We start from the raw sequence: 57,671 nt of genomic DNA, 5'->3' as shown, positions 1-57,671 counted from the left end.
ACAGCCTGTGGCAGACCGAGACCCTCGGTGATGTCGCCGATCCGGCCAGTTCCGCTGCGGCGCAGCTGAATTACTGGCGCACCGAGCTGGCGGACCTGCCGGACGAACTCTCGCTGCCCTACGATCGGCCGCGCCCGGCGGTGCAGTCCTTCCGGGGCGCGAAGGTGAACGTCGCGGTGGAATCCGCCGTGCACGCCGATCTGCTGCGGCTTGCCCGCGAGACCGACGCCACCCTGTTCATGGCGGTGCATTCGGCGTTCGCGGTGCTGCTGGCGCGCCTGTCCGGAGGTCTCGATATCGCCGTGGGCACACCGGTCGCCGGTCGCGGTGAACAGGAGCTCGACGCGCTCATCGGTATGTTCGTCAATACCGTCGTCTTCCGCGCCCGGCCCGAACTCGGTGAATCCTTCCACGCGCTGCTCACCCGGCAGCGCGCGATCGATCTGGCTGCCTTCGCGCATGCGCAGCTGCCCTTCGAGCGCCTGGTGGAAGAGCTCAACCCGGTGCGCTCGACCGCCCGGCATCCGCTGGTGCAGGTCGGCCTCTCGTTCCAGAACCTGGGCCGGATCGCGGTAGAACTGCCCGGCCTGATGGTGTCCGGCACCGAGATCGAAACCGGTGTGGCACAGTTCGATCTGCAGCTGGTGCTCACCGATCACTACGACGACACCGGTGCGCCGACCGGGATCACCGGCCACTTCGTCTATGCCACCGACCTTTTCGATGAGCACACGATCGAGGGCTTCGCGGCCAGATTCGCCCGGCTGCTCGGTGACGCCGCGGCTCACCCGCATCGGGTGATCGGCGATCTCGATCTGCTCGACGGCACCGAGCGCACCCGAATCCTGCACGGCTGGAACGCGACCGCGCATGCGGTCGATGCCCGCCAGACGCTGGCCTCGCTCTTCGCCGCACAGGCCGCCCGCACTCCGTCGGCGGTCGCGCTGGTGGCCGAGGCGGGGCCGGAGGTCGATCCACAGACGCTGACCTACCGGGAATTCTCCGAGCGGGTCAATCGCCTTGCCCGCCACCTGATCGCGCTGGGCGTCGGCCCCGAGGTGCGGGTGGCGCTCGCCGTGCGCCGTTCGACGGAGCTGCTGGTCGGCATGTACGCGGTCGCCGTCGCCGGTGGCGCGTACGTCCCGATCGATCCCGATCAGCCCGCCGAGCGATTGCACTACATTCTCGACACCGCCGCACCGCAGTGTGTGCTGAGCACTCGCGCGGATGCGGCCGGACTGCCCGCGGTGGGTGTGCCGATCGTCGAGATCGACGCGCTGGATCTGGCCGCCGTGCCGCCGTACCCCGTCCTGGACGGCGAGCGGCGGACCCCGCTGCGCCCGCAGCACACCGCCTACGTCATCTTCACCTCCGGTTCCACCGGCCGCCCGAAGGGCGTCGCGGTGCCGCATCGCGCGGTGGTGAACCAATTGCTGTGGAAGCAGCGAACTTTCGGACTCGACGGCGATGACACCGTGCTGTTGAAGACCGCCGCCACCTTCGATCTGTCGGTGTGGGAGTTCTATTCCGCGGTCCTGGTCGGTGGCCGCACCGTCATCGCGACCCCCGACGGTCATCGCGATCCGTCCTATCTGACCGCGCTGATCGAGGATCGCCGCGTCTCGGTGCTGCACCTGGTGCCGTCCATGCTCACCGCCCTCATGGCGGGACGCCAGGCGGAACTGCCCGCCACGGTCCGGCTGGTGCTCGCCATCGGCGAGGCGCTGCCGGCCGCGACGGCGCAGCGTTTCCGCCGTGCGAATCCGCGCATTCAGCTGTGGAATCTGTACGGCCCCACCGAGGCCGCGGTCTCGGTGACCGCGCACCGGGTGGACGCCGCGGATTCCGTGACGGTGCCGATCGGCCGCCCGGAATGGAACAGCCGGGTCTATGTGCTCGACACCCGGCTGCGGCCGGTCGCGCCGGGCGTGGTCGGCGACCTGTACCTCGCGGGAATTCAGCTGGCGCACGGCTATGTCAGCCGTGGCGTGCTGACGGCGGAGCGGTTCGTGCCCGACCCGTTCGCGGTGGACGCGGGCGAACGCATGTACCGCACCGGAGATCTCGCGTCCTGGAAGACCTCGGGCGAGCTGGAGTACCACGGCCGCACCGACTTCCAGGTGAAGATTCGCGGCTTCCGCGTCGAGTTGGGCGATATCGAGGCCGCGCTGCTGGCCGAGGACGATATCGAGACGGCGGTCGTCGTCGCGCGGGCCGATGCGCAGCGCGGCGATCAGCTTGTCGCCTATGTGGTTCCGGCCCGGGGTCGTACCGCCGAACCGGACGTTCTGCGGACTCGCCTGGCCGCCGCCCTGCCCGCCTATATGGTTCCGGCCGCCCTGATGGTGCTGCCCGAACTGCCGATAACGGCGACCGGCAAGGTCGATCGCCGGGCGCTGCCCGAGCCGGTGTTCGCGGTAGCCCGCTTCCGCCAACCGGTTTCGCGCGCCGAGCGCGCGGTGGCCGCGGTCTTCGAGGAGGTGCTCGGGGCCGAGCGGGTGGGCCTGGACGACGACTTCTTCGCCCGGGGCGGCAATTCGCTGCTGGCGACCAAGGTGGCGACGCGGCTCGCGCTGGCCTTGGACACCGCGGTCGAGGTGCGGGCGCTGTTCGACGCGCCGACCGTGGGGGCGCTGGCCGCGCTGCTGGAGCAGTCCGGTGGCGCCGGCGCGCGCCTGCGGTTGACGGCGGGGGAGCGCCCGGCGCGCATCCCACTGTCCTTGGCGCAGCAGCGCCTGTGGTTCCTGAACCGTTTCGACACCGACTCCGGCGCCTACAACATTGCCGTCGGCCTGCGCCTGTCGGGCCGACTGGAGACGGCGGCGCTGCAGCAGGCGCTCTCGGATGTGGTGGCCCGGCACGAGGTGCTGCGGACGGTCTTCCCGGAGGACGCCGAGGGCCCGCATCAGGTGGTGCTGCCGGAACACGGTGTGGTGGTGCCGTTCGCGCACATCATGTCCGGACCCGGCACCGCCGATACCGATGCCCTCGAATTCGCCGCCACCGGTTTCGATCTCACCGTGCAGCCGCCGATTCGCGCGGGCCTGCTGCGGCTCACCGCCGAGGAGCATGTGCTCGTTGTGGTGATCCATCACATTGCCGCGGACGGCTGGTCCTTGACGCCGCTCGCCACCGATCTGGTGACGGCGTACGAGGCGCGTCGCTCCGGCGGGTCGCCGCAATGGGCGGCACTGCCGGTGCAGTACGCGGATTTCAGTGTGTGGCAGCGGAATCTGCTGGGCAGCGAGGACGATCCCGAGAGCCCGGCGGCCCGTCAGCTCGGGTACTGGCGCGAACGCCTCGCGGAGCTGCCGGAATGCCTCGAGCTGCCGACCGACCGGCCCCGACCGGTGGTGGCCTCCCATCGCGGCGATACGGTGCGCACACACCTGGATACGACGCTGCACGCGGCGCTGACCACCGTGGCGCAGCGCTCCGGCGTGAGTGTGTTCATGGTGCTGCACGCCGCGCTGGCGACCGTACTGGCCCGGCTCGCGGCCACCGATGATGTGGCCGTGGGCACGCCGATCGCCGGCCGGGTGGATCCCCAGCTGGACAGTCTCGTCGGCATGTTCGTCGGCACCCTGGTGCTGCGCACCAGGGTTGACACCGGCGCATCCTTCGCGGATCTGCTGCGTTCGGTGCGCGATACCGATCTGGATGCCTTCGCACATGCGGAACTGCCGTTCGAGCGCCTGGTCGAGGTGCTCGAACCGGTGCGCTCCTCGGCGTACCACCCGCTGTTCCAGGTCATGCTGTCACTGCACAGCTCTGTCCCCGCGGCGGTCGAGCTGTCCGGACTGCGCTCCACCGCCTCGGCCTTGGAGACCGGTGCGGCGCGCTGGGACCTGGAATTCACACTGATCGAACGGCATTCGGCACAGGGCGCTCCGGCGGGCATCGACCTGGCGCTGACCTACGCGACCGATCTGTTCGCGGCCGAGACCGCCCGCCGCGTCACCGACCAGTTCACCCGGGTGCTGGCCGCGGCTGCCGCCGATCCCGGCGTGATCGTAGGCGAGCTCCCGATGCTGACAGCGGACGAGATCCGCGCCCTGGCACCGGTATCCGGGCCCGGTTCCGCGCCCGTGGCGACACTGGCGGCGATCTTCACCGCCGCGGCCGCCATCGATCCTGGCGCACCCGCGGTGCGCTGCGGTGATTCCGAGTTGACCTACGCCGAACTGGATCGGCGCTCCAATCGCCTGGCACGCCTGCTCATCGGGCACGGCGTGGGCCCGGAATCCATCGTGGCACTGGGCATTCCGCGCTCCATCGATTCGGTGTGCGCCACCGTGGCGGTGGCCAAGACCGGTGCGGCCTTCCTGCCCGTCGATCCGGCCTATCCGCTGCAGCGCAAGCAGCACATGCTGGCCGACTCCGGCGCGCGGTTCGGTCTCACCGTCGCCGCACAGCGCGGGGAACTGCCGGCCGACGGCGTCACCTGGCTGGTACTCGACGATCCCGAGGTCACCGCACCGCTGGCGAGTCTGCCGGCGACCGTGGTCACCGATGCCGATCGCACTGCGCCGCTGCACTTCTCGCACACCGCCTATCTCATCTACACCTCCGGATCGACCGGCACCCCGAAGGGCGTGACGGTCACCCACACCGGTCTCGCCGATTTCACACGCACCATGGCCGAGCGGTTCGGCGTCGTATCCGGCGCTCGGACACTGCATTTCGCGTCGCCGAGCTTCGACGCCTCGGTGCTGGAGATGCTGCTGGCCTGGTCCGCGGGCGCGACCATGGTGGTGGCGCCGCCGCACCTGTACGGCGGCGAGGAATTGGCGGAACTGCTCGAACGCGAGCGCGTCAGCCACGCGTTCCTCACCCCGGTGGCCCTGGCCACCCTGGGCGCGGGCGGCCGATCGCTGCCCGCACTGCGCGGACTGATCGTCGGCGGCGAGGCCGTCGGCGCGGAGCTGCTCGAGCGCTGGGCGGTCGGCCGTGCGATGTTCAACGCGTACGGTCCCTCCGAGGCCACCGTCGCCGTCGCCATGTCGAATGCGCTTGCGCCGCAGCAGCAGATCGTGCTGGGCGGACCCATCCGGGGCGCCCGGCTGGCGGTGCTGGATCGCCGTCTGCGCCCCGTTCCGGTCGGCGTTGCGGGTGAGCTCTACATCGGTGGTCCGGGCCTGGCGCGTGGTTACTTCGCGCAGCCCGGTCTGAGTGCGGCCCGGTTCATTGCCGATCCGTACGGTTCGGCGGGCGAGCGGCTGTATCGCACCGGCGACCTGGTGCGCTGGACGGCCGGCGGTGAGCTGGTCTTCCTCGGCCGCGGTGACGACCAGGTGAAGGTGCGCGGTTTCCGTATCGAACTCGGGGAGATCACCGCGGTGATCGCGGACCTCGACGGAGTTCGCTTCGCGCACACCGAGGTCCGGCACGATGAGGCCGGACGCGCGCACATCGTGAGCTATGTCCGCGCCGCGGACGCTCACCAGCTGGACGCACAGTCGGTGCGAGCCCACGTCGGTGCGAAGCTGCCCGCGCATATGGTGCCCTCGGCGGTGGTCGCGCTCGATTCGATTCCCCTGTCGCCCAGCGGCAAACTGGATCGGCGCGCCCTGCCCGCACCCGTGTGGGATCTCGGCATCGCGGGCCGCGAACCGGCGACCCCGGCCGAGGCGCTGGTGGCCGGGGAGATGGCGCGCCTGCTCGGGCGCGAACAGGTCTGCGCGGATCACAGCTTCTTCGATCTGGGCGGCAACTCGCTCTCGGCCACCGGGCTGGTATCCCGGATCGCCGCCGCGTGCGGACATCGGCTCGCGGTGCGCGAGGTCTTCGAGCACCCGACCCCCGAGGGTCTGGCGCGGCTGCTGGACAGTGTTGCGGGACAGGAGATCACGGACCGTCCGCGCCTGGGTGCACCGGCCCGCCCGGCACGGGTTCCGCTCACCTCGGTACAGCGGCGACTGTGGTTCCTGAACCAGCTCGACACCGACTCCGGCGCCTACAATATTCCGGTGGCGCTGCGCCTGCGCGGCGCGCTGGACGAGGCGGCGCTGCGTGCCGCCCTCACCGATCTCATTGCGCGCCACGAGATTCTGCGCACCCTGTACCCGCAGGATGATCAGGGTCCGTACCAGGCGCTCATCCCCGCCGCGGAGGTGCCGCTCACCCTGGCACTACTCGAGACCTCCGCGCTGGAGCTCGAACAGCATGTCGAGGTCGCCGCCGAGCAGGGTTTCGACCTCACCCGCGAACTCCCGCTGCGGGTCGAACTGCTGCGCACCGGAAAGACCGAATACGCGCTGGCGATGGTCGTGCACCACATCGCCATGGACGGCTGGTCGCTCGCACCGCTGGCCTCGGACCTCATGACGGCCTATGCCGCGCGCCGGTCCGGGCACGCGCCGGAGTGGACGCCGCTGCCGGTGCAGTACGCGGATTACGCGGTGTGGCACCAGGATCTGCTCGGCGACGAGGACGATGCCGAGAGCGTGGCCGCCCAGCAGATGCGCTACTGGCGCACCCGTCTGGCCGCGCTGCCGGACTGCCTCGATCTGCCCGCCGATCGCCCGCGCCCGGCGGTGGCCACCCATCGCGGCGATTCGGTCCGCACGCGGGTGGACGCCGGTCTGCACACCCGGCTGACGGAACTGGCGCGCAGCCGCGACGTCAGTGAATTCATGGTGCTGCACGCCGTGCTGGCCCTGCTGCTGGCCCGGCTCGCCGGCACCCCCGACATCTCGGTCGGCACCGCCATCGCGGGCCGCGGCGAACCCGAACTCGATGCGCTGATCGGCGCGTTCGTCGGCACCCTGGTATTGCGCACGCCGGTCGACGGCGGTACCTCCTTCACCGATCTGCTGCACACGGTGCGGGAAGCCGACCTGGAGGCGTTCGCGCACGCGGATCTGCCGTTCGAGCGACTGGTCGAGGCGCTGAATCCCGTGCGCTCCACCGCACATCACCCGCTGTTCCAGGTGAGCCTGTCGCTGGACAATTTCCAGGCGCCCGTCCTGCGGCTGCCGGGTCTGGATATTGCTGTCCAGCAGGTCGATTCGATGGTGGCGAAGTTCGATCTGCAATTCGTCTTCACCGCCGTCCCGGAGGCGGGCGGCGGCTCGGGCGGCTTGGACCTGTGCCTGACCTATGCCACCGACCTGTTCGATCGCGCCACGGCGGTGGACCTGAGCCGCCGCTTCGTGCGGGCGCTGTCCGCGGCCCTCGCCGATCCCGCCGCGGCGGTGGGCGATCTGGAGCTGCTGGCTCCGGAGGAGGTGCGTGCGCTGGCACCCGTGCGCGGTCCGGCGGCCGATATCGTGCTGACCCTGCCGGAGCTCTTCGCCTCGGCGGCAGCCGATCCGAATCAGATCGCCCTCGTCGCCGAGCACCGCTCCCTCACCTACGGCGAGCTCGACGAGTGGTCGAATCACCTGGCGCGCACCCTGATCGCGCAGGGCGCGGGACCGGGCGAGGTCATCGCACTGGGCCTGGCGCGATCGGTGGAGTCCGTCGTCGCGACGGTGGCCGTCGCCAAGACCGGCGCGGCCTATCTGCCGGTGGACGTGCGGCATCCGGCCGACCGGATCCGGCATATGCTCACCGACTCCGGGGCCCGGCTGGGCCTGACCACCGGCACGGACAGCGAGCTGCTGCCCGCGGATCTGACGGTGCAGTGGCTCCTGGTGGACGGGGTGTCCACTGCGGGATCGGCTGCGGCCGTGCTGGATTCCGATCGCCTCCGTCCGCTGTCCGTCGACGATATCGCCTACGTCATCTACACCTCCGGCTCCACGGGCGTGCCCAAGGGCGTCGCGGTTCCGCATCGCGGACTCGCCGCCTTCGCGCTGGAGCAGCGTGCCCGCTACGGTCTGGAATCCACCAGCCGCACACTGCATTTCGCCTCGCCCAGTTTCGACGCCTCGGTGCTCGAACTGCTGCTGGCCTGGTGCACGGGTGCGACCGTCGTGGTCGCCTCCGCGGAGATCTACGGCGGCGACGAGCTGGCGGCACTGCTGGAGGGTGCGGGCGTCACGCACGCCTTCATCACCCCGGCCGCGCTGGCGAGCATCGACATCGCCGCCCATCCGCTGCCGGCGCTGCGCTGCCTGGTGGTCGGCGGCGAGGCGGTCGGCGCCGATCTGGTCGCCCGCTGGGCGGCCGGCCGGGCCATGTTCAATGCCTACGGTCCGTCGGAAGCGACTGTGGCGCCGGTCATGTCGGACGCACTCACCGCGGGAAGCCCCATTGTGCTGGGCCGGGCCATTCGCGGCGCCGCGCTGACCGTGCTGGACACCCGGCTGCGGCCGGTGCCGGTCGGTGTCGCGGGCGAGCTCTATGTGGCGGGCGCGGGTCTGGCCCGCGGGTACGTGGGCCGGACGGCCCTCACCGCGGAGCGATTCGTGGCGAATCCGTTCGCCGCGGTTCCGGGCGAGCGCATGTACCGGACCGGTGATGTGGTGCGCTGGACGGCCGGCGGTGAGCTCGTATTCGTCGGCCGCAGTGATGATCAGGTCAAGATCCGCGGTTTCCGCATCGAACTCGGCGAGATCAGCGCGGCGCTGTCGGAGGCCGAGGGAATTCGCTTCGCACACACCGAGATCCGCCGCGACGATGCCGGAACTCCGCGCATTGTCGGCTATGTGGTCGCCGCCGGGGATCAGGAGCCGGACCGGCAGGCGCTGCGCTCGTATGCCGCCGACCGGCTGCCCGGGTACATGGTGCCCACCGCCATCGTGGTGCTGGCGGATATTCCGCTCTCACCCAGTGGCAAGCTCGATCGCCGGGCGCTGCCGGAACCGCAGTGGGAGGTGGCGGCCGGGCGTGCGCCCAGCACCCCGAGCGAGATTCTGGTGGCGAACGCCATGGCCGAGGTGGTCGGCCGCACCGAGGTCTGCGCCGATCACGACTTCTTCGAGCTGGGCGGCACCTCGCTCTCGGCGACCCGCCTGGTGGCACAGCTCGCGGCCACCACCGGTCGCCAGCTCGGTGTGCGCGCCGTCTTCGAACACCCGACCCCCGAACAGCTGGCGCGTGTCGTGGACGAGCTGCTGGCACAGGATGATCCGGGTCTGCCGCAACTCACCCGCGGCCGCCGTCCGACCCGGGTTCCGCTGTCCCCGGCGCAGCAGCGACTGTGGTTCCTGAACCGTTTCGACACCGATTCGGGCGCATACAACATCCCGGTGGCCCTGCGCCTGCGCGGCCGCCTCGATGCGGCGGCGCTGGCCGCGGCCCTGCGTGATGTGGTGGAGCGGCACGAGGCGCTGCGCACCCTGTTCCCGCAGGACGCGGACGGCCCGCACCAGGTGATCGTGCCGGTGGCGGCCGACGTCACGCTGCCTGTGGTCGAGGTTGCGGCGGAGGATATCGCGGCACGGTTGCGTGCCTTGGCCACCAGGGGATTCGATCTGGCGACGGCGCTGCCGTTGCGGGCGGAGTTGCTGCGCGCCGGTGAGCACGATCATGTGCTCGCGGTCGTCGTGCACCACATTGCCGCCGACGGCGGCTCCGTCGCCCCGCTGGCCTCCGATCTCGCGGCCGCGTATGCCGCACGGCGGCAGGGTGCGGCTCCCGAGTGGGCCGAATTGCCGGTGCAGTACGCCGATTACAGCGTCTGGCAGCGTGAGCTGCTGGGCGATGAGGCGGATTCCACGAGTGTGGCCGCGCAGCAGCTGCGGTACTGGACCGAACGCCTGCAGGGGCAGTCGGACAGTCTGGAACTGCCGTCCGACCGACCGCGCCCGGCGGTCCGATCACAGCACGGCGCTTCGGTATTCGCCCGTCTGGAGGGTTCGTCGCATGCCGCGCTCTCGCGGCTCGCCCGCGATCACGACGCCAGCCTGTTCATGGTGCTGCACGCCGTGCTGGCGGTACTGCTGGCCCGGATCACGGGCACCGCGGACGTGACGGTGGGCACCCCGATCTCCGGTCGGGCCGATGCGCGGCTGCACCCGCTGATCGGCATGTTCGCCGGCACGCTGGTGCTGCGCACCGAGGTCGATCGTGCCGCGTCCTTCTCCGGCCTGCTGGCCCAGGTGCGCGATCACGATCTGAATGCGTTCGCGCATGCCGACATTCCGTTCGAGCGACTGGTGGAGGCCCTCGATCCGGTGCGCACGACCGCGCACCACCCGCTGTTCCAGGTCATGCTGTCGGTGCACGACGCGCTGCCAGCGCTGCCGCGACTCGATGACGTCGAGGTCGCGATCGAGGACATCGCGCTGGAGATCGCGAAATTCGATCTCCAGTTCACCTTCACCGAATCGCATACCGCACAGGGTGATCCGGACGGCATCGAGATCTGCCTGACCTACGCGACCGATATGTTCGAGGCCGAGACCGCCGAGCGTCTCGGCGCCCGCTTCGTCCGGCTGTTGTCCGGGGTCAGCGGCCGTCCGCACACCGCGGTCGGCGATATCGACCTGCTGTCGGTGCCGGAGCGCTCCGAGCTGGCGCCCGCGCGCGGTGTCAACGGACCGGTACCGGCGACCCTGGCGGAGGTGTTCACCGCCGCCGCGGCGACGCGGGATGCCATTGCGGTGGTGTCGGATTCGGGCACGCTGACCTACGGCGAACTCGATGAACGCTCGAACCGGGTGGCGCGGGCGCTGCTGGCGCACGGCGTGGGCCCCGGCGATATCGTCGCGCTCGGCCTGCCCCGCTCGCCGGAATCGGTGCTCGCCACCGTGGCCGTCACCAAGACCGGTGCGACCTTCGTGCCCGTCGATGTGCGCTATCCGGCCGAGCGGATCGCGCATATGCTCACCGATTCCGGTGCGCGACTGGGCATTACCACGGCTGCTCATTCCACCGCGCTGCCGGAGGTGCTGAACTGGCTCACCCTGGCGGAACTGGAGCGGACCGAATCCGCCGCACCGATCACCGATTCCGATCGGCTGCGCTGGCTGGGCATCGACGATCTCGCCTACATCATCTACACCTCCGGTTCCACCGGGGTGCCCAAGGGTGTGGCGGTCACCCATCGCGGTATGGCCGGGTTCGCGGTCGAACAGCGCACCCGCTACGCCATGGACTCCGATTCGCGGCCACTGCATTTCGCCTCGCCGAGCTTCGACGCCTCGATTCTGGAACTGCTGCTGGCCTGGTGCTCGGGCGGCGCCCTGGTGCTCGCCTCACCCGAGGTGTACGGCGGTGACGACCTGGCCGCGCTGCTGGACCGGGAGCGGGTGACCCACGCCTTCATCACCCCGGCGGCGCTGGCGAGCATCGATATCGCCCGCTGGCCGCTGCCCGCACTGCAGCACCTGTCGGTGGGCGGTGAAGCGGTGGGTGCGGATCTGGTGGCCCGCTGGGCTCCGGAACGGCACCTGTACATCGGCTACGGACCGACCGAAACCACCATCATGAGCGCTATTTCGACGCCGCTGGCGGCGGATGACGCGGTGGTGCTGGGCCGTCCGATTCGCGGCACCGGAATGGTCGTGCTCGATGAGCGTCTGCGCCCGGTGCCGCCGGGTGTGGCAGGTGATCTGTACATCGGCGGCGACGGTCTGGCACGCGGGTATCACCGGCGGCCCGGTCTGACCGCCGGCCGCTTCGTCTCCAATCCGTTCGCGACCCTGCCGGGCGCGCGGATGTACCGCACCGGTGATGTGGTGCGCTGGACGCAGTCCGGTGAACTGGACTTCGTCGGCCGCAGTGATGATCAGGTGAAGATCCGCGGTTTCCGGATCGAACTCGGCGAGATCAGCGCCGTGGTGGTCGATGCCGAGGCCATTCGCTTCGCCCACACCGAGATCCGTGACGACGCCGCGGGCCGGCCTGCCATCGTCTGCTACGTCGTCCCGGAGGACGGTCAGACCGTGGATACCGCGCAGCTGCGCGATATCGCGGCCGAGCGTCTCCCGGCACACATGGTCCCCGCCATGTTCGTGCCACTGGTCTCGATCCCGTTGTCGCCCACCGGAAAACTCGATCGCCGTGCCCTGCCGGAACCGGCCTGGGCGACGGTCGAAGGCGGACGTGCCCCGCGCACGCCCAATGAGAAGCTGGTGGCGCAGGTCATGGCCGAGGTGCTCGGTCACGACCAGGTCTGCGCCGATCACGGATTCTTCGAACTGGGCGGCAATTCGCTCTCCGCGACGCAGTTGGTCGCGCGTATCACCGCCGCCTCCGGACAGCGGCTGGCGGTGCGCGCAGTCTTCGAACACCCGACACCCGCCGGACTGGCGCTGCTGCTGGATGATTCGATGGGCGAGGCGTCCGCCGGGCGTCCGGTCCTGATGGCAGGACAGCGCCCCGAACGGGTGCCGCTGTCCCTGGCGCAGCAGCGGCTGTGGTTCCTGAGCCGCTTCGATCCGGGTTCGGCCGCCTACAACATTCCGGTGGGCCTGCGCCTGACCGGCCGTCTGGACGCGGCGGCGCTGCAGCAGGCGGTGTCGGATGTGGTTGCGCGGCACGAGGTGCTGCGCACGGTCTTCCCCGAGGACGGGCAGGGGCCGCATCAGGTGGTGGTGCCGGAGACGGCGGCGGTGGTGCCTTTCGTGCGCATCGTCTCCAGCCCGAGCACGGTGATCACCGATGCGTTCGAGCTGGCGCAGGCCGGATTCGACCTCGCGGCCGAGATTCCGATCCGCGCGGCCCTGCTGCAGGTCGGCCCCGATGAGCATGTCCTCGTCGTGGTGATCCACCACATCGCCGCCGACGGCTGGTCGCTCACGCCGCTGGCCGCGAATCTGGTGGCGGCCTACGGGGCGCGCTGCTCCGGCGCCGCACCCGCATGGCCGGCGCTGCCGGTCCAGTACGCGGATTTCAGTGTGTGGCAACGGGAATTGCTCGGCAGCGAGGACGATCCGGAGAGTCTGACCACGCGGCAGCTGCAGTACTGGACCGAACGCCTGGCGGATCTGCCGGAGTGCCTGGAACTGCCCGTCGACCGGCCCCGTCCGGTGGTGGCCTCCCATCGCGGCGCCTCGACCTCGGTGCGCATCGATGCGGAACTGCATGCCCGCCTGGCGCATTCGGCGCAGTCGAACGATGTCAGCGTGTTCATGGTGCTGCACGCGGTGCTGGCGGTGCTCATCGCCCGCACCAGCGGCAGCGGTGATATCGCCATCGGCACCGCGGTGGCCGGGCGCGGCGACGCGGCGCTCGACGATCTCATCGGCATGTTCGTCGGAACCCTGGTGCTGCGCACCAGGATCGACGGGGCGGCCAGTTTCGCCGAGGTGCTGGCCGCGGTGCGCGATACCGATCTCGATGCCTTCGCGCACGCCGATCTGCCGTTCGAGCGGCTGGTCGAGGTGCTCAATCCGGTGCGCTCGACCGCACATCACCCGCTGTTCCAGGTGAGTCTGTCGCTCACCAATATGGGTGTGCCGACGGTGCGCCTGCCGGACGTCGCGGTGACGGGCTTCCCGGTCGATCCGGGCCTGGCCAAGTGCGATCTGCAATTCACCTTCACCGAAGCCTTTACCGCGCACGGTGATCCGGACGGCATCGAGATGTCGCTGTCCTACGCCACCGATCTGTTCGATACCGCCACCGCGGACCGCATGAGCCGCCGGTTCGTGCGGCTGCTGGCGGCGGTGCTGGCCCGGCCGGAGATCGCGGTCGGCGACGCGGATGTGCTGTCCGCGTGGGAGCGTTCGGTGCTGGCTCCGGCGCACGGCGCCCGGGCCGCGGATCCCATCACGCTGCCCGAGCTGTTCGCCCGGGTGGTGCGGGCCGATCACCCCGCGCTCGTCACGGCGGAGCGGACGCTGACCTACGGTGAGCTCGACGCCTGGACGAATCGCCTGGCCCGCACGCTGATCGCGCGTGGGGTCGGACCCGGCGACGTGGTCGCACTGGGCCTGGCCCGGTCACTGGAATCGGTGGCGGGCTCGCTGGCCATCGCCAAGACCGGCGCGGCCTTCCTGCCGGTCGACGTGCGTCATCCGATGGATCGCATCCGGCATATGCTCACCGATTCGGCGGTGCGATTCGGACTCACCTGCACCACCGACCGTGCCGCGCTTCCCGGTGATCTCGGCATCGAGTGGATGCTGGTCGACGATGCCGCGGACATGTCCTCCGCACCGCTGGACGCCGGTGAGCTGCGCCGCGTACCGCGGATCGACGATATCGCGTATCTGATCTACACCTCCGGATCCACCGGTCTGCCCAAGGGGGTGGCCGTCACGCATCGCGGCGTGTTCAACTGCGCCGAGGTGCAACGGGTCCGGTTCGCTGTCGAGCCGTCCGCGCGAACACTGCATCTGGCCTCGCCGAGCTTCGATGTGGCGGTGCTGGAGTTGCTGCTGGCCTGGTCCGCGGGCACGACCATGGTGATCGTCCCGATCGACGTCTACGGTGGCGACCCGCTGGCGGAACTGATCGAGGCGAACGCGGTCACTCACGTCGTCATCACTCCGGCCGCGCTGGCCAGCATCGATGCGGACCGCTGGCCGCTGCCGCATCTGCACACGCTGATCGTCGGCGGTGAGGCGTTCGACCGGGAACTGGTGGAGCAGTGGGGCCGGGGCCGCGATATGTCGAACGGGTACGGCCCGTCCGAGGCGACCATTGCCACCACCTTCTCCGAGCCCATGCATCCGGACCGGCCGATCGTGCTCGGCCGCCCGATGCGCGGTGTGTCCACGGTGGTGCTGGACGCGCGTCTGCGCCCCGTGCCGCCCGGTGTGGTGGGCGAGCTCTATGTCGGCGGGATCGGCCTGGCACAGGGCTACCACCGGCGTCCGGCCCTGACTTCCGAACGGTTCGTGGCGAATCCGTTCGGTGGTAAGGGTGAGCGGATGTACCGCACCGGGGATCTGGTGCGGTGGAACGCCGAGGGTGAGCTGGTATTCGCCGGTCGTGCCGACGATCAGGTCAAGGTGCGCGGTTTCCGTATCGAACTCGGTGAGATCTCCGCGGTGGTCGCCGCCTGCGCGGGAGTTCGATTCGCGCACACCGAGGTTCGCAAGGACGACGGCGGCCGGGCGCATATCGTCTGCTACGTCGTCGCATTGGAGGGCGTCGCCCTGGAGGCGCGCGAACTGCACGACCTCGCCGCCCAGCAGCTTCCGGCGCATATGGTGCCGTCGGCCTTCCTGATGCTGGACTCGATTCCCCTGACGCCCAACGGGAAACTGGATCGCCGTGCGCTGCCGGAGCCGGACTGGACCGTCAGCGATACCGGTCGGGCCCCGCGCACGCCCGGCGAGGTGCTGGTGGCCGAGGCCATGGCCGAGGTCGTCGGCCGCGAAAGCGTCTGCGCGGACCACAGTTTCTTCGATCTCGGCGGCAACTCGCTGTCGGCGACACAGCTGGTGGCGCGGATCGCCGCGGCCTCCGGCTGCCGGCTGGAGGTGCGGGCGGTGTTCGAGCACCCCACGCCCGAGAAGCTCGGCGCACTGCTCGATCGAGTGCTGTCCGCCGGTGGCGGGGATCGGCCCGCGCTGCTCTCCCGGCCTCGGCCCGCCCGGATTCCGCTGTCTCCGGCGCAGCAGCGCCTCTGGCTGCTGAACCGGTTCGATACCGCCTCGGGTGTGTACAACATCCCGCTGGTGCTGCGGCTTCGCGGCGCACTGGATGTGGAAGCGCTGCAGCGGGCGGTCGCGGACGTGGTGGCACGACATGAGGTGCTGCACACGGTGTTCCCGGCGGATGCGGAAGGGCCGCACCAGGTGGTGCTGCCCGTTGCCGATCCGGCGCTCGACGTGCCGCTGCACGAGCTCGCCGCCGCGGCTGTGCCGGAGTTCATCGGATCGTTCATCATGGCGGGATTCGATGTGACACAGCAGCTTCCGGTGCGTGCCGGAGTGCTGCGCCTCGCGGCGGACGAACACCTGCTGGTGCTCGTCATGCACCACATCGTCGCCGACGGCGCCTCGGCGGGACCGCTCGCGATGGATCTGGCCACTGCCTATGCGGCGCGGCGGGAACAGCGGGCACCCGAATGGGCCGCGCTGCCGGTGCAGTACGCCGACTTCAGCCTGTGGCAGCACGCGGTGCTCGGTAGTGAGGAAGATCCCGAGAGCCCGGCCGCGCGTCAGCTGGAGTACTGGACGAGCAAGCTGGCCGGAACGCCGGACTGCCTCACGTTGCCGATGGATCGGCCGCGCCCCGCGGTCCCGTCTCAGCGTGGTGCGTCGGTGTTCGCCCGCATCGATGCCGAATTGCACGACGAGCTGACCGAATTGGCGCGCTGGCACGGTGTCAGCGTCTTCATGGTGCTGCACGCGGTGCTGGCGGTGCTGCTGGGCCGGCTCGGCAGTACCGACGATGTGGTGGTGGGCACGCCGATCGGCGGCCGGGTGGATCCGCAGCTGGACCTGCTGGTCGGTATGTTCGTCGGCACGCTGGTGCTGCGGACGTCCGTCGCACCCGGCGACACCTTCGCCGAACTGCTCGACACCGTGCGCGAAACGGATCTGGATGCGTTCGCGCACGCCGATATTCCCTTCGAGCGACTGGTGGAGGCGCTGGATCCGGCCCGGTCGGCGGCGCATCATCCGCTGTTCCAGGTCATGCTGTCGGTGCACAATGTGATGCCGGGTCTGCCGCAGCTGGCCGAGGTGACTGCGATCGCCGAGGATGCGGCGTTCGAGGTGGCCAAGTTCGATCTGCAATTCACGCTCACCGAGAAGCAGACCGCGCACGGTGCTCCGGACGGCATCGATCTGTCCGTCACCTACGCCACCGATCTGTTCGATGCCGATAGCGCGGAAGTGCTGTGCCACCGGTTCGTCCGGCTGCTCACCGCGGCGATCGGTGACCCCGCCACCGCGGTGGGGGATCTGGATCTGCTCGATGCGCAGGAGATGCGCACACTGGCACCGGTCCGGGGATCGGCGTCGGTCACCGCCGCCACCTTCCCGGAGGTATTCGCCGCGGCCGTCGCCCGCGCGCCGGGCACGGTCGCGGTCTGCGACCGGGAGATCCAGATGAGCTACGACCAGCTGGATCGATCCACCAACCGGCTGGCGCGAGCGCTGCTGGCGCGCGGTGTCGGGCCGGAATCGTATGTGGCGCTCGGTATTCCGCGCTCGGTGGAATCGGTGCGGGCCATGTTCGCGGTGCTCAAGACCGGTGCGGCGTTCGTGCCGGTCGATCCGTCCTATCCCGCGCAGCGCAAGGAGCACATGCTCAGCGATTCGCGGGCGCGCATCGGGCTGACGGTCTCGCGGTGCCGCGGGGATGTGCCGGTGGGTCCGCAGTGGCTGGTGCTCGATGATCCGGCCTTCGCCGCGGAAACCCGGTTCTATTCGGGCGCACCGCTTTCCGATGCCGAATTCATTCGCGCACCGCGGCTGGGCAATCCGGCGTACCTGATCTACACCTCGGGATCCACCGGTGTGCCCAAGGGTGTTGTCGTCACCCATGCCGGCCTGGCCAATTTCGCCGCGGAGCTCGCGCATCGCGGCGGGGTCACCACGCGGTCGCGGGTATTGCATTTCGCGTCACCGAGTTTCGACGCCGCGATCCTGGAGATCCTGCTGGCTCTCGGCAGCGCCGCCACCCTGGTGCTGGCCGATACGGGGATCTTCGGCGGTGATGAGCTGCGGGACCTGCTGCACGCGGAGCGGATCACGCACGCGTTCGTGACGCCCGCGGCGCTGGCGACCGTCGAGCCCGCCGGGCTCGGCGAACTCGAAATGATCATGGTCGGCGGTGACCGCACCGGCGGTGAACTGGTGCAGCGCTGGGTCGGGGCCGATGTGCCGGGTCGGACCATGCTCAATGCGTACGGTCCCTCGGAGATCACCGTCGCGGCGAGCATCAGCGCCGGACTGCGGCCGGGCGTGCCGGTCACCATCGGCGGACCGCTGCGCGGGTTCGCACTGATGGTGCTCGACGGGCGGCTGCGCCCGGTTCCGGTGGGCGTACCGGGAGAGCTGTACATCGCCGGAATCGCCCTGGCGCGTGGGTATCACCGCCGTCCCGCACTGACCGCCGAGCGGTTCATCGCGAGTCCGTTCGGAGCACCGGGCGACCGCATGTACCGCACCGGAGATCTGGTGCGCTGGGTGATGTCCAGTGGCCGGCAGGAGCTGGAGTACCTCGGTCGCGGCGATGATCAGGTGAAGATCCGCGGGTTCCGCATCGAGTTCGGTGAGATCAATGCCGCGCTCTCGGACCACGCCGAGGTGACCGCGGCGACGACCATCGGATACGAGATGGCCAGCGGTGCACTGATTCTCGCGGCCTACATCGTGCCGGCGCCCGGCGCCGCGGTGAACATCGAGGAGCTGCGCCGGCATGTCGCCGGTCGCGTGCCGGGATACATGGTGCCGCAGTCGATTACGGTCCTGGAATCGCTGCCGCTGACACCGGCCGGGAAGCTGGATCGCACGGCGCTGCCCGAACCGGAACTGCTCGCGGCGGCGACCTTCCGGGCGCCCGCCACCCCTGTCGAAGCGGTGGTGTGTGCCGCCTTCGCCGAGGTGCTGGGTCTGGAATCGGTGGGTGCGGACGACAACTTCTTCGAGTTGGGCGGCACCTCGCTGCTGGCTACCCGGCTGGTCGCGGTGATCCGGGATCAGCACGGGGCCGATGTGCCGATGCAGGCGCTGTTCCTCGATCCCACCCCGGCCGGTATCGCCGCGCGGGTCGAGGCGCCGTCCGACGGCGACAATGCCGTCGCGGCGGCATTGAGTCCGCTGCTGCCGATTCGCCCGGACGGCGCACTGCCGCCGCTGTTCTGCGTGCACTCGGTCAGTGGTGTGGCCTGGAGCTACACCGGACTGCTGCCGCACCTGGAACCGGATCGGCCGATCTACGGTCTGCAGCTGCCGCACCTGACCGAGGACGACTGCGGTCTGGACACGGTCGAGCAGCTCGCGCAGCGGTATATCCGTGAGATGCAGACCGTGCAGCCGCACGGGCCGTATCACCTGCTGGGCTGGTCGCTGGGCGGGCTGATCGCCTACGACATCGCGACCAGGCTGGAAGCGGCGGGTGAGCAGGTCCAGATGCTGGCCATGCTGGACAGCCGCATCCTGGCCGATGAACCGGAGATCGCGGACGCCAGTGCCGGCGAACTGCTGGCGGCACTGCTGGGCGATTCGAGCCTCGCGGCGGAGAACGTCTCCGCCGAGCGCGCGGCGGAATTGCTGCACGAGCACCAGGGTCCGTTCGGTGCGCTCGGCGCCGCCCATATGGAGCGGCTGTACACCGGCTACCTGGCCGGAACCAGCATGGGCTACCGGTTCCGTCCGCGCCGCTACGACGGTGATCTGGTGTATTTCACTGCCACAGAGCCGGATTCACCCCCACCCGCGGGCGGTCAGGCGCCGCCGACACCGGGCGCGGGCCCGTGGCGCGGCGTGGTGCGCGGCGAGATCACCGAGCACTTCGTCGGCTGCTCGCACGTCGATATGGGTTCACCGCGGGCACTGGACGAAATCGGTCCGATGCTGCGGCAGCACCTCAGCGACGGTGAATGCCGGACAGGGTTTTCCGTTCAGGCCGCCGCCGACCGGCGCTGGTCGTCATCGAGTACGAATACCGGAACAGGAAGGGAGATCGAATGAGCGAGACCAACCCGTTCGACAATGAGGAGGGCCGATTCGCGGTGCTCGTCAATGCCGAGGGGCAGCATTCGCTGTGGCCGGATTTCGCGGCGGTGCCCGATGGCTGGCAGCTGGTCCACGAGGGCAGCCGCAGGGAATGCCTGGACTACGTGGAGCAGCACTGGACCGATATGCGTCCCAACAGCCTGGTCGCCGCCATGGCCGCGGACGCTCAGTCCTGAGGAACGCCGGCGCTCAGTCCTGAGAAACGCCGGCGCTCGGTCCTGAGGAAGTAGTGCTGTGTGACCGGGCCCCGGGCAATCCGGGGCCTGGTTCGGTCGGATTACGGAAACGATATGGGGACAATGACATTGAGGCGATGCTCGAGCGCCGCGGCGCTCCTGCTGGCAGTGACGGCAGTGGGTCCGCTGGGCTGTTCTCCCGAACAACTCACCAGCGGCGCCGACCCGATCGGCCTAGCCGCCCCAGCTCCGCTTCCGTCCGCACCGCAGCACATCGAGCGGCCCGCCGAGCTGACCGGTCCCGGATGTGATGCCGCCGCCTCCTATCCGGATAATCCGATGCTGGAGGCGGTCATGCTGTCCGCCGCCAAAGACGCCGGCCTGCGGGCGCAGCCGCCGGGTTCGACTGCGCCGCAGCGGTTCACCGTCTTCGTGCCGGAGGAATCCGCCCTCGACAATCTCGACGAGAAGACCGTTCATCGCATGCGCAACGACGCCTCAGAGCTGCTGAAAATCATTGCGCACCATCTGGTTCCGGTCGATCTTCCGCCGGATCGGATCGGCGGGCGGTATCTGGCCGCCGACGGGGGAGAGGTCACCGTGACCCGATCGGCCGACGGTATCGACGTGGACGATGCGAAGGTGATCTGTGGCGGCTTCCGCACCGCCACAGCGACCGTCTATCTGATCGACAGGGTGCTCACGCGCACTTCGCTGTGACCGAGCGCGGTGCGGAGTCAGTGGTTCGAGCGGCGATGACTCAGCGGACCTCTTGAATTCGCACCATATTTCCCGCCGGATCCCGGAACGCGCAGTCCCGGACCCCGTACGGCTGATCGGTCGGCTCCTGCACCACCTCGGCATCGGTGGCCTGCACCCGCTCGAAGGCGCCGTCGAGATCCTCGGTGGCCAGCAGCAGGCTGGCATAGGTGCCCTTGGCCATCATCTCGGCAATGGTCCGCCGCTCATCCTCGGTGATACCGGGATCAGCGGCCGGCGGATGCAGAACAATGGAGGTTCCGGGCTGACCGACCGGCCCCACCGTCAACCACCGGAGCCCGTTGTAGCCGACATCCTTGCGAAGTTCGAAACCCAGGGCATCGCGATAAAAGGCCAGCGCTGCCTCCGCATCATCATGCGGTAGAAAGCTCGAATAGATGGTGATTTCCATGCTCGCAAGGCTAATCACGCCCCGTCGTCCGGGGCTTCTCGATTCCTGATCGGTTCGCCCGTCCGGACGGGCTCGCACCGCCCGAGACCGCAGCGCGCGCAGGCCTCGAGATCACCGGATTCGCCGTCGAATGCCGCTAGGCTCCCCCTGGTGTGGGTTGCCGGGAGTGTACGGAGCGACATGCTGAGACTCGGACGCCGAGTCATCGGTTTGGACTCCGCCGCCGCGCACTACGTCGCCGCTCTGCACAGCACCGAGCAGGAGGTTCCCGGGCTCGACCGCCGGGAAGCCTTGCAGTTCAGGCGGATCCAGATGCTCGGCGCGACCGGCACGGTGGTGATGGCGATCAGCGCGCTCGGCGTGGGCGCGCAGCCGGTGCATCAGAATCCGGTATCGGGTGTCCCGGTCTTCGGGCTGTTCGCGCGGCTCCCGACGTCCATGCTGGCAATGTGCATGATCGGCGTGGTCGCGGTGGTGGCGGCGTGGTTGTTGATGGGCCGCTTCGCCATCGGTAGCGTCGGCGGGGCGCCCTCGCACCGGATCACTCGTTCCCAGCTCGACCGGACGCTGCTGCTCTGGGTGACTCCGCTCATCGTCGCGCCGCCGATGTTCTCCAATGACGTGTATTCGTATCTGGCGCAGAGCGAAATCACCAGGCGCGGTATGGATCCCTATGTGGTGGGCCCGGCCACCGGACTCGGCCTGAGCAATGTGCTGACCAATAATGTGCCCAATATCTGGCGGGAGACACCCGCGCCGTACGGTCCGCTGTTCCTCTGGATCGGGCGCGGTATCGCCGAGATCACCGGGGACAACATCATTTTCGGCGTCTGGTCCCATCGGCTGCTCGAACTCGGCGGGATGGCATTGATCGTCTGGGCTCTGCCGCGACTGGCGCGTCGCTGCGGGGTCGCCCCGGTGAGCGCGCTGTGGCTCGGCGCGGCCAATCCGCTGGTGCTGTTCCACCTGGTCGCCGGGGCGCACAACGACACGCTGATGCTGGGGCTCATGCTGTTCGGGCTGGAATTCTGCCTGCGTGCGCTCGCCGGCGGCCCCGAGGCGGAACCGGGAGCGCCGCCAGGGTTGGACGGCCGGGCGTGGGCGCTGATGGTTCTCGGCGCGGTGCTCATCACCCTCGCGGCATTGGTCAAACTTCCCGCGATCGTCGCGCTCGCCTTCGTAGGTATGGCACTTGCCCGGCGGCGGGGCAGCACATTCGGTTCCTTGGTGGTCGCCGCGGCGGTCCTCGGTGTAATCGCCGGGGCGACAATGCTGCTCATCAGCTGGAGCAGCGGGCTCGGTTTCGGCTGGATCTACACGCTGTCCACCAATACGGCCGTCAACAGCTGGATGTCGCTGCCGACGGCGCTCGGCATCGCCACCGGATTCGGCGGCGTCCTGCTCGGATTGGGCGACCATACGAACGCGCTGCTGAGCATCACCCGTCCGATCGCCCAGGTGGTCGCCGCATACATCAGCCTGCGCATGCTGGTCGCCACCTGGACCGGTCGCCTGCACCTCATCGGCGCCCTGGGGCTGTCCCTGGGCGCCATCGTCCTGCTCTCCGCGGTGGTGCAGCCCTGGTACCTGCTGTGGGCGATCGTGCCCTTGGCGGCCTGGGCCACGACCCCGGCGTTCCGTGTTCCGGCAGTGGCGTTCTCGGTGGTCGTCGGAGTACTGCAGATGCCGCGCGGCGCCGACTTCGCCGTCGTGCAGATCGTCGAAGCCGCCCTTGCCGCAGTGGTCGTCTCGGCGATATTCATTGCCGTGACACGCAATACGCTGCCCTGGCGAAACCCCTCGCCGGAGGGGTCGTAGCACAGGGCTTCCGCGTGGTTGTCACCCGATATGGACCACCCGTGCCCAAGTCGGCGGCGCGGGAACATAATTCGGTTCATCGTCATGTTGGGTGTGCTCCCGGCGGAACAAACCCACCACCGTCCGGCAGGACGGCCTAGCGGCCGGCCACGGCGTCTGACCGTCGGTCAGCACCACGATCACATCCGGACGTGCCTGTGCGCGTAGCGCTTTGGCGAACCCGGTCCGCAGGTCGGTGCCCCCGCCGCCGATCAGCGGTATGCCCTCCGCACGGCACAGCGGGTCCGTGATCCGGGCCGCGGCATCACACGAGAGCACCGTGACCAGATCGCGGCGACCGCCCACGGCCCGGGTGACAGCGGCCGTTTCAAGCAGCGCGCTGCCCAATTCGACGTCGCTGACCGATCCCGAGGTGTCGATGACCACGCTGACCCGCGGTGGTGTGCGCCGCAGGCTCGGCAGCGCGATGCCGGGCAGCGCGGCCGAGCGCCGAGCAGGCCGCCCGTAGGTGTAGTCCGCGCCGGCGCCGGAGGCCGAAGCCGCCGCGCGGATGGCCGCGCCGAGCAGATCTCGCCATGGTTGCGGTGGATGCATCGCCTCCTGCGCCCAGCGCCGCCACCCCTGGGGCGTGGTGCCCGGATCGCCGACAATGCCCTGCGCCACACGAAATCGGACCGCCTCGCGTTCCTGTTCGCTGAGCCCGTCCGCACCGTCCGGCCCGAGTTCCCACTCGCGATCCGAGCCGTCGGCGCCGCTGCCGCAGTCGAGCCACGCCAGCTCTTGCGTATGCCGACCGAGGCGGAACTGATGCAGGTAGTCCTCCATGAGCTCACCGGCCGCCAACCCCAGGGTCGCCGGCATGATCGCACCCTCGGGCCGGACCAGCCCGTGACCGAACGCATCGTCGTTGATCTCGGCGTCCGCGGCGATATTCATCCGCAGTCGTTCGGCCGGGCCACTCAGGTTGTGGCGCTGTGCGAATCGGTCACTGCGCCCGTGATGGTCCCGCAGCAGATGTGATACCTCGTGCACCAGTACCGAAGCCAGCTCTTCCACCGGTGTGTAGTCCACGAACGCGGGCGATACATAGCACCGCCAATACCGGTCCACGCCCATGGTCGGCGCCCGGGGTGACTCGACTATGTGCAGTGCGAACAGGGCGGTCGAGAGGTAGGGGCGGGCCCGCACCGCCAGTAGGCGGGCGGCATAGAGCTTGTCGAGATCCAGGCGTCCGGCGGCGGCTGTCATCGGCCCGCCTGCGCGGTGACACGGGCCGCGGCGCGATCCGCGCCCTGGGATACCGACACCATTCCGGTGAGTTGTTCGATGGATGCCGGTACGTCCCAATCCTCTTGGCGCAGGGTGGCGAGGGTGGTCGCGGGGACGACGACCAGATCCGGCGCACCGGTCTGCACGGCCTTCACCAGCAATGTCCAGGCCGCGTCCCAGCGGGATTTCTCCGGGCGTTTGCGGACCGCCGCCACCACACCGTCGAGCACCGCCTGGCGCAGATCCCCGCGTTCGGGCAGTTCGGCCGCGGCCGGATCGGTGAGCAGCAGCTCGGGGTCGGGGAGATCCATCCGGTCGATGGCGCTCAGGAGTTCGAAGCCGGGGCCGTCTCCGACGGTGCCCCGGACCAGCAGCGACAGCACATCCCGGCTCGAATCGGCCGCGGTGGCGAAGGCGATCAGCCGCAGGGTCATATCCCAGCTGCGCGGTGAGGGCCAGGCGCCGCCGCGGCGGGTCTCGCTGGTGGGCAGCTGATGTACGAGTTTGGGGCGTGCCGCGAGCAGCCCGCATACCGCGCGTCGGGCGAAAAGTACTGCCTCCGGGAGCTTTTCGGGATCGAGTGCGGGCAACATCGCGCGTGGCCAGGTTCCGCCGAGGCCACGGACGACCACGTCATGATCGTGGGTCCATTGCAGGTGCACAAAACGGTTGGCCAGCGGCGGGCTCAACTCCCAGCCGTCGGCCGCCGAGGAGCGCGGGTTGGCGGCGGCGACGATGCGGACACCGGCGGGCAGTTGGAGCGCGCCTATGCGCCGCTCCAGCACCAGGCGCAGGAGAGCGGCCTGCACCGCCGGCGGCGCGGTGGAGAGTTCGTCCAGGAACAGCAGTCCCCGGCCGGCTCGCACCAGGCGTACGGCCCACTCCGGCGGAGCCATCGGGACGCCCTGGGTCGCCGGATCGTCGCCGAGGATGGGCAGGCCCGAAAAGTCCGAGGGCTCATGCACACTCGCGATGACGGTGGTCAGGGGGAGTTGCAGGGACTCCGCGAGTTGGGTCAGGGCCGCGGTCTTGCCGATTCCCGGTTCGCCCCACAGGAGCACCGGGAGATCGGCGGCCACGGCCAGTGTCAGGGCTTCGAGTTGGCTATCCGCGCGGGGCTCGGTGGTCACCGTGCCCAGCAGGGTGAGCAGTTCGCCGGCGATGTCGAGTTGGGAGGTGTGTGCTCGATCGGAGAGGGGAGCGTACGGGGCGTATGAGGGCATGCGTGAATCACCTTGGGGTTGAGTAGAAGTGAGTGGGCCGCGAAAGTCGCGGGTCACCGCAAGACGGCGTGGCGCGGATGCGTGCGGTGCGGCGGGCGCGGGCGCCCGTCGCGTTCCGGGCTGGGGCTGGAGAGCCCGGATCGGTACAGCCCGTAGGTGATCCGCCGCTGCGCGGCCGCCTCCAGTTCGTCGCGCAGCGCTCCGTCACGCAGTTGCGCACCCGGACCCAGGAGGCCTTCGACAACGGCCAGAGCACCGGCAATATCGCCGTGGCGCAACCGTTCTCGAACGCCGGTGAGGCAATCCGGGTGGCGATGCGCTTGATCGATCGCCTGTAGACAGGGCAGCGGAGTGCCGGTCAACGCGACCAGCAACTCCTCCCGCCGGACTTCGGCCGGGTCGTGATCCAGGGCGGTCAGCACGCCGTTCAGCAGCCCGATTCGGTGCTGTTCGCCGCGGCACTCCACCGGGTGTGGGTGTTCGGACCGGTCTGTACCGCAAGGTATCTCGGCCGATGAGTAGCCCGGTACGAGCGCTGAGGCGACGAGCGGATGCAGCCGATCGGCCGTTATCGCACCGGCCCGGAGCAGTTCCAGGTCGGGGAGTGCCCAGGTCGCCGCGTCCGGCAGCACCGGCAACGCGGACACGCTGCCACGCGGGTATTTCCGCACGATCCGCAGCACGGCAGGATCGTCCCCCTGTGCATATGGCTCCACGACAACCCGTCGGCGCGCTCCCGGGCGCACCAGCAGCGGACCGGCCGGGAGCCCCTCACCGCGCAGCAGAATCTCCGCCTCGGCAGCCCATCGCTCGATCGCGCACCCCTGTTGCGCCAGCTCCTGTAGCCCGGGGTCCATGAGATCAATGGCAGCGAATTGATCTGCCCCGGAACGTATTCGAAGCTCGTCGCTTCGCCGTGCATCCCAGAGGTGCCGGTGGAGATCGAGCCGGAATCGCCGATCGGGGCGGGAGTGCGGGTGCAGTCCGGTGCCGGTCCCGGGCAGGGATTCGCCCCATAGTGCGAGGCTGATCCGCTGACCGGCATCCGCCCAGGCCGGTGCGGTCCGGGCGACAAGATACACCGAACCCGCGCTGCCGCAAGAAGTTCCGTGCCCCTCGGTGCTGTACCGAGCGAGTGTCATCGTCAGACCGGGGCGTAACAGCCCGTCAGGAGCAACCCTGGGCATCTGCCACCGCAGCAGATCCGGCGCCAGCCGACGCAGATCGGCCCGCACCCGGACCGCGAGGTCCCGCCCGTGCGTACGCACCAGCGCACCCAAATCAATATCAACATCGAAACCCGCTGCGGCACAAGCCCCGCCCCAGTCCCCGGCCGCACGCCGAGCACTCGCGGTTTCGATCATGGAAGGCGGAACAGCGAACTCGCGCACACGCCGCCAGAGAGAAATCCGGAATTCGTTCCCATTCGCCATCGAAGTGAGCATCAGCACTCACCAGACACGAACGAGACCCCCAATCCTTCTTCAGAATGAGTCATCATCGTCCCGACTATAACGCCCCACCCTGATCCGAGCCAGTCGAGGGGCTGGTCTGCTTCATTCTTGCCAGTCCCAGGCGCAATGGGCGCTGGAGGGTGGTGCGTCGTGGATGTCGATCTCCTGCAGGTCTTTTGATGTGAAGACACGCTCAGGCCGATCCCTGGCAAGCAGTGCGGAACAGTAGGCCGGCTTCCAGTGGCAGTCGGCTCGACGCCGCGCTCGGACGGGCCGTGGGAGTCGGCCGCTCACGGACTGTGAGCGGCCGGATCATTGGGGCTAGGACTCGCCTGCTGCGGTTCGGATGATGGTGGCGACCACGTCGGGGCGGGAGACGTAGACGGCGTGGCTGCCGGGGGTGTCTACTACGGTGGCGCCGATGCGTTCGGCCATGGAGGCTTGGGCGGACGGTGGGATCATCTTGTCGTCGGTGACGTGCAGGTACCAGCTGGGCTTGAGGCGCCAGGCGGGTTCGCTGATGGGGCCGCCGAGTGCTTCGAGGCCCCAGGGGACCTGGGAGTCGGCGAGGAATGCGGCGTCCTGGTCGGACAGGTCTCCGGCGAAGGACTCGTGGAACTTCGCGCGGTCGAGGAAGAGGTAGCCCTGCTGGGGGGCGAGGATCGGGGGCTGGGGGCCGTCCTGCGGGAAGCCTGCGATAAGCGAATTGACCGATTCGCCTTTGTCGGGGGCGAAGGCGGTGATGTAGACGAGGGCGGTGACCTTGTCGTGTGTGCCTGCCTCACTGATGACCGCGCCGCCGTAGGAATGCCCGACGAGCACGGCTTCGCCCTCGATATCGTCGAGGATCTGACGTGTGGCCGCGGCATCGTCGGCGAGCGACTTGGTCGCATTCTGTACGACGCGCACGCTGTATCCGTCGTTGGTGAGCTCGTCATAGACGGCTCGCCACCCGGACCCGTCCACGAATCCGCCGTGCACCAGGACGACGGTCTTGCTCTTCGCACTCATTCCGAGTCTCCTCTGTACTGAATTGCCGTTCGGCACAATCGAATCTAGATTCGCTTCGGCGCGGGAGAATCCGTCAATTGACGTAGTTCAGTCGCGCTGCGGTGCCAGCGCGTCGCGGAGGGCGCTGCGAGTGGAGATGCCGAGCTTCGGGAAGACCCGGTGCAGATGGGTGGAAACCGTTCTCGCCGAGAGGAACAGTCGTTCGGCGATCTCCTTGTTGGTCAACCCGGAGGCCGCCAGTTCGGCGACGGCCCGCTCCTGCGGCGTCAATCCCGGGCCGCGCGCCTCGGCGGGCACGGGCTCACCGGCCGCCCGCAGTTCCGATCGAGTTCGTTCCAGCCATGGAATTGCCCGCAACTGTTCGAAAACCTGTGCCGCAGTGGTCAGCTGCGCTCTGGCCGCCGCCGGTTCGCGCTCCCGGCGCAGCCGTTCCCCGTAGAGCAATTCTATTCGGGCGCAGTCGAATACCCACCGCCTACTGTCCGCTGTGGCCAATGCCTCCTCGAACAGCCTGCGCCAGTCACGCGGATCGGTGAGGGCGAGCGCGGCGGTGGTCAGCATCCGGAGCCTGGGGGAGAGTTCGGGCAGACCGGCCGTGACGGCGGCCTCGGCATGGGCGCGCGCTTCGGCGCCGCGGCCGCTGCGGGCGGCCGCCTCGGTGAGGTCGAGCACCAGCCACACCGCATGCGGCCCGTAGTGCGGGAAATCCCCCGGCGCGTTGATCGACGCGGCATGCCGGTACGCCTCATCGAAACTCGAGCGCCCGAGCGCCGACACACATCGAATATGCGAGGAGTAGGCGGCATAGGTCACCAGGTGCCGCGGCGCGGCCCAGAGCAGCAGTTCCTCGGCGGCGAGGTCGGCGGCATCGGTCTGCCCCCGGGCCGCACCGACGAGTGCGCGCAGTAGCCGGCCCGGTCCCGCGAGCAGTGTATAGCCGAGCTCGGCGCACAGTTGCAGTCCCTCGTCCGCCACCTCCAGCAGCGAATCCCATTCGCCTTCAAAGAAGTTGAGCTGTGCGATCAGGAAGAGGGCTTCGATGGCCTTGGCGATCGCGCCGCCGTTCCGGCCGTCTTCGATCACCCGCCACAGTGCTTCGCGGGCATCGCCGATGCGGTCGATATAGGCGCCCGCGGTCGCGACTCGGACGATCCGCACCGGATCAGAGGAGAAGCGCAGCCCGTCGAGCGCCGCGGTGAGCTGCCGCAGATCCTCCGCTGTGGCGCCGACCGGATCGGCAAAGATGTTGTGCAGCAACGACAGCGTAGCCATCGGCTGCGGTTCGGCGCGCCGCAGCACCGCGCCGATATCGTCCCAGAGTTCCCGTCGGCCACTGAAGAATCCGATGTACAGCAGCGTGTGCAGGGCCTCGACCATGGTGTCCGCGCCGGAACCGATATCACGGTCGTGCACTCGGATGGTCGCGAGCAGCAACCTCCCGGCGGTGATGGCGTCACCCTCGTCATTGAGGAGCTGATAGGCCGCGGCGACCGCCGCCTCCAAGGAAGGCGTCTCGCGAACTTCCGCGCGATTCACCTGCGCCAGCAGCCGGGCGGTATCGGCCAGCTCCCCGGTGATCAAGGTCCCGAGATACGCCGCCCGCGCGGTGCGCCTGGCGCGATCGGAATCCGAGGTGCTCAGCTCGGCCGCCCGGAGCAGCGCCGCCGTCGCACGCCTGCTGTCGCCGTGCCGAATCATCTGCTGCGACAATGCCTCCAGCGATGCGGCGATCTCGCTGTCCGGTCCGACCGCCGCCTGTCCGAGGTGCCAGGCTCGCCGCTGCGGATCCCGGTCGAAGGCCTCGGCGAGCACCCGATGAACCAGCCGCCGTTCCGCACTCGTCGACTGTTCGATGACCGCCGCACGGATCAGCGGATGACGAAACTCCAACCTGCCCGTGCGCGGATTCACGCGCACTACGCCCGCGCGCTCGGCTAGCGGCAGATCGGCGAGCCCCTGCGGGGTCGGTGCACAATCCTCCAGCGTGACGCTGTTCTCCGCACCGGCGAGAACGACGAACAGCAGCATCCGCCGGGTGCCCTCCGACAGTCCTGCGAGCCGGTCGGCGAACACCCGCTGCAACCGATCGGTGAGCGGCAGCATCGCAGGCAAAGTGGCTGGGGGACCGCCACTCTCGAACGCGACGGGCAGTTCGAGCAGTGCGAGCGGATTGCCGCGCGCGTCGGCACGCAGGCGCCGGCGCACATTCGCGGTCAGTGCCGGATAGGCGACGCGCAGCAGTGCATCGGAATCACCCTCGTCCAGCGGGTCCAGATCATGGACGCGAAATCCACTGCGGGTGAAGCCGTCATCGGATTCCGCGCGCCCGGCGACGACCAGGCGAATACCGATCCCGTTCCAGCGTCGCGCCGCATAACTCAATGCCATCGTGCTGGGCAGATCCAGCCACTGCACATCGTCGACGATCAGCAGCAGCGAAAAGCCCTGTCCCGCAGCCGCCTGCAGGAGCGCCAGCGTGGCCGCACCCGCGATCAGCTGCGAGGGCATCGCCCCCGGCGCCAGCCCCATGATCACGTGCAATGCCTGCCGATGTGTTGCCCCGAGATCGTCGGCCGCGTCCAGCAGCGGGTGCAGCAGCTGATTGAGCGCACCGAATTTCAGATCCGCCTCGTACTCGAGCGCCGCTGCCCGCAATACCCGAAAGCCTTGGGACGCAGCGATATCGGCGGCCATATCCAGTACGGCGGTCTTGCCCACGCCCGGCTCACCGCGGATGACCAGCACCGGTTCGTCGCCGGCCTTGCCGAGAACGAACGCCTCGAGCAGCTCGCGCTCGACCTCACGACCCACCAGCACGTCGACCCGGACCACCGTTCGACAGTACTATTCACCCAGTTGGCAACACGGATGAACGGCGGGACACGCACTCCCAATCATCCACTGCCAGAACGGGAGAACGGTGAATTGCTAGTCAACGATCCAGCAGAACTCGGATACCTGATGCATCAGGCCTTCAACAACCGGGACATCGACGCCATCGACACGATCTTCGCCGCCGACTTCTACAGCCACCCGCTGGCCGCCGGGCGGGACGCGCTCAAAGTGGCGTGGAAGGCGCTCGCCGATCAGCACCCCGATTCGCGGACGGTGGTCGACCATGCCTTCGCGCACGGTGACGTGGTCGCTCTTCGCGCGACCGTGCACGGATTCGAAGACAACGGGCAGACGACCACACTGCTGGAGATGTTCCGCGTCGCCGACGGGCGGATCGCCGAGATCTGGGGTGCCATGGCCACCGCGCACTAGCGGCGCCATGGTCTCAGCGCACTAGCGCCCACGATCCGGTCGCCGCTACGAAGCGCAGAACTCGTTGCCCTCGGCCCGGAAGTCCGCCAGGACAGGTGCATTCGTGCTGTCGATGACCAGTTTCCATTGCAGTGCCATGTCTCCAACAAACCATCGAGCATCAGGGTCTCGAGTCGCCGGTCGCCGATCGGTTCGCGAGTGCCGGGAATAGGCAACCAAAGGTTGCGCGATCGCGGTTGATTTGCTAGCTTTATGTGCAACCAAACGTTGCATATGGAGGAAGCGTGACGAGTACCGAGTACGGCAGCATCGAACGAGAGATCTATGTCGACGCCTCGCCCGAGGTGGTCTTCGAGGTGGTCAGCAGTCCCGAGCACATCTCGCAGTGGTGGACCGATGGTGCGGAATTCGAGGTGACGCCCGGTTCGGTCGGCGAATTCGTCTGGGGCGACAGGGTGGACGTGTTCGCCATGACGGTGGTGGATGTGCAGCCGCCGCGAGTGTTCTCCTTCCGCTGGTGCTTTCCCGACGACAAGGTCGAGGACGCCGCCAATTCGCTCCTGGTGACCTTCGAGCTCACCCCCTCCGGCTCCGGCACGAAGATTCGCCTCATCGAGACCGGGTTCCGCGAGATGGGCTGGGAGGTGGCCAAGTTGGAGGAGCAGTACCGCGAGCACAGCATCGGCTGGGACACCTTCGTGCCCCGACTAGGGGAGTACCTCGCGGGGCTGGTGTCGACCCCGTGACCGCTGCCGTCGACGACGACCTCTGGTCCGCGATCGGGGATCCGACCCGTCGGCGGATGCTCGACCTGCTGCTGGCCGCCGGCAATGGCACGGCCACCAGCCTCAGCGAGCAACTCCCTGTGACCAGGCAGGCCATTGCGAAACACCTCGGCGTACTCGACCGCGTCGGCCTGGTGCACGCCACGCCCGCCGGGCGCGAGCGCAGGTACCACGTGGACGAGGCGCAACTCGCGCGCGCGGTCGCCCAGTTGGCCTCGGTCGGCTCGGCCTGGGATGCCCGGCTCCGGCGTATCAAGCGCCTTGCCGAGGCCATTCAGGCCGCGAAAGACCAGCGCACCACCCAGTAGTCACTCTCCGAACACCCATCCGAAGACGAACACCGGAAAGAAGATTCGAAATGGTAGACATCCTGCACAGAGTCGGAATCAAGTCCGAGCCCGACGCGGTCTACGCGGCCCTGACCTCGGTCGAGGGGCTCGCCGGCTGGTGGGCGAACGATACCCGGGGCGTAGCCGATGAGCTGGGCGGTGTAGTCCAATTCCGCTTCGGCGCGGGCGGATTCGATATGAAGGTCCGCGAGCTCACACCCGGTAAACGGGTGTCGTGGGAGGTCGTCGAGGGCCCCGAAGAATGGGTCGGCACACACGTCGAGTGGGACCTCAGCCAGGCCGAGGACTACACCATCATTCTTTTCAACCACCAGGGCTGGAAGGAGCCGGTCGAGTTCATGCACCACTGCAGCACCAAGTGGGCACTCTTCCTCATGAGCCTGAAGTCGCTGGTCGAGACCGGTAAAGGCGCCCCGGACCCGCACGACGTCAAGATCGACAACTGGAACTGACCTGCGCCCGGTGATATGACGGCCACCACGGCGGCGCCATGTCACACTCCGCCTGCCTGCGGAGTCTTCCTTATGTACGGGTGCCGCTCGATTGCGGCACGGGTCCGAATGTAAGGACAGGGCAATGGAACTGGAACCTCGATTCAACCTTCGCACCAACGAACTCGGCGCCAAGATCGGCAAGCGGATCGCCGGTGTCGGCCTGCTGCTGAAGGAGTCCTCGCTGCCGCATACGACGCAGCAGCTGATCGAGATTCGCGCCAGCCAGATCAACGGCTGCGGATTCTGCACCGATATGCACACCAAGGACGCAGCCGTAGCGGGGGAGACCTCGGTGCGGCTCAACCTGGTCGCCGCCTGGCGGGAGGCAACCGTCTTCACCGAGGCCGAGCGGGCCGCACTGGCCCTGGCCGAGGAGGGCACCCGGCTGGCCGACACTCATCAGGGCGTCAGCGACGACACCTGGGCGGAGGTCCGCAAGCACTACGACGACGACCAGATCGCAGCGCTGATCTCGGTGGTCGCGGTGATCAACGCCTTCAACCGCCTGAACGTGATCGCGCGGACTCCCGCGGGCAGTTACGAGCCCGGCATGTTCAACTGAAAGGCGAGCGCGCAGGTCGAAGGTCAGGTCGCCGAGGTCTGGGTGTTGCCGATGTCCTTACCCAGATGAAACAACTCGGCGTGCTCGAGCGGTAATACAAGCGGCGCAACGCCCCGAATTCGCGTCGGGGCGTTGTGATCTTGAGTAGCGGTGGATTGTATGGCAGGGTCTAACCGATCTATGGCCGAATACATCGACTGATAATTCCGCCTCGACGGAAGACGTAGCGCGACGGGGATCGGTGCAGCGTGCGGGCCGGCGAAGCATAAGCATAGGGAGTGATGAGTGCTGCATACAGCTTTCCGTACCGCCGCTTTAACGCTGACCGCGGCATTGTCCATGGCGCTGCTCGGCGGCGGCACGGCAGCGGCGGATGCCCAGAAGCCCCCGGCGGTCACCTCCGTGACCAAGGACGGGCGCACCTGGCATTTGAAGGTCTACTCGGCGGCGATGAACAAGGACATCGCGGTCGACGTGCAGCGCCCGGTCGACGAGTCGACCCCCGCGCCCAACCTCTACCTGCTCAACGGCCTGGACGGCGGTGAGGGCACCGCGAATTGGAAGACCCAGACCGACGTGCTCGGCTGGATGGCCGATAAGCAGGTCAATGTGGTTCAGCCGATCGGCGGACAGGGCAGCTACTACACCGACTGGCTGAAGCCGGATCCGGTGCTCGGCGTGAACGAGTGGAAGACCTTCTTCACCGAGGAGCTGCCGCCGCTGCTCGACGACACGCTGCACTCCACCGGTTTGAACGGATTGGCCGGCACCTCGACGTCCGGAACGTCGGTGCTGCAGCTGGCCGAGGCCAAGCCCGGTCTGTTCAAGTCCGTCGCCGCCTACAGCGGCTGCGCGCAGATCGCCGACCCGGCCGGTCAGCTGTTCGTCAATCTCGCGGTCGGCACCTGGGCCGGCGGCGATACCAAGAATATGTACGGCCCGTCCGACAGCCCGCTGTGGGCCGCGAACGATCCGGTCATCAATGCCGAGAAGCTGCGCGGCACCCTGCTCTACGTCTCCGCCGGCAGCGGTATCCCGGTGGCGAATGACGTTCAGTACTACCTGAACAACGGTGGTCCGACGACCCTCGCGCTCGGCATGATCATCGAGGGCGCGGTCAACGCCTGCTCGCACAATCTGCAGGGCAAGCTCGATTCGCTGAACATCCCCGCGACCTACCAGTTCAACCCGGTGGGAACGCACTACTGGCCGTACTGGCAGCAGGCGCTGGAGGAGTCCTGGCCGCTGCTCGCACAGGGCATGGGACTGTCGAACTAACCACTCGTCCAGATGGGCTTGAGCCGAAGCCCGTTGCATGGGAAGGTCATACGGGCCTTCGGGCCGCCTGTGCGTCGATTTCGATAGTCGGCGCACAGGTTTCGAGTGACAGTTTCGCTTCGACGGAAACGCAGCGGCATGGACGGTGCAGCCTGCGGGCCCGGCGAAGCACAGGCTGGGGTGACCCACGGATTGGATTGACTGGTTTATGAAGCTCTCCGCACTACGCAGCGTGGCCTCCGTCCGGACCACTGCTCTAGCGCTCACCGCCGCACTGTCCGTGGCGCTCCTGGCCGGCACCTCTGGCACCGCTGCGGCGGACCCGCAGCAGGCCCCCTCCGTCACGTCCGTCGCCAAGGACGGTCGCACCTGGCACCTGAAGGTGCATTCGGCGGCAATGGATACCGATATCTCGGTCGACGTGCAGCGTCCGGCCGACGATTCGCAGCCGGCGCCGAACCTGTACCTGCTCAGCGGGCTCGACGGCGGTGAGGGCACCGCAAGCTGGCAGGGCAGCACAAATGCTCTCGACTGGCTGTCCGACAAGCCGGTCAATGTGGTCCTGCCGATCGGTGGTCGCGGCAGCTACTACACCGATTGGCTGCAGAAGGATCCGGCTCTGGGCCTGAACAAGTGGAAGACCTTCCTGACGGAAGAGCTGCCGCCGCTGCTGGACGACACGCTGCACTCCAACGGTCTCAATGCGCTGGCGGGCCTGTCGACCTCGGGTACCTCGGTGCTGCAGCTGGCCGAGGCCAAGCCCGGTCTGTGGAAGACCGTCGCCGCCTACAGCGGCTGCGCGCAGATCGCCGACCCGGCGGGTCAGGCCTTCGTCAAACTCGCCACCGAGACCTGGGCCGGCGGCGATACCAAGAATATGTACGGTCCGTCCGACAGCCCGCTGTGGGCCGCGAACGATCCGGTCATCAATGCCGAAAAGCTGCGTGACACACAGCTTTACATCTCCAGCGGTAGCGGCATCCCGGTCACGGGAGACGTTCAGTACTACATGAACGGCGCCGGCGCCATGGGTGCGGTGAACCTCGGTCTGGGCATGGTCATCGAGGGTGCGGTCAACCAGTGCACGCACAACCTGAAGAACAAGCTCGATTCGCTGAATATCCCGGCGACCTACCAGTTCAATCCGATCGGCACGCACCGCTGGTCGTACTGGGAGGACGCGCTGCACACGTCCTGGCCCCTGCTGGCCCAGGGCATGGGTCTGACTCAGCCCTGATGACTGCTCGGTAGGGGTCCGGAATCGGACCCCTACCAGGCAAGTTCAGGTCGCGGGCTCACTGCGGTAGCGCGCGGGCCTGCCATCGATGCGCAGGATCTTCCAGATGAGCCGGGAGACCGGATTCATCAGGCCGGCATTGCCGACCAGCATGCGAACGTCGGCGAAGAAGTCGGTCAGGGCCTGGCGCGATTCGGGGCTCCGCCAGTAGACCTCGTTGAAAACCGCACGCGGCACGTCGAATTCGCGGCGGAAGCGGCTCGGCGGCACCGCGATCAACCACAGCGCCACCCGCATGGTGATGGGCGTGACCACCGACAGTGCGAAGCGGCTGACGGCAGACAGTTCCGGCACGTGGTGCTCGACGTATTCATGGGCGAACGAAATATGCCGGGCTTCCTCGGCGACATGAATCTGCATGACGCGCGTGATCATCGGATGCATCTCCGAGTCCGAGCGCAGGATCGCCTTCTGGCCGTGATCGATGGGTTCCTCTCCGGCCAGCACCATGATGAAGAACCAGGTGGGGAAGACGATCGGCACCAGCGGGACGATCGGGCCGAGTGCCCGCGTCAGGCGGCTCATCCCGGGCACGTCCACGCCGATTCGATTGACCACCTGCTGGAACATCTGAGTGTGATTGCACTCCTCGGCGGCCTCGTGCGTGCTGTAGCGGAACTCCGGCGACCCGTTGGGCAGGGAGAACACGTACTGCATCAGCCCGCGAATGAGGATGTTCTCGAACTGCAGTCCGACCTTGGCAATATTGGCCTGCCGCCACATACCGATGGCAATCTGCTTCTCCCGCGGCAGCTCCCGATACCAGGGGTGCGCGCCGAACGGATCGGCGGTCGGCAGAATCCAGCGTTCGTCATCGGGCACCACCGCGAAAGCCGGTTCGTCCCAGGGGATATCGAGGAAGGGATCGAAATTCCGGTGTACCGATCCTTCCGAAAGCGTTTCGAGCGCGTCGGTGTACTGCTCAGCGGTGCGCGTGGACGTGGTGTGGGTGGTGGACGTCATCGGCTGTCTCCTCGAACCCCCGATCGCGACACCGTGTCGCGGTCATAGGGGTACGGTAGCTCGGCACGTCAGGTCGAACAAGGGGTGACCGTGACGCTATGTCGCGATCATGGTCGCGATTACAGCGCGGCCGACGCGCGAGACAGCAGCTCACCGACCGGAATATCCGGGTCGACCTGCAGTCCGCGCGCGCGAGCATGACCATCGACCAGGAAGACGATCGACTCGGTCAGCATCCGGCTCATATCGGCCGCGCCCCAGCCCTCGGGCCGTGTGTGCAGCCACCGGGTCACCGCGCCGTCCACCATCGAGACGATCGAGAAGGCCGCCACGCCGATTCCCGGATCGGTCTGCCCGAGGACGGCGGCGGCGGTCTCGAACAGCGACGCAATGCGTTCGGCCACAGCGGCTTTGGTGCCCGTGACAATGGCCTGCCCGTTCGGCTCATTGCTGCCGGGCCCCCGCTCGATCCATTCGTGCAATCGCGGCGTCGCCGCCACCAGTGTCACGTATACGTCGATCGACCGGAAGATCGTCTCCCGCAAGGTGTCCTCGGGGTCGAGCGTCGGCATCACCTCATCGGCATGCGATTCGACCGCGTACTCCCGAGTCCGCGCGTCGAGATCCTTCCGATCGATGAAATGCCGGTAGATCACCGACCGCTTGACCCCGGCCCGATCGGCAATGGCCTGCAGGGGGATATCGGTCCCCGGCTCACACTCCTCGATCAATTCGATGAGGGCATCCATGATCACCCGCCGTCGCTCGGCATTGTGATCCCCCCACCGCCCACCGGGCACCTTCGCTACCACCATCCGCCCAGCATTCCACCAAACCGCCGCCCCCAGGACCCACCACCCCGCAACCCGGTGCACCCTCGGCCGGTCGAAGCCCCTTATGCCTGCGGCGCGGTCCGGGCTTTCAATGGCTGACGGTCAGGGCGAAGGGGGTGAATCCGAAGGCTTTCAGCAGTGGGGCGGTCAGCAGTGTGAATGCCTCGGGGGCACGGGCAGTGGTGATATCGCCGAGATCGAGTATCCGATCGGCGGGCCAGCCGAGGTCGGTGAGGAGCGCTGTGACGGACTGTTTTGCCTGGTCGTCATTGCCGGACAGGAAGGCGGTAGCCGGGTGGGGCAGGGATGCCGGGGCGGTCATGACGGTGTAGAGCATGGTGTTGAGGGATTTGACGACCTGGGTGCGCGGGAGTGCCTGCTGGAGCTCCTCGCCGAGACTGCCTGCGGGATAGAGCAATTGACCGGGCAGGCCGTCGGTCCCGCGTGCTGTCGCATTGGCGACGTCGAGGAGAACCTTTCCGGTCAACTCCTCGGCAATGCCGGAAAGGACTGCGACCGAGACGTTTCCGGGTAGGGCATTGATGATGATGTCGGCGCCGGCGGCGGCCTCGGCCAATGAGGCGGTGGCGATGTGCGCGGGCAGCTCCGCGGGACCGCGTGCGCCCACCGTCACGGTGTGCCCGGCGGATTGCACTGCGGTAGCGAGATTCCGGCCGACGCGACCGGCTCCGAGGACGGCGATGGTGGTCATGATTGCTCCTACTTGTTCAGTGTTCGGTGAGTGCGGTGACGGCCGCGGCATGGACGCCGGGCGCCGCAGCCAGGAAGGTGCCGGAGGCGGGAGTCCACGCGCGGCCGCTGATATCGGTGACCACACCGCCGGCTTCGGAAACCAGCAGCGCACCGGCCACGGTGGCGGCCCTGTCCTGACCGTGCAGCCAGTACACGTCCAGCTGTCCGGCGGACAGCCGTGCCAGATGCTGCGTGGACGGCACGCCGGAGCGCACGACCAGGGCTTTTCGGTACATTGCGGCGATCGATCGGCCCTCGTCATCGCTCCGCTCGGTGTGCCCCGGGGCGGCCTGGGCGGTGGCGGCGATCGCCAGCGCCAGATCGGTCTTTCGGGAGGCGTGGATCGGCAGCCCGTTGCGGAACGCGCCGCCGCCGCGCAGCGCGGTGTACGTATCGCCGGAGAGCGGAGCATGCACGACGGTCAGCAGCGCGGTGTCATCGCGGACCAGGCTCACGGCCACCGTCCATTCGGGCAGGCCGTGCACCGCATTGATATTGCCGTCCGCGGTATCGGCCACCCACCACTCACCGCCGCCCAGCAGTCCGGTCTCGAATTCGCCGGCCCAGTCCGCTTGCGGTCGTAGAGCTTGCAGCCGAGGCCGCAGAATGTCTTCCGCCAGCTGATCGTTGCGGGTGAGTGCCGCGCGGATTTCCTCCCAGTCGCCGGGCACCGCGCCCATGGCGGTGAAGGCCGCGGCTTGGCGGGCGCCTGCCATGCGCACGGCCGCCACCACCTGGTCGAGTTGTGTGCTCTCGATCGTCGCGCTGGTCATGATCTTCTCCTTCGCTGTGGGGCCTTGACTGCTGCGGACAGTTCTATCGGCGCCGCACACGAAGATGGCGCTCACAGCAGCAGATATGCTCGCTTCTGGACAAAGGAGAGGAGGTTGAGCGTGGAATCGGACACCACACTGGATGATCTGGACCGCCGAATCGTGTCGGCCCTGCAGATTGACGGTTTCGCACCGGTCGCCCGGATCGGCGAGGTGCTGGGCGTCTCCGGCCGCACGATCTCCCGCCGGTTGTCGCGGCTGACCCGCTCGGCGGGGCTGCTGGTGACCCGGGTCCCGGCCCGCACGTCCTATCCGGCGGATGCCTCGATGGTGTTGCGCGCCAAGGTGCTTCGTGGTCGTATCGATTCCATTGCCGATGCGCTCGCGCGGCGTCCGGATGTGCCGTTCGTGGACATCACCCTCAGCGGCGACGAGATCGTCGCACTCGCGATCGCCGATCCGCATGCGCGGGATCGCCTGATCTACGAGCAACTTCCGGCCAGCAGCGCCCTGGTGTCCACCACCGCCCTGTCGGTGCTGCACGTCTTCGCGGACGCCGCCGATTGGCGCGCCGGATACCTCACTCCCGACGAGATCGCCGGGCTGACGCCGCCGGCGGCGACCGAGCCCGCCGCGCCCGATGATGCCGATATTCACCTGCTGACCGAGCTGACCCGGGACGCCCGCCTCGGAATCTCCGTATTGGCCACCGCGACAGGGCAATCCGAATCCACGGTGCGCCGTCGTCTGCACCGCTTGCGTGCGATGGGACTGCTGCGCACCCATGTCTCGATCGATTCGGCGCTGCTGGGCTATCCGGTCGATGCGCACATTTGGATGAGCGTGTCACCGGGTCGGCTGCACGACACCGGATTACAGCTGGCGAGCGATCACCGTGTGCACGGCGTCATGGCGACAACCGGGCCCACGAATCTGCTCGCCACGGTATTTTGCCGGAATTTGCCCGGACTCTACGCATTCGTCACCGATACGCTCGGCCCTCTGGATATCGCGACCGTGGATACGAGCGTGGTCGGTCGCGCGGTCCAGCGTGCCGGTTATCGAGGCGCGACGATCCGATCGTGGTGACCGAAACTAGTACCGTTGTGCCACTCCAAAATTGGGTGTCCGGGCATTTGCCCGCAGGAAAGAAGTTGGCACAATAAGTCATCTACTGCCCATTCCGCTACGGCGAGTCGTGCCGCTACAGTGATGTGCGGCCCAGGAGGTGTGGGGTAAGTCCCTGGGTCCGTTCGGGTGGTGGGGGGTTTTGCTCGGCTCTCCCGGTGGCAATATGCAGCCGGGCGAAACTCCCACCGTACGAGCTTGTTACGTACATTCGAGGTGAGGGTGGCGATGACAGCGGTGACAGTGCCGAAGGCCCAGCAGTTGTTGACAACGCAGCAATTACTGACCGATGTTCTGCATCGGTACGGCAGTGTGGATGCCTTTCTCAGCCGTCTCCGCGGCGCGCTGGACGCGCCAACTATCGAGTTGCCGAATATCAGCCCGGACGAACTCGCGCCGGAAGGCAGCGGTCGTCATCGCCGCCCGGACATGGGCTGAATCGGCCCATCGGAATTCGTTCGCGTTCGTCGTCAGATCAGGTGTGTGCCGCTGATATTCGAGGTCGGCGCACTACCGGTGTCGGCGATATGCGGGCCTACATCGAGAGTGACGTCGTGCTGGGCGTCGACGCCGCGCACCAGTGAGATATGAAGCGCCCCGGCCTCTGTCGCCGCCCCCAGCGCCGCGTGCAGGGCGGCGATCGAGCGGAGATCGCTGTCGCCTGCGCGCAGTAGCACATCGCCGGTCCGGATTCCCGCGCTCTCTGCCCGAGAGCCGGGTTCGACCTCCCGGACCAGCAGTCCGGTGAACTCGGGGAGCCCCACCGCGCGGCGCATCTGCACGGCAATGTGCGCCGGCGCCAAAACCATTCCAAGCCTGGGGAATTCATCATCGGGAACCGACCCCTCGAAGGACACCAGCAGTCGGCGCAGAATGCTCTCCAGAGCTTCGCGCTGCTCGGGGTCGAGCGCGGCGAGTAGTCGATCCTCGATGCTCAGATGCGCGGGCGTGACGCGATCGAACAGTTCCCGCCCCGCGACGGTCAGTTCCACGCGTGTATTGCGCTTATCGCCCGGATCGGGGGAGCGGGTGACCAAACCCTGCTCCACGAGTCGATCGACGCGGACACTGATCGTGCCGGAGGTCAGTCCGAGCTCGCGCATCAGCACCCGCTGCGAGATCCCGCCACTGCCCTCGTGCAGCCGCAGGGTCGCCAGCGCGACATAGTCCGGCCCATTGAGCCCGAACTCGGCGAATCCGGCCTCGACTTCCGCCTCGATAATGCGCCGCACCCGTCCGAGCCGCTGGACCACCGCCACCGGTGAGTGATCGAGCTCGGGCAGCGACCGGGTCAATCCGGCCAGCAGCCGATCCACGGAATCCTTCGGGCCCTCGGGGCCGGTTTGCGCACGGGTTGACGACGACACCCGGTCAGCCTACGCTTCGGATCAATAGCTTGGACTCAAGCTATTGATCCAAATCAAGGAGCTGGGCCGAATATGGACCTACAACTGCAGGGCAGGCGAGCACTCGTCACCGGAGCATCGAGCGGCATCGGCCGGGCGATCGCACTCGCCTTGGCTGCCGAAGGCGTCGCCGTGGTCGTGCACGGGCGCGACGGCGACCGGACGAAGGTCACCGCCGACGCCATCACGGCAGCAGGCGGCGTGGCGGCCGTCGCGCTGGGAGACTTGGCCACCGATGCGACGGCGAAGGACGTAGCGGAAAGCGCGACAACAGCTTTCGGCGGCATCGACATTCTGGTGAACAATGCCGGCGGCCTCGGCGCGGACGGCTGGACCACCGCCGCCGCCACCGACTGGCTCACGCTCTACAACACGAATGTCGCTTCGGCGGTGCGGCTCATCCACGCGCTGACACCGCAGATGCGAGAAGGCGGGTGGGGCCGGGTCATTCAGATCGGCAGCGCCGCGCACCCCGATCCGCTCCCCATGCGGGCCGCCTACAGTGCCGCGAAGGCCGCACTGGCCAATCTCACTGTCAGTCTCTCGAAGGAATTGGCCGCCACCGGGATCACTGTGAACACCCTCAGCCCCGGCCCGGTTCTGGTCGACGGCTGGTGGGACTTCGCCCGGACCTTCGCACAGGGCCACGGTCTGGGTGACGACGTCTCCGCCGCGACCCGCATGCTGCTCGACGGGCCATTGGCCAACCCGTCGGACCGCCTGGTCGAGCCCGCCGAGATCGCGAGTTCGGTGGCCTTCCTGGCCAGTCCGCTCAGCGCGTCCATCAATGGCGCAAATCTACGCATCGACGGCGGATTGGTCTCGACCGTCAATTGAGCGCCGGCAGCGCACCTCTCCGCAGGGGGAGTGCGGCCGCGCAGCGGAAGCTCAGCTGCGCCGTACTTCCGGTCGAATCGCCTCGTCGATGACCACGCGATTTCCGCCGTCGTGTTTGGCTTGATACATCGCCGAGTCGGCGCGCTGCAGCAGAACCTGCGGTGTGGGGTGCGGGCCATCGCCGCCGATCGCCACGCCGATGCTCACGGTCACCGGCACGGTGTGCTGGGCGGCGGCGGACTGCCGGAACAGTTCGGCCGCGGCACTGGCCTCCTCGGCGGACATCAACCCGACCACGGCGAATTCCTCACCACCGGTCCGGGACACGATCAAATCGGGGGTCGCGGCCGCCTGAATCCGCTGTGCTGTCCGCATCAGCACGTCATCGCCCACCGAATGCCCGAAGCGGTCGTTGACGCTCTTGAATCCGTCCAGGTCCACGATCATGACGCAGATCCGAGCAAGATCACTGGTGGCGAACATTCTGCTCAAATGGAACTCGAGCCCGCGCCGATTGATCAGCTTCGTCAGCGGATCCGACATCGATTCGGTCTGCACCAGCCAGAACATGAACTGCAGCGAGGGCAGTGCCACCACCAGCGCGGCCATCACGATCAGCACGATGGCGGTGGCGAGGAATACGTCACCGCCGCCGCTCACCATGTGCCAGGACAGCACCAGTACCGACAGCACCGACCAGAGGGCATGCGCGGCAAGGACTTTGGGACTGTGGAAGAAGGTGAGATAGGAGCCGGTCACCACCAGCAGGATGACGCCGAGCGACCCGTACACCCGATTCGAGTCCTGCAGACAGCCGACGGTGATGCTCACATCTGCGGCGGCGAACAGGATCAGCGATTCCTTCGCGCTCGGCCACGGCCCGAACCACCACCGTAGCGCCCACAGCAGTGCGCCGATACCGATGACGGCGAAGATCACGCGCCCCGACGTATCGGAGGGTCCACCGGGTGAGGCCGCAGTCGCCGCGGCCACGAAGGCCATGACCAGGCCACCCGCGCCGACGGACCATTGCTCCCAGCGCAGCACCGAATGCGATTCCAGGACGTGCACCAACCAGCGGCGATCGATCGGATCTCGCCACCACGATTTCAACAATCCCGCGCTGCCGGCCATGGGCTCCGTTTGGTCTCGGTCATGCACCGCGCAAGACCCGCCATACCCACGAAAGTCCGGGTCACTGCGATTTCACCTGTCAGATGCCACCCAGTGTAAGACGCCACCGCCCGGGCCCCGGCGTAGGCGCGGCCCATACCGGCTCAGGCGGCGGGTACCGGCTGCGCGCCTGGCACAGCCCGTACGAGCACCGCGGACAGCTCGAGCGCGGCCGGTGCGCGACGTATTCGACAGCTGCGGTCGGAACCGCGGCGCTGACGGGCGGGAAGTGCGCGGTGGTCCGCGTTTTACCCGCCCGGATACGGCTCCAGCGCGGCATTCGGTGGAATAACGAATTGTGCATGCCCGCAGTGCCTTTCACCTGCTCGGTATGGCGATCGCGTGCGGTCCGCGATGCAGGGCGCGGCGGGCGTGCCGGTCAGCCGCGGCGCATACGCGGGGGCTGTCCGCCGGAGAAGCCGTGATGGTGGTGTCCGTGATGGATCATCACGATCAGCAGGATCAGATACAGCGCCCCGAACAGCACGATCAGCGCGCCGCCGACACACAGCGATACGATGCCGAGCCAGCGGGCCCGGTGCGAGGCATGCTGCGCGCCCTCGGCATCACCCTCGCTCCAGAGCGGAAACACATTGAGCGCGTGGGTGAATGCCGAGAAGGCCAGCGGCCAGAAGACCAGCAGGGAGGCGACCGCCCAGCCCACATTGCTCGGCGGGCGGCGCACGGGGAACGCGGGCGGTGCGACCGGCGGGGGTTCGGTGGCCTCCGGTGCGGGTTCGGTGCTGATCGGCTCGGTGACGGAAGTCTCTGCTTCCGATTCCGGTTTCGGGTTCGTCATTGTCAAACCTCTTCGAATTACCAGGTAGGCGCTGTTCGCCACCTGCTGTGAGGTCGATTACGTCACTGCAGTCTGGTGAAGACCGGTGAATCGCCGGTGAGACACCGGTGACCTTCCTGCGTGGTTGCTGAATCCCCGCTAGCGACGGGGCCGGGCGAGGCGTGTCGGCTGAATCCGGCCCCGGAGTGTCACCGATTCGCCGATGTCCCAGTGCTTCTGTTCGGCGGCGGCGGCCGCGTCCACGGTGCTCGCGGAGGCCAGCACCCGGTGCTCATCGCTCTTGGCGAGTTCGCACAGGCGTGCCGCCTCATTGACGGCATCACCGATGACGGTGAACTCGTAGCGGCGGTGCGCGCCGACATTGCCCGCGACAACGCGTCCGGCGGCGACACCGATACCGGCATCGAATTCGGTGGTCTCGCTGGCGAGCCGCTGCCGGATGGCGCGAGTCGCCGCGAGTGCCGAACCCGCCGCATCGGGCAGCAGGGCGGGCGTTCCGAAGACCGCGAGGGCGGCGTCGCCCTCGAATTTGTTGAGCAGTCCGCCGTATCGCTCGACCTCGTCGACCACAATGCCGAAGAAGTCATTGAGAATCGTCACGATCTCACGCGCCGGGCGGGTCGCGGCCATGGTGGTGGATCCGATGATATCGATGAAAATCGCTGCGGCATCCAATTCTTCGCCGCCCAGCTCCGGATTGCGCTGCAGCGCAGCCGCGGCGACGTCATGGCCCACATGGCGTCCGAACAGATCCCGGATCTGTTCCCGCTCACGCAATCCCAGCACCATGCGGTTGAAACCGCTTTGCAGTTCCCCCAATTCGGTGCCGTCGTAGACCGTGACCGCCGCTTCCAGATCGCCGTCCTCGACTCGCCGCAGCGCATTGCGCACACTGCGAATGGGTGCGACCGTCGCGCCGAGCGTCTGTGTCATGAGCAGCCCGCCGAACACCAGCGTGGCGCCGCCGAGCGAGAGCACGCAGACCGCGAGCCGTTCGGTACTGATATCTACGCCGCTCAGCGCCAGGATCGCGACCACCATGAGCAGGGCAACGGGTGTCCCTGAACCGAGCATCCAGACCAGCGCCGATCGGCCGAACACTCCGATCCCGCGCAATTGCCGCGACGGCGCGGCATCGAGCACGCGCGCGGTGACCGGTCGCAGGGCGAACTCCGCGGCCAAATAGCTGTTGGCGCAGACGACAATCGCACTGGACCCGATGCCCAGTACGAATTTCGGCACGAAGGCGGGGTCGGCCAGTCCGTACAGCGGCGTGAGCACCGCCATTCCGCCCAGCCAGAGCAGCGCCTGCTGCACGACCAGCCGCCGGGGCACCCGGGCCGCCGCATGCCGCTCCTCGGCATCCGGTATCCGGTCCGGATCGGTCGACCAGCGCAGCGTCCGGAGTCCCCAGACCGTCCCCCACACCATCCCGAGCAGCAGGGCCAGCGCCGCGTACAGCGGAGTCGCGACGAAGTTCAGCAGCACCAATCGGCGTGTGAACACCGACGGTCCGGGCAGGACCACCCCGATCAGCACCATGGCCACCGCGATGCCGATCAGATTCGCTCCGATCAACGGCACGGTGAGCAGGACCTGCACGCGCACCCGCCGGGACATCGCCCCTTCCTCGGCGGGTCCGAGCAGCCTCGAACCCCATGGAGCCGCGCCCAGCGCCTGCTTGACCCCCTCGCCCTCGACCATGCGTGCAGCCTAGGCGAGACCCCGAGCCGGTGCCGCAGTCCGCCGGACAGATGTCGTGCCCCGAACCGCGCCGATCCACGGCTGGTTGTCGCTGGTCAGACCTTCGAAGGGCCGGTATCGATGACGGTGTGCCGGTATCGGGGTTTGCTGGGAGTTGTTTGGCGACCGTTCGGGCGGGTACCCGATGTAGTCGTGTGTTCGAAAGGTGCGCCTGCGGGCAGCAGGCGCTTGATCGTGAGGATGCGGTTCGCCGTATCCGTGTGCAGGTGAGGGATGTGTATGGGTGCCAGCCTGATGATCGTGGAGGATGACGACCGGGTTCGCGGCGCTTTGCGGCTCGCCATGGAGGATGAAGGCTACGACGTCGCCGAGGCCGAGGAGGCCGAGACGGCGCTGGAACATCTGCGGGACCATGGTGTCCCGGATGTGATGATCGTCGATCTCATGCTGGGCGAAATGGACGGATTCACCTGTATTCGTGAGGTGCGCCGCGATCATGATGTGCCGATCATCGTGGTGAGTGCGCGCGACGACACCCATGATGTGGTCGCCGCATTGGAGGCGGGCGCGGACGACTTCGTCACCAAACCGTTCGAGATCAAGGAGATCACCGCGCGTATGCGCGCGCTGCGCCGGCGCGCGCGGCTGGCGTCGTCCCGGGACGACGCGCCCGATGATGCGATCGAGGAGGCGCCCGAAGAGGTGCTCCTGGACGCCGATCCGGATTCGCCGCTGGTGCTGTCGCCGGACGGCGGCACGGTCCGGCGTGGTGACGAGGAACTCCATCTGACCGTCACCGAATTCCGGGTGCTGTGTGAACTCGCCGCGAGTCCCGGGCGGGTGCTCAGTCGCACGGCGCTGCTCGAACGCATTTGGGACCGGGGCTTTTTCGGCGATGAACGCATTGTCGACGTGCATGTGCGCCGCTTGCGCACCAAGATCGAGCACGATCCCTCCGATCCGCAGATCGTGGTGACCGTGCGCGGTCTGGGTTATCGACTCGATGCGCAGCGCTGATCCGGGCGGTACTGTCCCGGGTTCGCGCACCGAAAGCCTGCGCAGCCGTGTGATTTTCGCATTCACACTGGGGGCCGGGCTGATCGCGCTGGTGGTCGGAGTCACCGGATACTGCGTCGGTCGCGAAGGCGCCGATCCGGTGTTGCTGCTGGTCGGCGGCGCGCTGGCCGCGGGCGCTTTCGGTGCGGCGGCGGGCATTTGGGTGAGCCGCCGATTGTCGGCGACGGTCGACGACTACGACATGATGGTCGATTCCCTGCGGCGGCGCATCGAACGCGAGCGCCGCCTGGTGGGGGATGTGAGCCATGAACTGCGCACCCCGCTGACCACCCTGATCACCAGTGTCGGTGTGCTGAACCGGCATTCCGAGGAACTGCCCGAGCGTTCCCGCCGTGCGCTGGAGTTCGTCAGCGCCGAGCTCGAACATCTGCGTCACATACTCGACGACATGCTCGAGCTGGCACGGGTGGAGGCCGGTGTGCATCGCGGCGATACCGAACCGCTTTCGGTTGCGGAGCTGCTCAGACATATGCTCGCCGAGCGTTCGTACAGCCTGGACCTGCTGACGGTGACGGGTGAGGTGATGATCTCCGGCCGCAAGGTCGAGCTGGAGCGCGCGATCGGCAATCTGTTCGAGAACGCGAAGCGGCACGGTGGCGGCGTGACCGCGGTGACCGCCGCGCGGGTCGGAATGGAGGTGGTGATCACCGTCGACGATGCCGGCCCCGGAGTGCCTGCGGCGGAACGTGAACGCATCTTCGAGCGCTTCGCGACAGTCCGCAATGCCCGCCGTTCCGCCAGTGGCACCGGTATCGGGCTGGCGCTGGTCGCGGAAACCGTTGCGGCCCATCGTGGCCGGGTGGAGTGCGGCGAACGGCCCGGCGGCGGCGCCAGATTCACTGTTCGATTGCCCGGCGTCGCCGGATGACACGGGATCGTCACACGATCGTAATGAACCCAACAGCAGACCTCAAAGTTCGTCCGCGAGGCTCGAAAGGGTCATGCAGACGCAATTGAAGCAATTCGAAGCAATAGTCCAGCAAATCACTCGAGAGCGGCACTCCGCGTTGCCTCCGGTGCGCGGCAGCAACGAATTTCTCGTCCGGGCTCCGACATTGGAGGACGGAGCCCGGATATGGCGCATCGCCGCGGATTCCGGAGTCCTCGATACGAATTCGAGCTATGCCTACCTGCTGTGGTGCCGCGATTTCGCGGACACCTCGGCGGTTGTCGAAATCGACGGCAAAGTCGGCGGATTCGTCATCGGATACCTGCGTCCGCAACAGCCCGGGACGTTTTTCGTCTGGCAGGTCGCGGTGGATGAGACATATCGCGGGCGCGGCCTGGGCGGGGCCATGCTCGACTCGCTCATGGACGGCCTTGCCGGGCAGGGCGTCTCCACCCTGGAGACCACCGTCTCGCCGGACAATGCGGCCTCGACCGCTATGTTCGCCGCACTCGCCCGCCGCCGCGGTGCACTGCTCACCGCGCGGCCGCTCTTCGATCCCGGCCATTTTCCGGACGGACACGAACCCGAACACCTGTTCCGTATAGCCACGGCAATAGACCAGGAGGTGGGCCGATGACTGCCCCCGATTTGACCATTTTCGACGAACTCGAATCCAATGTGCGCGGTTACTGCCGCTCCTGGCCCGCGGTGTTCGATACCGCGTCCGGAGCCTGGCTACGCGATGAGGACGGCCGGGATTACCTGGACTTCTTCGCCGGCGCGGGCGCGCTCAATTACGGCCACAATAATCCGGTGCTGAAGCAGGCGCTGCTGGAATACCTGGCCGGCGACGGCATCACGCACGGTCTGGATATGGCGACGGTCGCCAAGCGTCGTCTGCTGGAAACATTGCAGCGCACCATATTGCAGCCGCGCGGTCTGGACTACAAGGTGCAGTTCCCCGGGCCGACCGGCGCGAACGCGGTCGAGGCGGCGCTGAAACTGGCACGCAAGGTGACGGGCCGGACCTCCATTCTCAACTTCACCAACGCTTTTCACGGTATGACGCTGGGCGCCCTGGCGGTGACCGGCAATGCCGCCAAGCGGGCCGGTGCCGGTGTGCCGCTGCCGCATTCGACTCCGATGCCCTATGACGGCTATCTGACGGATTCGCAGGACGATCCGTTCGTGTGGATGGAGACCATCCTCGATGACGCTTCCTCCGGGGTGGACAAGCCCGCGGCGGTGATCGTCGAAACCGTCCAGGGTGAGGGCGGCGTCAATATCGCTCGTCCCGAATGGCTGTGCGCCCTGTCCGAATTGTGTTCGGCGCGTGAGATTCTGCTGATCGTCGACGATGTGCAGATGGGCTGCGGGCGGACCGGGCCGTTCTTCTCCTTCGAGGAGGCGGGCATCATTCCCGATATCGTGACGCTGTCCAAATCCATTGGCGGCTACGGGCTTCCGATGGCGCTGGTGCTCATGCGTCCCGAGCTCGACCAGTGGGCGCCGGGGGAGCACAATGGCACGTTCCGCGGTAACAACCCGGCGTTCGTGACCGCACAGGTGGCGCTCGAGCACTACTGGTCCGACACCCTGCTCTCCACCGCGACTCTGGCCAAGGGTGAGCTGGTACACCGCACCCTCGACGAGATGTGCGGGGCATTCCAGGGTCTGTCCACACGCGGTCGCGGCCTCGTGCACGGTGTGGTCTTCGACGAACCGTCCCAGGCGGGCAAGGTGGCTCAGGTGGCCTTCGAGCGCGGACTGCTGGTGGAGACCTCCGGAGCCCAGGACGAGGTGATGAAATTGCTTCCGCCGCTGACGATTACCGAACCCGAGCTGGATCACGGACTCGCCATCATCGCCGACGCGGTCGCTGTTGTGTGCGACGGAAAGGGACGCTGACATGATCGTGCGTAGCACTGCGGAGATCACCGGTACCGAACGTGATGTGGCAGAGGCGGGTTGGCGCAGCAAGCGCATTGTGCTCGGCGGCGACGGTGTGGGTTTCTCGTTCCACGAGACCACGATCGAGCCCGCGACCGTGCACGAGTTCCACTACCTCAATCATGTGGAGGCGGTGTGGCTCGTCGAGGGGGAGGGCAGTCTCACCGATCTCGACAACGGCGTCAATTACGAGCTGGGTCCGGGATCGATGTACCTGCTCGACGGCCACGAGAAGCACCGGCTGCACGCGCATACGCGGATGCGGATGATGTGTGTGTTCAATCCGCCGGTCACCGGCCAGGAAGTGCACGACGAGAACGGAATCTATCCGCTCGTCGCGGTATCGACCGACTAGTGGAATGACGGGAGTTTCCAGGGCATGACGGCAACGTACGACACCCGGTTCGACAGATATCCGACGCGCACGGACGGACCCGCACCCCATCTGGAGCGCACCGATCCCACCGTATGGGGTGAGGTCGGGACGGCGGCGCTGGCCAGTTTCGATGCCGACGGGTACGCGATCCTGGACGGCCTGCTCGATCGGGCGGAGGTCGCCGATGTCGCGGCCGAGATCGAGCGCATGACCGGCGATCCCGAGCTGATGCTCGACGAGCGGGTCGTGATCGAGCGCGAATCGAACCGCGTCCGGTCGATCTTCGAGGTGCACAAGCTCAGTGTGCTGATCGCGAATCTGTTGCGCGAGAGTCGAATTGCCGGAATGGCCCGGCAGGTCCTCGGCTCGGAGGTGTACATCCATCAGAGCCGGATCAACTACATGCCCGGTCTGCGTGGCGCGGGTTTCTACTGGCATTCCGACTTCGAAACCTGGCATGCCGAGGACGGAATGCCCGCGCCGCGCGCGGTCAGCCTCTCCATCGCGCTGACCGACAATTTCCCGTTCAACGGCAGTCTGATGGTGATGCCCGGCTCGCACCGGACCTTCGTGCCGTGCCAAGGCCAAACTCCCGCCCAGCACTACCGGGATTCCTTGCGGGAACAGCAGATCGGCGTCCCCTCCGAGGCCGACATCACCGATCTGGCGAACCGCCACGGCATCGCCCAGTTCACCGGCCGCGCCGGCTCCGCCCTGCTGTTCGACTCGAACATCATGCACGGCTCGCCCAACAACATCACCCCCTTCCCCCGCTCGAACCTCTTCATAGTCTTCAACAGCGTGGACAACACCCTGACCGACCCCTACGCGGCCACCACCCCCCGCCCCACCTATATAGGCAGCCGCGACTTCACCCCGGTCATGTAATCAGCGCCGCCGCGTCGAGAGGGACCACCCGAAAGGGCGGTCCCTCTCGCCATTTCCCGGACCTCAACGCCCACCCTCCGTGTCCAATAACCGCAAAGCCCGACTACCCGCCGTGCACTCCCCGGACCGGCAATCACGATGCAGCGCAACTACTTCCACTAACTGCCCCCGCGACCGCCCCTCCAGCACCACCCCATGATCCGCCAACTCCAACGTGAGCGGCGCAATGTACTCCACCCTCCTCACCTCCGATGCTTCCCGGAAGCCCGATGCCGCCCAGCCGAAACCGGCATCAACACCCGCCGCTCCCCACCGAGCCGCCCGCACAACACAAGAATCGCCCGACCGAATTCCGCCTGAAGCAACATAGGAAAACCTCCTGCTGCGATGTGTTCCGAAGCCCGCCGATAGCCGGTACTCCGCTCACCACCCGAAGCATTTGCGAAGGGGCACAACGCAAGAGCGATCCGCGCTTCGAGTGGTCCAGGACGTCCCGGCCACCGGGGGTGCAATCAGTACACGCCCGACGGCCCCGGTTTGGAATCTCCAAACACGCATTTCCGTGTTCGCGATGCGGGCATTCCTCTACGGTCATTTCCACGACAGGGCTTTCCAGAATCTAGAGCGTCCGATAGTGAGGCTAACGAGATGGGAACTGGATCGACGCTGGCCCGCAGAGCATTGGGGCGAGAGCTCAAGCGACTGCGAGAAGCAAAGGCAATGAATCAGTCTGCCGCGGGCCGTGTCATCGGTGTCTCGCCGCAAACCATTGGGCGCATGGAGGACGGGCTACCGACCAAGGTTTCCGATCTGTACGTGAACGCGCTGTCCGACGCCTACGCGGCGACGAATGATCAGCGAAAGATGTTGTTGGAGCTGGCACTCGAGGTGCGAACTACACAAAAGTCAGGCGGCGGTTGGTGGCGCGCGTATGCCGACTCCGGGATACGGCTCGGAATCGACCACTACATGGGACTGGAGGAGTCGGCCCGCAGGCTGGCAACCTGGAAGGTGACCATTGTGCCGGGACTGCTCCAGACCGCTGAGTATCGCCGCGCGATCGCGTGGACCGACTCGCCTGGTTTGCCGCCCGAGCAGGTCGAAAGGCGGATCGAGGTCGCGATGCGGCGGCAGGAACGGCTCGCGGACGCCGCTTTCGCAGTGGACGTGATCCTGTGGGAATCGGTGCTTCGCGACCAGATCGGTGGCCCAGGAGTTATGGCTGAACAACTCCGGCGGATTGCCTTCATCGGACAGCGCCCCAACGTGTCGGTTCGTATCGTCCCATTCAACGCCTCGGGCCACCTGGGATCGGTCGTGGGATCGTTTGTGCTGCTGGAGTTTCCACAGCTCGCGGCTACCGGCTTGATCGAGCCCCCCGTGGTGTTCGTGGAAGAATATGCCGGAGACCTCTACCTTGAGCGAGAGGCTGAGGTAATGCGGTACCGCGACGCGTTCGCCGAGATCAGCCGCGTGGCAGTAGATCCCGACACGAGCAGAACCCTCGTGCTCGAGATAGCGAAGGAGTATGGCCAGTGAACACCGATCTATCGCGACCGGAGTGGTTCAAGTCGAGCCGCAGCACCTCGTCGGGAGAGTGCGTAGAGGCCGCCCACTTCGCCGGGGGAGCAGTCGGCGTCCGCGACTCCAAAGATCCGGCCGGCCCGGCGCTCACGTTCGGTCCGCGGCAGTGGGACAGCTTCCTGATCGCTGTTCGCGCAGGTACTTTCGACAGGTAGCGCGTGGCGCGGTGAAGCTCCGGTCTCGAAGTGGAACCCGCGATCTCAGGCGTCGCCGAGTGGGCTCTGGTGGTGGGATTTCTCGGCGTGTCCCCACCGTCAGAGCCCACTCGACGTTGTACTGCGCCGGGGGTCGGTGAGGTGCGGTGGATCGAGGGTGATGAGCGAAGGTGCGGGGTGCCGGCGAAATTGGTTGGCGCGTGGAGGGGGTGGCCATTTACAGTCGATCATGTACAGCAGATGTTGTGTGAGCGGGCCGGATTCGGTCGGTTACCACTTCTAATGGGGATGTCGCGAGTTCGAATCTCGCCGGAGGCTTGCTTCCGTAGCTCAGTTTGGTAGAGCGCCAACACGTCGGTCGGAACAACATGACCGCTCACCTTCGTCTGCTGTGGCGAGTAAGGACGGGCCGGAGCTGATCGGTTATCGGTTACCGAGGTTCGACTCCTTGCTGACATTCGGAGTGATCCGTATGTCAGTCCCGGTCGGCACACCATGACCGTCCGCACTCGAATGCATTACAGGAGAACGGAAGACGGGCCGGTTTCGATCGGTTATCGGAGCGGGAATACGCGGGTTCGACTCCCGCCGAACGGCATTGCCGTTCGTAGCCGAGTGGATAGGCGCCCGCCAAACCCCGATCGGCATACACATGCCCGTCTTTTTCCATGCCCTTCGCAGGGCCGAACAAATGAGGTGAACATGGACGCTTATGCAGGCGTGAACCTGCGGGCAACCCCGCAGTCGCAGCCCGCCGACCGGCGCCAGGTTGCCAACAATGCCGGCGGCTTCACTTTCGAGGTGACGCCGGAGGTACGGCTGCGCCGATTCCTGACGCTCGGGACCGAGGGCGGAACGTACTACGTGAGCGCGCGTGATCTGACCAAGGAAAACGCCACTGTCGTACTGGATTTCGCGCGCACTCGCACCGCGGACCTGGTCGCCGAAATCGTCGCCATCTCGACCGCGGGCCGGGCCCCGAAGCAGAACCCGGCGCTGTTCGCCCTCGCTGCCGCCGCATCTCTCGGTGACGTCGATGGCCGCCGCCTCGCGCTCGACGCCTTGCCGCTGGTCGCACGTACCGGTACCCACCTATTCCTGTTCGCCCGCTACATCGAGCAGTTCCGTGGCTGGGGACGCGCGCTACGGCGTGCCGTCGCGCACTGGTACGTGGACAAGTCCGTCGACGACCTCGCATATCAGGCCGTGAAGTACCAGCAGCGTGAGGGTTGGACGCACCGAGATCTGCTGCGTCTGTCGCACCCGGACACCGACCAGGACGAGCGCCGCCGCCTGTTCGATTGGATCTGCCACCGCGAAGCATCGCTCGAGGGGCTGCGCCTGATCGAGGGGTTCAAGCGCGCCCAGGACGCGCCCGTCGCACGCATCCCGGATCTCGTGCGCGAGTACCGGCTGTCGTGGGAGATGCTGCCCGACTTCGCCATCAACGAGGCGGCCGTATGGGAAGCGCTGCTGGACAACGGCATTCCGCAGACGGCGCTGATGCGCCAGCTGCCGCGCCTCACGCGTCTGGGCCTGCTGTCCCCGCTGGGGGCGCGTACCAAGGCCGTCGCCGAGCAGCTGGCCGACCGCGATCGTCTGCGTAAGGCTCGCGTACACCCGGTGAATGTCCTTGTCGCGCTGCGTACTTACGCGTCCGGCCGATCGGCGCGCGGCGAAAGCTCCTGGGAGCCTTCCCGTCCGATCGTGGATGCGCTCGATGCCGCGTTCTACCAGGCATTCGAGTCGATCCAGCCGACCGGTAAGCATCACCTGCTCGCGCTGGACGTGTCGGGATCGATGACGACGACCGTCTCGGGGCTGCCGTTGACCGCCCGTGAGGCGACCGCTGCGCTGGCACTGGTCACCGCATCGACCGAATCCTCCTACGACATTGTCGGATTCACCTCGAACGGCGACTACCGGAACGCCGCACTGACCCGCCTGCCGATCAGCCCGCGTCAGCGCCTCGACGACGCGATCCGAGCGGTGAGCAACCTGCCGTTCGGTGGCACCGACTGCGCACTCCCGATGCAGTACGCGCTGCAGCACAAGCTGCACGTGGATGTGTTCGCGGTCTACACGGACAATGAGACCTGGGCGGGGCGGGTGCATCCGCATCAGGCGCTGCAGCAGTATCGGCGTGAGATCAACCCGGAGGCGAAGTTGGTGGTGGTCGGCATGACCGCGACGAACTTCTCCATCGCCGATCCGGCCGATGCGGGGATGCTCGACGTCGCCGGGTTCGATTCGGCGGTGCCGACGCTACTGGCGGATTTCGCGCGTGGGCTCTGACGGTTGCGTGTGGCGATGATATGAAACGACGCTGACCAAGTACCTGGTCAGCGTTGTTTCGCTTGTGCGAGAGACGGATCCGAAAGCCGCTGCGACCGGATGACCGCGCGGCGGCAGGGTTGCTGAAATATGTAGGTCGGTCTATTGTTTGTCTGGTGAGCAACAAGGGAGCCGAGACCAGGGTCAAGCTGTTGGATGCGACGCGGACGCTGGTCGAGGCTCGCGGGTACTTCGGGACCGGGCTCAATCAGATCATCGAAACCAGTGGGGCGCCGAGGGGTTCGCTGTACTTCCATTTCCCCGGCGGTAAGGACCAATTGGTCGGCGAGGCGATCGGGCGCAGTGGCACCGATATTGCGGAGCTGATCGCCATCGTCGAAGCGCCGAATGCGCGAGAGTTCGTGCGGCAGTTGCTCACTCTGCTCGGCGACCGGCTGGAGCTCTCCGAGTGGACCAGTGGATGCCCCGTCGCAGCCGTCGCGCTGGATGTGGCCTCCTCCAATGACACTGTGCAGCAGGCATGTTCGGCTGTCTATCGGCAGTGGGAAGACGTGCTGCGCGATCGGCTGACCGCCTACGGTCATCCCGAACCGGAACGCTTGACCACCGCGGTTCTCGCAATGATCGAAGGCGGCTTGATTCTGGCCCGCACCCACCGCGACCGCACACCCCTGCGGCAGCTGGCCGAGATCGTCGACGTCCTCGTCTGAGCCGCGGACATGTGGTTTCCGCCGACCTGGCGTTTTGTCTCAAGAATATATAGATCGATCTACTGAAAGCTGACAATCATGGTAGACACCGACTCCATCGTCTTCGGCGCCGCCGGATTCATCGGACGCTCGCTGGTCGCCGAACTGCTGCGCAACGGGCATACCGTCGCTGCGGCGGTCCGGTCCGGTAGCCGGGAACGCCTGCGCACCTGGCTCATTGATGAAGGCGTAGACCAGGGCCAACTCACGATCGTCGATACCGATATCGCCCAACCGGATTTGGCCCTGCGCGGCACGATCGAGGGTGTACGTGATGTCTACAACGCTGCGGCATTGATGAAATTCGGGCTACAGGCCGAGGAAGCCCGCCGGGTCAATGTCACCGGCGCCCTGCACGTGCTCACCTGGGCGAGCAGGCAACCGGAGCTGCGCCGCGTCGTGCATATCACCGGGTACGGGTCCACGGTAGAGGGCGGACTCGAACGCGATTACCGCAATGGCGCATACGGCGCCTCGAAACTCGAAGCCGACACCGCGCTGCGTGAACTCGCTGTGGCACAGCGTATTCCACTGACCATCGCCAACCCTGCCACCGTGCTGGGGCCCGGCCAGTACTTCGGCCTCGGTGAGGTTGTCGACAATCTATGGAAAGGTAAACTGCCCGCCCTTCCTGGCCGGAGCGACACCTTCGTCCCGGTTGTCGACATCAACTACGTCGTTCGTTTCCTGGCGGGTCTGCCAACGCTGCCCGACACTTCGGGCAAGGCGTATACGCTGCTGGACGCCGCCACGCCCGATCTGCCGGATCTGATTCGTCTCATCGCCGAGCATCTTCACGTTCCCGCACCGCGTTTCAGAATCCCGGTAGCTCTATTGCGTGCCCTGCCGCGTGCGCTCACCCAGGCCGATCCCGAATCGCTGGTGTTCCTCTCGAGCGATCGCTACGACACCACGGCGGCCGACGAGGTCGCGCAGCGCCTCGACATTGTGCATCCCCCGGTGGATGACCTTCTGCGCAGCTGGGCCGACGGGATTGTCGCGACCCGCTTCGGTGCCGAGTCGGCATCCGCCACGGCCGGATTCCGCGACGGTACGTGGGTCTCAGGTGATACGAGGGACCCGAAATACGTGCTGCTGCACGGTCTTCCCATCGACAGCGACAGCTGGAACGACGTCGTGCGCCAGTTGGATGCACCCGTACTGGCTGCCGACCTGCCAGGCGTCGGACGCTCAGCCCAGCGCCCCGATGCGATGGCCGACTGGCTCGATGAACTCATGGCGACAGTGCGAACCCGTCCGGTATTGGTCGCCCACTCGCTCGGCACCGAACCGGCGGTGCGATACGCCCTCCGTCACCCCGATCGCATCTCACGACTGGTCCTCATCTCACCGGCTTTCCTGCAATCGCGAGCATCGTGGCTGACCCGCTCGCGAATCATCGCAGAGGTGATGAAGCGCCTCCCGGCAGCGAAACTGGCTGAGCAACTGGGTGTTCCGAACAGCCCGGCCATCGAGAGCGCCGCGGCCAACCTGCATCGCCCCGGCGTCGCCCGCCGCACCGTCGCCGCCCTCGCCGCTGCCAGCGCCCCCAGGAACCGCACCGCGCTCACCGCCGAATTATCGCAGCTCCGTGTACCTTTCGACATCATCGCCGGTTCCGACGATCCGATAACCGCACCCATCACCCACCCGGTGACAATCATCGACGGCACCGGCCACTATCCCCAACTGACTCATCCCGATGT

39 protein-coding genes (2 of these 39 running past the window's edge) are annotated in these 57,671 nt (G+C 67.4%); 25 read left to right on the top strand and 14 right to left on the bottom strand.

Going from position 1 to position 57,671, the window contains the following annotated elements; translation table 11 throughout:
- The 3 genes from ABZX86_RS27170 to ABZX86_RS27160 form a co-directional block, all read left to right on the top strand.
- Window positions 1-19,433, top strand: the 3' portion of a protein-coding gene (locus tag ABZX86_RS27170; RefSeq protein ID WP_355127482.1) for a non-ribosomal peptide synthase/polyketide synthase. It extends 3,742 nt beyond the left edge of the window; 19,433 of the gene's 23,175 nt are visible here — the last part of the coding sequence; the start codon falls outside the window, past its left edge; its stop codon occupies window positions 19,431-19,433.
- The gene (locus tag ABZX86_RS27165; protein WP_355127481.1) at window positions 19,430-19,654 is read left to right on the top strand and encodes an MbtH family NRPS accessory protein; all 225 of its coding nucleotides are present in this window, start codon (window positions 19,430-19,432) and stop codon (window positions 19,652-19,654) included. The genes ABZX86_RS27170 and ABZX86_RS27165 overlap by 4 nt, the downstream gene beginning before the upstream one ends.
- 123 nt (window positions 19,655-19,777) lie before the next feature.
- Window positions 19,778-20,374: a fasciclin domain-containing protein gene (locus ABZX86_RS27160; RefSeq protein ID WP_355127480.1), complete on the top strand. Its 597-nt coding sequence runs from the start codon at window positions 19,778-19,780 to the stop codon at window positions 20,372-20,374.
- Between the two features lie 40 nt (window positions 20,375-20,414).
- Here the strand turns inward: ABZX86_RS27160 and ABZX86_RS27155 are convergent, their stop codons facing one another.
- Window positions 20,415-20,825, bottom strand: a complete 411-nt coding sequence (locus ABZX86_RS27155; protein WP_355127479.1) for a VOC family protein — start codon at window positions 20,823-20,825, stop codon at window positions 20,415-20,417.
- A 180-nt stretch (window positions 20,826-21,005) separates the two neighbouring features.
- Between ABZX86_RS27155 and mptB the strand changes: the two genes are divergently transcribed.
- Entirely contained in the window at window positions 21,006-22,643 is a 1,638-nt protein-coding gene (mptB, locus tag ABZX86_RS27150; RefSeq protein ID WP_355127478.1) for a polyprenol phosphomannose-dependent alpha 1,6 mannosyltransferase MptB, read from the top strand.
- A gap of 21 nt (window positions 22,644-22,664) precedes the next feature.
- On the opposite strand, the gene ABZX86_RS27145 is transcribed toward mptB, so the two are convergent.
- The 5 genes from ABZX86_RS27145 to ABZX86_RS27125 form a co-directional block, all read right to left on the bottom strand.
- Window positions 22,665-23,891, bottom strand: a complete 1,227-nt coding sequence (locus ABZX86_RS27145; RefSeq protein ID WP_355127477.1) for a VWA-like domain-containing protein — start codon at window positions 23,889-23,891, stop codon at window positions 22,665-22,667.
- A complete protein-coding gene (locus ABZX86_RS27140; RefSeq protein WP_355127476.1) occupies window positions 23,888-25,135 on the bottom strand; it encodes a MoxR family ATPase in 1,248 nt (415 codons plus the stop codon). The genes ABZX86_RS27145 and ABZX86_RS27140 overlap by 4 nt, the downstream gene beginning before the upstream one ends.
- Before the next feature lie 53 nt (window positions 25,136-25,188).
- Entirely contained in the window at window positions 25,189-25,992 is an 804-nt protein-coding gene (locus tag ABZX86_RS27135) for a hypothetical protein (RefSeq protein ID WP_355127475.1), read from the bottom strand.
- A gap of 918 nt (window positions 25,993-26,910) precedes the next feature.
- Window positions 26,911-27,600: an alpha/beta hydrolase gene (locus ABZX86_RS27130; RefSeq protein WP_355127474.1), complete on the bottom strand. Its 690-nt coding sequence runs from the start codon at window positions 27,598-27,600 to the stop codon at window positions 26,911-26,913.
- Window positions 27,601-27,687: 87 nt separating this feature from the next.
- A complete protein-coding gene (locus tag ABZX86_RS27125; protein ID WP_355127473.1) occupies window positions 27,688-30,432 on the bottom strand; it encodes an AAA family ATPase in 2,745 nt (914 codons plus the stop codon).
- A gap of 24 nt (window positions 30,433-30,456) precedes the next feature.
- Between ABZX86_RS27125 and ABZX86_RS27120 the strand changes: the two genes are divergently transcribed.
- The 7 genes from ABZX86_RS27120 to ABZX86_RS27090 all read left to right on the top strand — a co-directional run bounded on the left by ABZX86_RS27120 (window position 30,457) and on the right by ABZX86_RS27090 (window position 35,573).
- A complete protein-coding gene (locus ABZX86_RS27120; protein ID WP_355127472.1) occupies window positions 30,457-30,867 on the top strand; it encodes a nuclear transport factor 2 family protein in 411 nt (136 codons plus the stop codon).
- Window positions 30,868-31,151: 284 nt separating this feature from the next.
- Window positions 31,152-31,613, top strand: a complete 462-nt coding sequence (locus tag ABZX86_RS27115; protein WP_355127471.1) for an SRPBCC family protein — start codon at window positions 31,152-31,154, stop codon at window positions 31,611-31,613.
- On the top strand, window positions 31,610-31,960 hold the full coding sequence (locus ABZX86_RS27110; protein WP_355127470.1) for a metalloregulator ArsR/SmtB family transcription factor: 351 nt from the start codon (window positions 31,610-31,612) through the stop codon (window positions 31,958-31,960). Before ABZX86_RS27115 ends, ABZX86_RS27110 begins: the two co-directional genes overlap by 4 nt.
- 50 nt (window positions 31,961-32,010) lie before the next feature.
- Window positions 32,011-32,454, top strand: a complete 444-nt coding sequence (locus ABZX86_RS27105; RefSeq protein ID WP_355127469.1) for an SRPBCC domain-containing protein — start codon at window positions 32,011-32,013, stop codon at window positions 32,452-32,454.
- 130 nt (window positions 32,455-32,584) lie between these two features.
- Entirely contained in the window at window positions 32,585-33,058 is a 474-nt protein-coding gene (locus ABZX86_RS27100) for a carboxymuconolactone decarboxylase family protein (RefSeq protein ID WP_327146528.1), read from the top strand.
- A 339-nt stretch (window positions 33,059-33,397) separates the two neighbouring features.
- Window positions 33,398-34,336: an alpha/beta hydrolase family protein gene (locus ABZX86_RS27095; protein WP_355127699.1), complete on the top strand. Its 939-nt coding sequence runs from the start codon at window positions 33,398-33,400 to the stop codon at window positions 34,334-34,336.
- A 208-nt stretch (window positions 34,337-34,544) separates the two neighbouring features.
- Window positions 34,545-35,573, top strand: coding sequence for an alpha/beta hydrolase family protein (locus ABZX86_RS27090; RefSeq protein WP_355127468.1), 1,029 nt, complete (start codon window positions 34,545-34,547; stop codon window positions 35,571-35,573).
- A gap of 45 nt (window positions 35,574-35,618) precedes the next feature.
- Here the strand turns inward: ABZX86_RS27090 and ABZX86_RS27085 are convergent, their stop codons facing one another.
- From ABZX86_RS27085 to ABZX86_RS27070, 4 genes are all read right to left on the bottom strand, one after another.
- Window positions 35,619-36,596, bottom strand: coding sequence for a diiron oxygenase (locus ABZX86_RS27085; protein WP_355127467.1), 978 nt, complete (start codon window positions 36,594-36,596; stop codon window positions 35,619-35,621).
- Window positions 36,597-36,715: 119 nt separating this feature from the next.
- Window positions 36,716-37,411 carry a TetR/AcrR family transcriptional regulator gene (locus ABZX86_RS27080; RefSeq protein WP_355127466.1) on the bottom strand — a complete coding sequence of 232 codons (696 nt, stop codon included), beginning with the start codon at window positions 37,409-37,411 and terminating at the stop codon, window positions 36,716-36,718.
- A gap of 106 nt (window positions 37,412-37,517) precedes the next feature.
- Complete coding sequence (locus ABZX86_RS27075) at window positions 37,518-38,141, bottom strand: NAD(P)-binding domain-containing protein (protein WP_355127465.1); 624 nt, start codon at window positions 38,139-38,141, stop codon at window positions 37,518-37,520.
- Between the two features lie 16 nt (window positions 38,142-38,157).
- Window positions 38,158-38,955 carry an inositol monophosphatase family protein gene (locus ABZX86_RS27070; RefSeq protein ID WP_355127464.1) on the bottom strand — a complete coding sequence of 266 codons (798 nt, stop codon included), beginning with the start codon at window positions 38,953-38,955 and terminating at the stop codon, window positions 38,158-38,160.
- Window positions 38,956-39,075: 120 nt separating this feature from the next.
- Between ABZX86_RS27070 and ABZX86_RS27065 the strand changes: the two genes are divergently transcribed.
- A complete protein-coding gene (locus tag ABZX86_RS27065) occupies window positions 39,076-40,044 on the top strand; it encodes an Lrp/AsnC family transcriptional regulator (protein WP_355127698.1) in 969 nt (322 codons plus the stop codon).
- A gap of 267 nt (window positions 40,045-40,311) precedes the next feature.
- Complete coding sequence (locus tag ABZX86_RS27060) at window positions 40,312-40,521, top strand: hypothetical protein (protein WP_355127463.1); 210 nt, start codon at window positions 40,312-40,314, stop codon at window positions 40,519-40,521.
- 32 nt (window positions 40,522-40,553) lie between these two features.
- Here ABZX86_RS27060 and ABZX86_RS27055 read toward each other — a convergent pair whose 3' ends face one another.
- Entirely contained in the window at window positions 40,554-41,450 is an 897-nt protein-coding gene (locus ABZX86_RS27055; protein ID WP_355127462.1) for a MarR family transcriptional regulator, read from the bottom strand.
- A 72-nt stretch (window positions 41,451-41,522) separates the two neighbouring features.
- Between ABZX86_RS27055 and ABZX86_RS27050 the strand changes: the two genes are divergently transcribed.
- The gene (locus ABZX86_RS27050; protein ID WP_355127461.1) at window positions 41,523-42,326 is read left to right on the top strand and encodes an SDR family NAD(P)-dependent oxidoreductase; all 804 of its coding nucleotides are present in this window, start codon (window positions 41,523-41,525) and stop codon (window positions 42,324-42,326) included.
- A 51-nt stretch (window positions 42,327-42,377) separates the two neighbouring features.
- Here the strand turns inward: ABZX86_RS27050 and ABZX86_RS27045 are convergent, their stop codons facing one another.
- The 3 genes from ABZX86_RS27045 to ABZX86_RS27035 all read right to left on the bottom strand — a co-directional run bounded on the left by ABZX86_RS27045 (window position 42,378) and on the right by ABZX86_RS27035 (window position 46,002).
- The gene (locus ABZX86_RS27045; protein WP_355127460.1) at window positions 42,378-43,460 is read right to left on the bottom strand and encodes a GGDEF domain-containing protein; all 1,083 of its coding nucleotides are present in this window, start codon (window positions 43,458-43,460) and stop codon (window positions 42,378-42,380) included.
- Between the two features lie 418 nt (window positions 43,461-43,878).
- Window positions 43,879-44,298 (bottom strand): CD225/dispanin family protein, encoded by a 420-nt coding sequence (locus ABZX86_RS27040; RefSeq protein ID WP_355127459.1) that lies wholly within the window; start codon window positions 44,296-44,298, stop codon window positions 43,879-43,881.
- Window positions 44,299-44,436: 138 nt separating this feature from the next.
- Complete coding sequence (locus tag ABZX86_RS27035) at window positions 44,437-46,002, bottom strand: adenylate/guanylate cyclase domain-containing protein (RefSeq protein WP_355127458.1); 1,566 nt, start codon at window positions 46,000-46,002, stop codon at window positions 44,437-44,439.
- A 279-nt stretch (window positions 46,003-46,281) separates the two neighbouring features.
- On the opposite strand from ABZX86_RS27035, the gene ABZX86_RS27030 reads away from it, so the two are divergent.
- The 11 genes from ABZX86_RS27030 to ABZX86_RS26980 form a co-directional block, all read left to right on the top strand.
- Entirely contained in the window at window positions 46,282-47,019 is a 738-nt protein-coding gene (locus ABZX86_RS27030) for a response regulator transcription factor (protein ID WP_355127457.1), read from the top strand.
- A complete protein-coding gene (locus tag ABZX86_RS27025) occupies window positions 47,006-47,947 on the top strand; it encodes a HAMP domain-containing sensor histidine kinase (protein ID WP_355127456.1) in 942 nt (313 codons plus the stop codon). Before ABZX86_RS27030 ends, ABZX86_RS27025 begins: the two co-directional genes overlap by 14 nt.
- Before the next feature lie 148 nt (window positions 47,948-48,095).
- Window positions 48,096-48,605: a diaminobutyrate acetyltransferase gene (ectA, locus tag ABZX86_RS27020; RefSeq protein ID WP_355127455.1), complete on the top strand. Its 510-nt coding sequence runs from the start codon at window positions 48,096-48,098 to the stop codon at window positions 48,603-48,605.
- Window positions 48,602-49,876, top strand: coding sequence for a diaminobutyrate--2-oxoglutarate transaminase (gene ectB / locus ABZX86_RS27015; protein WP_355127454.1), 1,275 nt, complete (start codon window positions 48,602-48,604; stop codon window positions 49,874-49,876). Before ectA ends, ectB begins: the two co-directional genes overlap by 4 nt.
- Before the next feature lies 1 nt (window position 49,877).
- Entirely contained in the window at window positions 49,878-50,273 is a 396-nt protein-coding gene (locus ABZX86_RS27010; RefSeq protein WP_327146103.1) for an ectoine synthase, read from the top strand.
- 24 nt (window positions 50,274-50,297) lie between these two features.
- A complete protein-coding gene (gene thpD, locus ABZX86_RS27005; protein ID WP_355127453.1) occupies window positions 50,298-51,182 on the top strand; it encodes an ectoine hydroxylase in 885 nt (294 codons plus the stop codon).
- Between the two features lie 648 nt (window positions 51,183-51,830).
- A complete protein-coding gene (locus tag ABZX86_RS27000; RefSeq protein ID WP_355127452.1) occupies window positions 51,831-52,721 on the top strand; it encodes a helix-turn-helix transcriptional regulator in 891 nt (296 codons plus the stop codon).
- Entirely contained in the window at window positions 52,718-52,921 is a 204-nt protein-coding gene (locus ABZX86_RS26995) for a DUF397 domain-containing protein (protein WP_355127451.1), read from the top strand. The genes ABZX86_RS27000 and ABZX86_RS26995 overlap by 4 nt, the downstream gene beginning before the upstream one ends.
- 702 nt (window positions 52,922-53,623) lie before the next feature.
- Complete coding sequence (locus ABZX86_RS26990) at window positions 53,624-55,216, top strand: TROVE domain-containing protein (RefSeq protein WP_355127450.1); 1,593 nt, start codon at window positions 53,624-53,626, stop codon at window positions 55,214-55,216.
- A gap of 155 nt (window positions 55,217-55,371) precedes the next feature.
- On the top strand, window positions 55,372-55,926 hold the full coding sequence (locus tag ABZX86_RS26985) for a TetR/AcrR family transcriptional regulator (RefSeq protein ID WP_355127449.1): 555 nt from the start codon (window positions 55,372-55,374) through the stop codon (window positions 55,924-55,926).
- Between the two features lie 78 nt (window positions 55,927-56,004).
- Window positions 56,005-57,671: the 5' portion of an alpha/beta fold hydrolase gene (locus ABZX86_RS26980; RefSeq protein WP_355127448.1), read on the top strand. It continues 73 nt past the right edge of the window; the window shows 1,667 of its 1,740 coding nt (coding positions 1-1,667); it begins with the start codon at window positions 56,005-56,007; its stop codon lies beyond the right edge, outside the window.

Origin of the sequence: Nocardia sp. NPDC006630 (assembly GCF_040611495.1) — a bacterium.
Classification (GTDB): Bacteria; Actinomycetota; Actinomycetes; order Mycobacteriales; family Mycobacteriaceae; genus Nocardia.
The sequence above is the reverse complement of the archived record's forward strand: the minus strand, read 5'-3'. Positions and strand labels throughout refer to the sequence as shown.

Excerpts from the sequence above, each read along its gene's own strand:
- ABZX86_RS27165 (WP_355127481.1), top strand. The coding sequence starts at position 19,430 with ATGAGCGAGACCAACCCGTTCGACAATGAGGAGGGCCGATTCGCGGTG.
- ABZX86_RS27160 (WP_355127480.1), top strand. The coding sequence starts at position 19,778 with ATGACATTGAGGCGATGCTCGAGCGCCGCGGCGCTCCTGCTGGCAGTG.
- ABZX86_RS27155 (WP_355127479.1), bottom strand. The coding sequence starts at position 20,825 with ATGGAAATCACCATCTATTCGAGCTTTCTACCGCATGATGATGCGGAG.
- mptB (WP_355127478.1), top strand. The coding sequence starts at position 21,006 with ATGCTGAGACTCGGACGCCGAGTCATCGGTTTGGACTCCGCCGCCGCG.
- ABZX86_RS27145 (WP_355127477.1), bottom strand. The coding sequence starts at position 23,891 with ATGACAGCCGCCGCCGGACGCCTGGATCTCGACAAGCTCTATGCCGCC.
- ABZX86_RS27140 (WP_355127476.1), bottom strand. The coding sequence starts at position 25,135 with ATGCCCTCATACGCCCCGTACGCTCCCCTCTCCGATCGAGCACACACC.
- ABZX86_RS27135 (WP_355127475.1), bottom strand. The coding sequence starts at position 25,992 with ATGGACCCCGGGCTACAGGAGCTGGCGCAACAGGGGTGCGCGATCGAG.
- ABZX86_RS27130 (WP_355127474.1), bottom strand. The coding sequence starts at position 27,600 with ATGAGTGCGAAGAGCAAGACCGTCGTCCTGGTGCACGGCGGATTCGTG.
- ABZX86_RS27105 (WP_355127469.1), top strand. The coding sequence starts at position 32,011 with ATGGTAGACATCCTGCACAGAGTCGGAATCAAGTCCGAGCCCGACGCG.
- ABZX86_RS27095 (WP_355127699.1), top strand. The coding sequence starts at position 33,398 with ATGGCGCTGCTCGGCGGCGGCACGGCAGCGGCGGATGCCCAGAAGCCC.
- ABZX86_RS27090 (WP_355127468.1), top strand. The coding sequence starts at position 34,545 with ATGAAGCTCTCCGCACTACGCAGCGTGGCCTCCGTCCGGACCACTGCT.
- ABZX86_RS27085 (WP_355127467.1), bottom strand. The coding sequence starts at position 36,596 with ATGACGTCCACCACCCACACCACGTCCACGCGCACCGCTGAGCAGTAC.
- ABZX86_RS27080 (WP_355127466.1), bottom strand. The coding sequence starts at position 37,411 with ATGGTGGTAGCGAAGGTGCCCGGTGGGCGGTGGGGGGATCACAATGCC.
- ABZX86_RS27075 (WP_355127465.1), bottom strand. The coding sequence starts at position 38,141 with ATGACCACCATCGCCGTCCTCGGAGCCGGTCGCGTCGGCCGGAATCTC.
- ABZX86_RS27070 (WP_355127464.1), bottom strand. The coding sequence starts at position 38,955 with ATGACCAGCGCGACGATCGAGAGCACACAACTCGACCAGGTGGTGGCG.
- ABZX86_RS27060 (WP_355127463.1), top strand. The coding sequence starts at position 40,312 with ATGACAGCGGTGACAGTGCCGAAGGCCCAGCAGTTGTTGACAACGCAG.
- ABZX86_RS27050 (WP_355127461.1), top strand. The coding sequence starts at position 41,523 with ATGGACCTACAACTGCAGGGCAGGCGAGCACTCGTCACCGGAGCATCG.
- ABZX86_RS27045 (WP_355127460.1), bottom strand. The coding sequence starts at position 43,460 with ATGGCCGGCAGCGCGGGATTGTTGAAATCGTGGTGGCGAGATCCGATC.
- ABZX86_RS27040 (WP_355127459.1), bottom strand. The coding sequence starts at position 44,298 with ATGACGAACCCGAAACCGGAATCGGAAGCAGAGACTTCCGTCACCGAG.
- ABZX86_RS27035 (WP_355127458.1), bottom strand. The coding sequence starts at position 46,002 with ATGGTCGAGGGCGAGGGGGTCAAGCAGGCGCTGGGCGCGGCTCCATGG.
- ABZX86_RS27030 (WP_355127457.1), top strand. The coding sequence starts at position 46,282 with ATGGGTGCCAGCCTGATGATCGTGGAGGATGACGACCGGGTTCGCGGC.
- ABZX86_RS27025 (WP_355127456.1), top strand. The coding sequence starts at position 47,006 with ATGCGCAGCGCTGATCCGGGCGGTACTGTCCCGGGTTCGCGCACCGAA.
- ectB (WP_355127454.1), top strand. The coding sequence starts at position 48,602 with ATGACTGCCCCCGATTTGACCATTTTCGACGAACTCGAATCCAATGTG.
- ABZX86_RS27010 (WP_327146103.1), top strand. The coding sequence starts at position 49,878 with ATGATCGTGCGTAGCACTGCGGAGATCACCGGTACCGAACGTGATGTG.
- thpD (WP_355127453.1), top strand. The coding sequence starts at position 50,298 with ATGACGGCAACGTACGACACCCGGTTCGACAGATATCCGACGCGCACG.
- ABZX86_RS27000 (WP_355127452.1), top strand. The coding sequence starts at position 51,831 with ATGGGAACTGGATCGACGCTGGCCCGCAGAGCATTGGGGCGAGAGCTC.
- ABZX86_RS26990 (WP_355127450.1), top strand. The coding sequence starts at position 53,624 with ATGGACGCTTATGCAGGCGTGAACCTGCGGGCAACCCCGCAGTCGCAG.